Below are 57,671 nucleotides of genomic sequence, written 5' to 3'. Positions count from 1 at the left end.
TATGATGCTATCTCTAATAAGTTATTAACCGGAATTGCGAGTGGTAACGTACCGGATGTGGTCAATTTGAATACTGAATTTGCGAATCAAATGGCTTCTAAAGGTGCACTTGCTGATCTGGGTCAATGGATGAGCGATGATGAGAAAAAATCTTATTTTGATGGCATTTTCAATTCCACTGTATTTGATAACAAAGCATATGCTTTGCCATGGTATACAGGAACAGAAGTGTTATTTATGAACACTCGTCTGGTGAAGCAAGCAGGGCTTGATCCTACCAATCCACCGAAAACGCGTGATGAGCTGAATGAATGGTCTCGTGAGATCAAAGCCAAAACAGGAGCAACAGGGTATGCAACTACATTTGCAGCTAGAATGTTCCCGGTTGAAGGAATTTCTATTTTGAATGACGACAAAACAGCAGCAGCTTTTAATACACCAGCTACGATTGCATTAATCCAGAAAATGCAGGGATTGATTCAAGAAGGCGTACTGGTGAAAGAAGACGCTAACTTTGATAAACAGATTCAATATTATTCTAGCGAACAGACTGCTTTTGAAATTGCAGGACCTACTTTTATTAATTTTATCAAAACATCTGCACCAGATGTATATAAAAATACAATTGCGGTTCCACTGCCTACAGGTAAAGCCGATGTGCGTTTGTCGAACACGATGAATGTCGTGGTACCACTCAAATCGGCTAATGCTGAACAAGCGGCTGAATTTGCGAAATTTTTGACCAATGCGACGAACCAGACAGCATTTGCTAAAGCAGCTAATACATTGCCAAGTACTAAAGAATCGATCAAAGATTCCTTTTTCACTGAAAATGATGGCACATTGGAATCCGAAGCCAAAGTAGTATCCGCAGAAAGCTTAGATAAAGCAGTAGATTATATGGTAGGTGTACCAAATGCAGGTGATGTGAACTCGGCGATTGCACGTCAATTGCAAGAAATTTTTATGAATGGTAAAGACCCTCAACAAGGATTGACAGAAGCCGAACAAGAAGTGAACCAAATTCTGTCGCAAAACTAAGGGGCACTCCAAGCAGATCAACAATCGAACCCAAGACGACCCTTTGAAGGCGGTGGACGAACATGAAGAAATGGATGAGAACAGAAACATTTGCTGCATGGGCATTTATGGCGCCCGGACTGCTGATTGTGGCTGTATTCGTGTTATGGCCAATTGTGTACGGACTTCCGTTGTCCTTGACCGATTATTCGGTTATTGGAGAAACGCACTATGTAGGTGTAGACAATTATGTAACAGCTTTTCAAGATAAAAGTTTCTTGGCTTCCCTATGGAACTCGATGGTCTATGTGTTGATTGTACCGATTATTCAGATTATTTCGATCTTAATGGCGATTCTGGTCAATAGCCGTATTCCATTGATCAAAGCATTTCGTGCCGCTTATTATATCCCTGTCGTCACCTCTATGGTGGCGGTAGCGTTGATGTGGAGCTGGTTGTTCAGTAGTAACGGTGTGATCAATTATGCGTTAATCCAGCTAGGTATTATTCAAGAACAAGTCGGCTGGTTGTCCAGCAGTAGCACCGCATTGTATGTAATTATGTTTATTACGATGTGGAAAGGGCTTGGCTATTATATGATGTTGTATCTAGCCGGGCTTCAATCGATTCCAACTGATCTCTACGAAGCATCCATGATTGATGGAGCAAGTCGCTGGCAGACCATTTACCGGATCACGATTCCTTTACTGCGCCCTCATATCTTATTCTGTACGTTGATCTCATTAATGGGTGCGATTCGTGTATTTGATGAAGTGTTTGTTCTAACCAATGGTAAAGGTGGACCGGGTACAGCGACACTTACATCCAGTCTGTATATTTATCAAAAAGGGTTGGTGCAATTTAACTTTGGTTATGCGTCAGCACTAGGTCTAATCGTTAGTGTGATTGTAGGCATTTTGAGTATACTGGTGTTCCGTCTGAACAAGAAAGGCGGTGTGCAAACGTACTGATGAATAATCCAACGATAACAACCAAAACCGATTACAAAACACCCGGTCCGCAAGCACGTAAATGGAAAAAAGGGATTCGGTATACGATTACTTACGTGTTGTTGATTGCCTTAGCTTTATTTATGACAGGGCCTTTTCTCTGGTTACTCAGTGTATCGCTTATGCCCGGACGCAATGTGTTTTCTAATCCACCTGCCGTTTTTCCGACATTTATTAATTTCGGCAACTATGCGCAAGTGTGGAACTTTATGAACTTTCCCAAATACATTATGAACACGGTCATCATTACGGTGATGGGTGTTGTATTTAATATTATTTTGTCCTGTATGACGGCTTATCCGTTAGCCGTATTCCGGTTTAAAGGTAGAGATATGGTCTTTACCCTGCTGATCGCAACGATGATTATCCCTTCATCAACAGCGATGATCGTGCATTATTTAACGATTCAATGGCTAAATTTAGGCAATACGTATCTGGGTGTGGTGCTACCTGCTGCTGTATCGGTATTTAATATCTTCCTGATGCGTCAGACCTTCTTGACGATTCCTACTGAAATTCGAGATTCCGGTAAAATGGACGGCGCATCCGAATTACGTATCTGGTGGCAATTAGTACTCCCACTCGTAAAGCCCGGTATTGCAGTCATTATGCTACTTGAAGTAATGGCATTCTGGAACAATTTCCTGTGGCCAATCGTTGTGCTAGATGATCCCGAAAAATATCCATTAGCATCAGCACTAACATATCTCAACGGACAATTTTCCTACAACTTCGGCTGGATCGCCGCCGGAACCATCATTTCCGTAATCCCTATCATCGTCGTCTTCCTGTTCACCCAACGCTACTACATGGAAGGCTTGGCAGGAGCCGTCAAAGGATAATAAAAGTAATACGCATTATAAATCGTTTTATATTTTACTGCTCCGCCAAATAGAAAAATGCGAGTTTACTCTGAGCGAAGGGAACGATATCTTTACCAGCGACGACAAGCAAGATATCCTTCCCAAAGCGGTGTAACTTCAAAGGAGTCTATTCCAAATGACATTGGTGATTGTACCTTTAGACGAAAGACCTTGTAATTATAATTTCCCTTATGAACTGACACGAGGAACATCATATCAAGCTGTGCGTCCTCCGCAAGAATGGATGGGACGCAAGAAAATAGCCGCAGATACCGAACGGCTATGGACATGGACACAATTGGAATGTCAATCGGCTGACGGAGCAGTGATATCCCTAGATACACTATTGTACGGCGGGATTGTGCCTTCCCGTCTACATGAACTGGATGTGACCGAACTGACTCGTCGTTTGGATCGATTACGAATACTCAAAGAGCAGAATCCTGCACTTAAATTGTTCGCTTTTCAACTGATTATGCGTTGCCCGCAGTACTCTTCCTCAGACGAAGAACCGGATTATTATGCTGATTGGGGACGAGAGATTTTTCGCAAAGGGTATCTAGAACATTATGCAGAAGAACATCCATTAACGACCGAAGAACAACAAGAACTGGACGATATCAACAGTCGCTTACCTCAAGAAGTGCTGGATGATTATCTAGGTCGTCGTGCGGTAAATCGGGAGATCAATCAATTAGCACTGGATTATGTAGAACAAGGTGTGATCGACTTTCTGATTTTCCCGCAAGATGATTCGGCTCCTTATGGATATACCGCTAGAGATCAGCAGGAAGTAAGGGCACGTATTCGAGCATTGCGTCTAGGCTTGCGTGTCTATATGTATCCGGGTGCAGATGAAGTTGGTTGTACATTGGTGGCTCGCATGATCAATCAGTTGAATCATACTATTCCTCGGGTCTATGTGCGTTTTAGCTCGGTAAATGGAGCTTTGATTATTCCTGCGTATGAAGATCGGCGACTGTATGAAACGTTAAAATATCAGATTATTGCGGCAGGCGGTATGGTTGCTTCTGATGAACAAAGTGCGGATATCTTATTACTGCTCAATACCGCAGGTGAAAAAATGGGTGAAGCCGTCTATCAAGGATCACCGTCTGCTAATTATGATACTGAACGGACAACCGTAGAGTTAGTAGAGTATGCAGGCTACATATTGGATCGTCAGCCGGATGCGGTAGTGGCTATTGGAGATATTGCCTATGCTAACGGTGGTGATCTTGAATTGCTGGATTTACTTCGTCAGCGAGGCATTTTGTATCAACTGGCAGGCTATGCAGGCTGGAATACCAGTTCGAATACATTAGGAACGGTTATTGCACAATCGATGATCTATCAACAATATGGAGCCACTCCAGAGCATATGAATTTTCTAGCGCTACGTTATGTGGAAGACCTAGGCTATGATTCTGTTGTACGTAAATATTTAAGCAATGGGCCGATTCAAGAATTGGGTCTGGATAAATTTCAGTTAGATGGAGAACGTGGATATGTGGCTGAGATGGTACGTAGTCATTTGGAGCAATTTATAGAGCAACATTTACAAGAAAATGGTGTGCAGATCGATATTCAAGATTGCTATATGCCGTGGAATCGGATGTTTGAAGTGGGGTTATCCATTCGAGCCCATCTATCGTTAAAAGATCACAAAGGAGAACAACAATGACAGAACAAATAAAACAAACAGATGTGGTAGTAATCGGTGGCGGTCTAGGAGGCTGTATGGCAGCTCTTGCCGCTGCGAAGCAAGGATTGACTGTAACCTTAACAGAACCGACAGACTGGTTAGGTGGACAGCTTACATCACAAGCTGTTCCGCCCGATGAACATCGCTGGATAGAACGTACAGGAGCAACCGCTACATTTCGTGAATTTCGTGAACGGGTACGCGACTATTATCGTCGGAATTATCCGTTAACAGAGGAAGCACGTAATAACCCAATTTTGAATCCGGGCAATGGATGGGTGAGTCGATTAGCGCATGAGCCTAAGATTGCACTAGATGTATTACAAGAAATGATGTCGCCGTATATCCATACTCAGCGTATCCAAGTGCTATATCATACGGTGCCTGTTGAAGTAGCAACAGAGTATGATCGTATTGTATCGGTCACGGTTAGCCATACCCAAGTAACCGGATCAGTCGGTCAATATACACAGTTAATCGGTCAATATTATCTGGATGCTACAGAAGAAGGCGACCTTCTAGAGCAGTCTGGAACAGAGTATGTCAGCGGAGCAGAAGCGAAGTCAGATACCGATGAACCGCATGCGCTAGAACATGCTGATCCGCTAGATATGCAGTCGATCACTCATGTAGCCGCTGTGGATTATGTGGAAGGAGCAGATTTCACGATTGAGAAGCCAGCAGAATATGATTACTGGCGTGAATATATGCCTTCTTTTTCCCGTTTCCCTATCTTAAGCTGGTATGCTTCTGATGCGAACGATACAACCAAGTTAAAAGAGTTCACGTTGTTCCCTAACGATGAAGGTGTGACTTCATTATGGGATTATCGCCGTATTATCGATCCGGCTATTTGGGAAGAACCCCTTCGTTCACAGATTCAAGAAGTCAGTCTACTCAATTGGGCGCAAAATGATTATTATGCAGGAGCAGTGACAGGTGTACCGATCTATGAACGTACGCAAAATCTAGAAAGTGCCCGCCAGCTTACTTTTTCATTAGTATACTGGTTGCAGACAGAAGCGCCACGTCTGGATGGTGGTAAAGGGTTCCCGGGGATTCGTTTGCGTGGAGATATTTTAGGGACAGCAGATGGGCTTGCCAAAGCACCGTATATTCGTGAGTCTCGCCGTATCAAAGCGCTATACACGATTACCGAACACGATGTGAGTAAAGAGTTACGCGGAGCTGAAGGAATCAAGCGATATGAAGATAGTGTGGGTATAGGAAGTTATTCACTTGATCTACATCCAACAGTCAAAACACATCGTACGTTCTATATTCCTAACTATCCTTTTGAGATTCCGTTGGGATCATTAATTCCTGTGCGTATGACTAATCTTTTACCTGCTTGCAAAAATATTGGCATGACTCAGATTGCTGGCGGTTGCTATCGTCTGCATCCTGTCGAATGGAATATTGGAGAATCCGCAGGTTATCTAGCTGCGTATGCGATCCAACAGGGCATTACACCACGTGAAGTCTACGAATCAACAGAACATGTCAGTCGTTATCAAGAGATGTTGATAGACGCAGGTGTGGTTCTGCACTGGCCTGAGGATGTAGAACAAGAAGTATTGAACCCCCAGTAAAACGTCGTTATGTCTTTGTAAATGATGAATAGATCAAATAGCCTTTTTTCCATATCATTGGACAGAAGGCTATTTTTGAATACTGAATATAATACGATAGCGTGAAAGATCATCACCATGATCATGATTGAATCTGAAGATCATTCTGCTAATCCTGTTGTCACCAGTTCTAACAATTCAGTTCGTAACGTCTGCATCGCATCTTCATAAGGCATGCGTAGATATTTACTCAGATGCTTCATGTCTTCTTCGTAATAATGAAGTAGCTCTAACATAGCCGCTTGATCACCATGTTGTTGAACCATGTGTAATAGATTTACGAACTGATCTTCTGAGAGAGATACTGCAAGCTTTTGCGCTTCCATCGGTTCACCGCCTGTTGACTGATTTGTAGTTGCTCTGCTAATTGCGCTTCGGTCTGCTGATCTAGGTATAATCCTCGAATAATTTGTTTTCCCTGAGCAAAAGGTAACGAATCAATCAGTTCTTGAATCGCTACCAGACTATCAAATTCTTCTGCTGGAAAAGAGTGATACTCATTGGTTTCTAACCATGTATGGATCGACAGCTGCTCCGAACGAGCACGTACTTTATTGCGATACTGGATACGCCAGGCGATCTGTTTGAGCTGTCTACGATAATGCTCGGATAATGAAAGAGTCTGTGGCATCATGATTTCTCCTTTATAACGTTTTCCTTATTTTGTTACTTAAGGGAACTTATGTTCTTATTTTATAATAAAAAAGAAATGATGAGGTTGGAGATACGGTTAATTTATAGCGATTTATCAGCTGATTTATAGCGAGGAAAAAGATGGACTTTTTGGAAGACCTTTAATTGACACTTGATCCCATGTATAGAAAGAGATAGTGTAGAGGTTGAATATCTATAGATCGTTAGTGACATACACGATTATTTTGGAGAAGAAAGGTGTTTTTGCATGTTATGCTTAAAATTCTAATGTTTATTTTTCTGATTCAGATTGTATATGTAACGGCATATACGTTAAGAACGATCCTTACACTTAAAGGACAAAAATATATAGCATCGGCGATCAGTATTGTTGAAGTCGTTATCTATGTTATGGGGCTTAATCTGGTTCTCAAATATCTCGATCAACCGCTAAGTCTAACGGTATATGCGATTGGATATGGACTCGGTATCCTGCTCGGTTCTTGGATTGAGGAAAAGATTGCTCTTGGTTATATCACCGTCAAAGTAATCAGCGATGTACCGAATCAACGTCTAGCCGAAGTGTTGCGAGACAAAGGATATGGTGTCACTTCATGGCTTGGACAAGGACGAGATGGTGACCGAATCGTGATGGAGATTCTAGCCAAACGCAAAAATCAGGACAGTCTGTATAAGACCATCCTGTCTGTCGATCCCAAAGCTTTTGTGATTATGGTGGAGCCGCGCGAATTCCATGGTGGCTTCTGGACGAAGGCAATTAAACGCTAATTGAAACCTGTCGATCGTGTAGAAAATCGTTCGCAATCAGACGCCCTTTATCTATACCCTTCAATGACGAATTGTTTATAACCTATTCAGTGGTTTAAATAATGATTGAAGCAAATAAGAGGAGGGCTTTTGATATGCAAACGAATATTCCAACAAAAAAGCTAAATGATGGACTGGATATTCCAGCGATCGGGCTGGGTACTTACTCGCTTAATGGTCACAAAGGTGTAGAATCGATCAAGCAGGGGATTGAAGTGGGTTATCGGCTGATTGATTCTGCTTTTAATTATGAAAATGAAGGTGCTGTGGGTAAAGCGGTACGTGAAAGCTCGGTCCCTCGTGATCAGTTACGTGTCTGCTCGAAATTACCAGGGCGGCATCATGCGTATGACGAAGCATTAGTCACCATTGAAGAATCACTACTTCGTACCGGACTGGATTATTTTGATCTCTATATTATTCACTGGCCGAATCCGAAAGTAGATAAATATGTAGAAGCATGGCAAGCGATGATTGAAGCACAAAAACGCGGTTATGTCCGTTCGATCGGCGTTAGTAATTTCTTGCCAGAACATCTGGAACGGATTATCGCTGAAACGGGCGTAGCACCCGTGCTGAATCAAGTAGAATTGCATCCGTATTTCGAACAGACAGAACAGCGTGCCGCAAATGATAAGCATCAAATCATCACTGAATCATGGAGTCCGCTTGGTCGTGGGCGCGGAGAAAGTGTGCTTGAAGATACAGGTATCAAAGAAATCGCAACCGCTTATGGCAAAACACCGACTCAAGTGATTCTACGCTGGCATACCCAGCTAGGTGCTGTACCTATTCCGAAAGCTGGATCACTAGAGCATCAACAGGAAAACTTGAACATTTTTGATTTTGAGTTAAATGAAGAGCAAATGCGTACCATTTCAGCATTCAGTAAAGACAACAAACGTCTGTGGGATCAAGATCCAGCAGAGTACGAAGAATTTTAAACAAAGCACATCTTGAAGTACAGTTCACTACTATACAACCAACGTAAAAGATAAAAAAAAGGCATCCTTAATGGATGTCTTTTTTTGGTTTAAGCTGTCTATAAGTATTCAAAGTATCTCTTATAAGAACAAGTGAACATGGCGTTTCAACCACTCTACATAGCTTTGCTCACGTGCTATCGCTTTGGTCAGTACGAGATAATGTCCGAGATGAGGATGATCGAAATGCATAGCACCAGATGTATTTTCCTCGCCGAATAAAGGAATGAGTTGCTCATATTCCTGTTTTAAATGAACCAGCTTCTCTTGGCGCTGTTGTAGTTGATTTTCAAATAATATGCGTGCTTCTTCTTGTGATAACGTATGGATAAAATACATTTTCAACATAAACGCATCTTTCTCTGTTTCAGGCAACGGTTCTGGCGATAACGCCCATTCTAGCAGTTCTTTTCGTCCAGCTTCAGTGATCGTATACATTTTTTTTTCTAACTTTTCCCCTTGAATCTGAGTACGAAAATGAAGCAAACCTTCGTCCACCAACTTGCGAAGCTCTGGATAAATCTGACTATGTTTGGCACTCCAGAATTGACCGATTTCTTTTTTAAATTGACTGGTGATATCATAGCCACTGTATTCTTGACGATATAATAAACCTAGAATCGCATATTTCAATACTCGCACGATCATAATCCCCTTTAAATATAGATTTGTGTATATTTGACCATAGCATATCAAAATGTTAAAATAAACATGTTGATATTTACATGTTTTATAAAACAGTTTGCAAGACAGAGTGAATGATATTTGAATTCAAATTCTAGAAAGCAGGTGCTGTATAATGGAAAACTTTGTAGGAAGTCATATGATTTATACGTATGAGAACGGCTGGGAGTATGAGATTTATATCAAAAATGATCATACTATCGATTATCGTATTCATAGTGGTATGGTGGCTGGACGTTGGGTTCGCGATCAAGAAGTCGATTTGGTGAAATTAACAGAAGGTGTATACAAAGTAGCTTGGACAGAACCAACAGGTACAGACGTAGCGCTGAACTTTATGCCTCTTGAAAAACGAATGCATGGTATTATTTTCTTCCCGAAATGGGTACACGAACATCCAGAAATCACAGTATGTTACCAGAATGATCATATCGCTTTGATGGAAGAATCTCGTGAAAAATACGAAACATATCCTAAATATGTTGTCCCTGAATTTGCCGATATTACATTTATCGAAAATGCAGGCGTAGACAATCAAAACGTAGTTGCACAAGCGCCTTATCCAGGCATGACCGATGATATTCGTGCAGGTAAAATAAAATAAATAATGATTTCATATACATCATAACAACATCATATAGCATTCATCCGAATGACCAAAAAGGAACGTCTTTGAGACGCTCCTTTTTTTATTTGTCTACTATTCTATTAGGCTTGGTGGTCTGCATCATTAGTTAAAGCGATAGCTGATTCTCGTTCAATTACACGACCAGGTACAAGTGCACGTCCGAAAGTGTAATACGGATTACTTACTTTTTTCAAAATGGACTGTACGGCTAACTTTGCCATGCGTTCGATATCGACTTCAACAGTCGTGAGTGGCGGCCGGGTTAATGTGGCATAGATATCATTATCAAAGCCGGTCACAGAATAATCTTGAGGCACATGGTAACCCAAGTCCTGCAATTTGTTAATTAGATTATGCGCGACCTGATCGCAGTTACAGACAAACGCACTTGGCATAGGATCAGGTAACTGAATATCAATATAAACGCCATCTTCATCACGGTCATCCAATATCCATTGTTGTTGCAAAGGGATTCGATGTTCCAACAACGATTTGTAATATCCTAGAAAACGGTCTTGAATACTACTGGTCGAGTGTAAAGTACCGACATACGCAATATCCCGATGACCCCCTCGAATCAACAAGTTCGTTAATTCATACGCACCGTAAAAGTTATCGGTAACCACAGCATCCATTTCTACATGCTCATCATAGAAGTCGAGAAAAATTTTGGGTAATTGCATTTCTTGCATAGCTTCAATATAGGGCTTGCCAATCTGCCCCAAAATAATCAAACCATCTATCTTTTGTTCATAATACAATCTTGGCAATGTAAGCATCGATTCTTCATGTTCGCCTAAAGTGGTCATAATGCCGTAATAGCCACCTTGTTCAAGGATCTTTGCAATGTATTTGTAGATACGAAAATAAAAGGAATGATTGGTACCTGTAAATCGCTCAGGAATCATGACCCCGATATTGTAAGATAATCCATCTTTCATTGATTTGGCAGCTGTATTATAGCGGTAGCCCATTTCTTCAGCTACTTGTTTGATCTTTTCTTTGAGACTATCACTGACTCCGTCTTTATCTCCAAGCGCTTTGGATACGGTCACACTACTGATATTCAAGCGATCTGCGATATCCCTCATCGTTACTTTATGATTCATAGGTACGCCCTTTCATATTGATTTTGACTATTATTATATCAACAATACTATTATGTATATACTTAATCGATAACTTTCATCGTATATCTATATACCATTTGAATGCACGATCATTGGGAATAGGCTAATATAAAATACATGATTATTGATAAGCAGGTGAACATATAGATGCAGCTACAACCGATAGCCGAGTTATTAAGGCAAGCCATTACTGCTGAAGCTGAGTTAGATGATCGATACGTCAGCGACCGTCAAATTATTTATACGACCCTTCATCACCATCATATTGAGCGATTTCGCTTGAATGCGAATCATCAGACCTATATTTTTAAGCCGCTATCTTTACAACAACAATGTTATCAAGAACTTTGGACGTATACACATGTTATGCCCTTATTGCCTGATCTATACCCGCAACTACTAGCTTATTCGGCTACAGATAAATTATCTTTTTATTCAAAGGATGATCGACCGGCATGGATCATCTTAGAGGATGCAGGTACGCTCAATCATGTTCATAGCGAGCAGACTTTGTTCTATATGATAGATCAAATGGTAAAATGGCATCGTATTCCTATATTATCGATTCCAGAATTGCCTGGGAATGGGCAAAAGCCGTCTATTCTAGTAATGACAGAACAACTATTATCTCAATGGGATACATTTGAAATATTCGTACACCAGCATATCAAGCCAAATAACAGTCAAACACGTTGGCTTCATAGGATGCCAGTGTTAAAGCAGACTATACAACAGCATTCGTGGACGATGTCAGAAGTATTATGTCATGGTGACCTTCATGCGGGTAATTATGGATATAACTTAGCAGGACGATGTATCATTTTGGATTGGGAACATTGTCATCGCAATACGCCTTTGTGGGATTTGTATCATTTAATTGATCTGTCGCATCCGTTGTTCCCGCGTGCTATGAATATCGATTTGCGCTTACAATTGTTGTCTTATTATTGGGAACAGCAAGTGAATCCTACGATATCTAAGTCACAGATGATACAGGAGTACGTTATATTTGCTATAGTTTTTTCCAGTTGGATGCTGTTATTAATCCAGCAAGACTTACAGCAAGATCAACCGATCTGGTCACATGAACAATTACGTCTTCAGCAGACAGAAGTAGGGGATCATCTGGAACAGTGTATACAGATGTGGCATTCTACGGTTATAGATTATTCTACAAAAGAAAAATAATCAAAAAACCTCGATAGCTAACTAACAGCCACGAGGTTTTTTTGGTGCTTATATAAATAGTAGTAATTCTTTTTTTAGAATTTTAATCGGTATCCTTCTTTATCACGGAATTTGCCTAAGATAATAATAATGATATCAATAATGACCCAGACTCCGCCAAGACCCGCTGTAAATAACATCAAAAGCCCTGTTCCGACTTTACCTACATAAAAACGATGTATCCCTAAATATCCGAAGAAAATACATAACAATAAACTGACTAGATTGCTTTTACGACTATACATAGCGTTCCCTCCAAAGTGTGTTGCTTATGAGATTACATACGTATTCAAAGCGGTCAAGGTTCCTCTTTTCATCATTTAAAGGTATATTTAGAATATACACACTACAACACAATAGACGCAAATAACGAAAAATAATAGAGATTTCTTTGGAGGAATAGTATGCAAAAAGTTGGACTGCTTATGCGCAAAATTCAATTTAGTGAGAATCAAGGGCCACGTGTGTTTGCAGAACGATTACAAGCATTAGGACGAGAATTAGGCGTAGAGATCGTCTTTATTTCACCAGAGCGTCATGTGAGCGGATATGATTGGCTTCCCGGGTATGAACACGAGAAGAGTGATCTGGTGAACTACGATATTGTATTAGATCAGATCCATAAAGAACAGATTGAGCATGTTATTTATACGGTGTCTGGCTTTACGTATTTAAAAATGTTTTTGCCGAAAAGTGTACTGTTTCCACATAGTTTCCCTGATCCTGCGCTAACAGGTTATGAGATGATGAAACCTTTTTATAATATGGTCGATAAAGCTGTGGTGCAGACTCCTTTTCTCAAACGACAGTTAGCTTCACAATTCAATATTCATGATGTCGATGTGATTCCAATAGGATTTAGCGAAACGCTGGCAAACAAACATTTCGATCCTTCACAAGTGGTAGAAAATCGAATCTTGTGGATTGGACGAGATGAAGAAAATCGCCGTCCTGATCTGGTACTCAAATATGCTCGTCAGAATCCAGACAAAGAAGTATTTATGGTATTTGGTGGCGAACGTTATCGTGAAAGTATGCAGAAATATGATATTCCATCCAATATTCACTTACGGTTTGCTTTATCGCAGGATGAGATTTTCCAATTGATGAATTCGAGTAAAGTGTATTGGAGCTGTTCCAAATTTGATACATTTGCGATGCCGCTTACTGAAGCATTAGCGATGGGCAAAATTGTAGTCAAACCAGAACATCCTTGTTATGACCATATTAGTTCGACCCATGCTTTTGCAGGGAATGAGCGCAATTGGTTTGAACTGGTGAATATGGCAGCAGCCTCTCCACGCCAATTTTCACAAGATAATCGGGATTATGCGTTTGATACGTTTTCCAGTTCGATTATGAAAGAAGGGTATCGTCAATTTTTCTCGGAATGGTTGAAATAATAATAGTAGCTTAGAATCTAAAGAAAACATAAGGACGTGGAACCGTTATGACAACATTACGCAAAGCGATTATAGATACCGATACTGCTGGTGATGACACGATCGCTATTTTGACAGCACTTCATCATTTTGATGTACAAGGCATTATGATGACAGGTGGGAATGTACAATTTGATCAGGAAGTCGAAAATGCACTCTATACGATTCAAGTCGCAGGTAAAGGTGGAGTAGACGGGCAGATTCCTGTCTACAAAGGTTGCGAGCGTCCACTGATGACGACATGGAATCAAGAACAGCATCGGACTGTAGAAGATGTACATGGTAGCGATGGCATGGGAGGAGCGAACTTCCCTCCAGCAATCCAACGTCCAGCGGATGGACATGCAGTTGATTTTCTTATCAAAAGTGTACATAAGTACCCTGGTGAAATCCATTTACTAGCGATTGCGCCACTAACCAATATTGCGATGGCGATTCAGAAAGATCCAACAATTGTTCCGAAAATCCCTCATTTATATGTAATGGGTGGAACGAATAATGCACTCGGCAATATTACACCGGCGGCTGAATATAACTTCTATGTCGATCCCGAAGCAGCTCATATTGTTCTACGTTCAGGGATTCCAACAACCATGGTTGGTTGGGAAATGTGTACCGGTTATTCTCTGATGGATGATGACGATCATGCAGAGATTGCTGCGTTGGGTACTGCCGGAGCGGACTTTTTCAAAGCAGTCAATCAAGTTGTGATGACATTTAATAAAGAAGTACATCGTCTAAATGGTACAACTCATCCTGATACATTACTGATGGCTGTAGCCGCTAATGAAGCAGTCATGACAGAAAGCCATACGTATTTTGTTGATGTAGAAACCAAAGGCGAATGGACACGCGGATACAGCGTAGTGGATATCAATGGACGACTAGGACAGACACCAAATGTACGCGTCTGTGAAAAGATTGATCGTCCGTTGTTTAAGCAGATGTTGCTTGATGTATTAAGTGCGATTAAGTAAAAAAATGTAAGAGCATATAAATTGGTGGTAAAAGGAAAAGGAAAAGGCTAACTCAAAAGGTTAGTCTTTTTTTAATTAAATAAAGGCTCTTATTAAAGCTTGAATAAAAGCCTTTTTAAACGTATGATAAAAGTAGTCAAAGGAGGTTGTAATTATGTATAAAGTTTTGAATGTACGTACAGAATCTATTACTAAAGTTCGTGCTAATTTTAATAAAGTGATCAAAGAAGTAAGAGAAACTCACGAACCTATATATATATTATCTAATAATGAACCAAGTGCAGTTATCTTAGATGTTCAAAGTTACAAAGAAATTATTGAACGAAATCAGCAACTTGAAAGTGAATTATTATATGCTCATACTTCTCAACGTGTGAAAAATGGGAATTCGATATTAATACCTGCTAAAGAAGTTGTGAATACAGATCTAACAGATAACCCTTATGCAAATCGAAGCGATGAGGAGTTATTTGATTAATGGCTAAAGTTGAATTTTGGGAAGAAGCTGCCAAAGATTATCGTCGTTTAGATGGGAATTTAAAGCAGTGGGTAGATGTTGCTCAAAAACGTTTAGAAGAAAGAGGCTCTGAAATTGGAAAGCCTCTACATAATAATAGTTATTCCAATCTAGCAGGTATGAAAGAGCTAAAATATGATAAATTGGGAGTTCGTTTAATATTTAAAGTTTCGCAAAATGATGAAATTGAAATTGTAGAGATTATTGTTATTGGAGCAAGGGATGAAGGAAAAGTATTTAGAACCGCCGAGGCTAGGCGTCAAAAACGGGAATAAGCACATGTAAAAGGCTAACTCAAAAGGTTAGTCTTTTGCTATATGTATATTTAAATATATAACTAATTCGACATTTATTTACAAATAAAAATAATTAAACTCTCTGTTAACAGAAACCGATAGTAATAGTAAAGTCGAATTTTCGGGGGAAATGTCGGTGTCTGTCAAATTAAGAACTGCGCTTATTGTTACATTTATTGCACTGTCGTTATTGTTATCTTTTACACTTAGCACGACAATTAATTATTATTCTTCACAAAGTATTAAAAATGAGATTGGGGAATCTCTAGCAGGAACAGCGTATCAGACAGCAGATAAGTTAGATAACTTTATGTGGTCTAGATCAGGTGAAGTGGAATTATTGGGGAGCTTGCCTGTTTTTGAAAATAATCAAAATGTCGAAAATATTCAACAAATGTTAGATCAATTGAAATCACACTTTCCATCATTCTCATGGATTGGATATACCGATACTAAAGGAAAAGTATTAGCAGCGACCGATGGGATTTTGTTAGGCAAAGATCTGTCAGAGCGTCCTGTATTTAAAGAAGGTATTCAAGGCAAATTTATCGGTGATGTGCATGATGCTGTATTACTTGCCAAATTACTGCCTAATCCAAGTGGAGAACCGCTACAATTTGTCGATGTAAGCTTACCGATCAAAAATAGCCAACAACAGACCATTGGTGTACTAGCTGCACATATGAGCTGGGCATGGGCCAAAGAAGTACAACAAAGTGTATTATTACCAAGTAAATGGGCAGGCCAGAATGTAGATATGCTGATTGTCAGTAAACAAGATCAGACCGTTCTATTAGGTCCACGTGAGATGGTAGGTAAGCCACTACCGTTAAAAAGTATAGCTAAAGCCCAATTACAAAAAGATGGTTGGGAGTTGGAAAAGTGGCCTGATGGTAACACCTATTTAACAGGATATGCCTATGGAGATGGATATTTAGACTATCCTGGATTGGGTTGGACCGTTATTGTGAGACAGCCTGAATCTACAGCTTTGGCGTCTGTATCTGAATTAATGCATTTTAATATCTGGATTACAGTCATTGCCGCCGTAGTATTTGCACTAATCGGTTGGTGGTTAGCACAGCGTATTTCGCTACCTATTCGTGAATTAACACATACTGCGGATCGACTAGCATGTGGAGAAGAAGTCGATATACCTTCTCGTAAAAGTTTTAGTGATATTGAAATGTTATCTTCTTCTTTGCAGACGATGGTCACTTCGTTAAGTCAAAAAGAAGTCGAGCTTGGCAATATGCAAAGTCTAGCTCATTATGATCATCTAACTGGGCTACCGAATCGGAATGCATTAGAAACGTATTTAGAAGATGCGTTTGATGATCCTGAGCAACAACCGTGTCTGTCTTTTCTTTATATTGATTTAGATGGATTTAAAAAAGTAAACGATACGTTAGGTCACCAGAGTGGCGATATTTTACTGCAAAAAGTAGCTCAACGTCTCAGTCATTTAACACGTGAACATGATATTACTGTTCGTCTGGGTGGCGATGAATTTCTAGTGGTTCTGCATACCGATCCTTCTGGATTAAATATCGAAAAAGAAGCTGAAATCTATGCAAATGAGATTATTCGTAGCCTGAACAAACCATTTATCGTGGAATATGAAAAGGTGAATATCGGATGTAGTATCGGTGGAGCCGTCTATCCGCATGACAGCGATAATCCAATCGAGATTATTCGTATGGCAGATCAAGCCTTATATCAATCCAAACGTTCCGGTAAAAACCGACTTACCTTTTACAAAGAACCACTTGCTCCACAATCGATCGGATAAAAGATTCTATAAGCATACACAGAAAGCTAGAGCGTATACGACTCTGGCTTTTTGGTGTATTCACATATTAAGAAGACATTGGACGTGCTGAGAAATCGTCAGGATTAATAAAATTCCAAATATCCGGGATATGCTCAAGATCGTATTTGCGAACAGCTTCGATAATTTTGAGATGAATTTCTTGTTGTAGATCTTCTTGTTCTTGATATGTGGTTTGCTGTAATGAGCGCATAATCTTAGGCGAAAATTTTTGGATCAGAAATAGAATTGCTTCTTCATCTTCGTTTTTAGCTTTTTGAATTAATGATAGTAGAGCATGTGCCATAGTTATTCCTCCTTCTAACCTACCTTCTTTATAACTTTTTCTAACTTGGACAATGAAGATACGTTTGTAATTTTTTGATGGCTAATCGTTTAGTTTTGGAAATCGCTTGTTGAGTCACCTGAAGTTGAGACGATATTTCTTTCTCGGTCATTTCATAAATATAAAGATAACAAAGAATACGTTGCTCTCGATCTGTGAGTTGCTGAATCGCTTCATACATCTTTTTTTCGGTAATCACTTGTTGTAAATTACGTTCTGCAAAATGATATGTATCTGTATCAGCAGGTATTCGTGAAGTATAGGTATGATCTTTATTTTCGCTGTGGTCAATAATCAGTTGATGTCGATCTTTATACAGACGATTTTTTTTATCATAATTGATCGCACTGAAATGAATCAGAGAAGCGATATAAGAAGTAAAGCGAGCTTCTAAAAAGAACAGTTGAAATGCTTGATTAAGCTTTTGTTTATTAGGTTCAGTTGGATAGTATATGGCTTGTTCCAACAGCTGCTTATGACTTGGAATACTCAAAAAAGAATGAATGATCGGATTTTGATCTGTTGTTGTTAGGTTCATACGTATTACCTCCAGCACTTTATATCCTAAGTGCATATGAATTGGGATCAAAAGATAAATACCACATAAACGGTGTAGTCTCTATCTTTTATCTATAAAGTTGAAAGAATGGAGGTAAATACAACTTTAGGCGTAATTATTTTTTATATACTCTCCACCTTTATAACTATTTTTATATATCTACATACTGTATTTGATAAGAAAAGGTGTCAAAAATGGGAATTATTTTTTTAAGACTATGTTTTTTAGGCTTTTAAAAGGATTAAAATAGAGTATAAATTTGTTGAAATCGTTTCCTTTTTGTCGGAATAGGGTATTTTTTGTTTATATTGTTTATGCAAGTAAAAGAGTTTGAGGAGGGAATGAGTAAATGAAAAGATGGGGGAGTATGTTGCTGATCGGGCTATTGCTAAGTGGTATATTATCCGCTTGTGGTCTGAATAACAGTGGAACCAAGGATGGAGTTGTACAACTCGAATTTTTCCAAAATAAGCCGGAGGCTAAAGCTAGCTTCGATGAACTGATTACCAAGTTCAATCAAGAACATCCGGATATTCATGTGTCTCAAGTGAATCCACCTGATGCAGAGACGGTACTCAAAACACGAGTCGTCAAAAATGATATTCCTGATATTGTCGGTTTGGGTGCTACTGATACATATTCGTTACTCGCTAAAAGTGATATTTTTATGGATCTAACGGGCGATTCGTTATTGCAAAATATTGATCCGAAATATGCACAAATGCTCAAAGACGTTACAGGTATGGATCAAGTGACAGGGGTTCCTTTTGCGTTAAATGCAAACGGTATCATCTACAATAAAGATATTTTCAAAAAGCTAGGGTTATCTGTACCCAAAACATGGGATCAACTGATTGCTACAGCTAAAAAAGCGAAAGCAGGAGGAACCATTCCTTTCTATTTCACTTACAAAGACGATTGGCAGACCAATCTACCTTTCAATGCGATGGGCGGTACATTAGTCGGGACAGACTTCTATAAAGAGCGTCGTGAAAACAAAACGACATTTGTCCAAGCGTATCAAGAAGTCGCTAAAAAGCAGTTGGAATTACTTAATTACGGTCATAATGATAATTTTGGTAAAGCATATTCGGATGGTAATCGTGCTTTTGGTAATGGCGAAGCGGCGATGTATATTCAAGGAAGCTGGGCGATCTCTGAGATTCGCAAAGTCAATCCAGATATTAAATTAGGATTTTTCCCACTACCCGGTAGTAACGATGAATCCAAAAATAAATTGACCGCAGGGATTGATACATTACTGGCGATTTCAAATCAGACCGAACATCCTGAACAAGCCAAAGAATTTATTTCGTTCTTATTGCAAAAAGAAAATAGCCAACAATATATTGACCAGCAAAACTTGTTCTCGGCTGTGAACGGTGTACAGCAAAAAGATGAGAGTGTCGCGGAATTACTGCCTTATTTTGAACAGGGTAAGATTGTCGATTTTGTCGATCACTATATTCCAAGCGCTGTTCAATTGAATCCAACTGTACAAGCCTTTTTGCAAAATAAAGATATTAATGGCTTCCTCGGCACACTGGATAAAGAGTGGGATAAAGTAGCGGCACGAAGAGCAAGCTAATCGAGAAATGGAAGGAGTGATCTGATGTCTACCAAACGCATGGCGACTTATTATTGGATGACGATTCCTGCGGTATTGTTGTTTTTCTTATTTCTAACTTTACCTGCGATTCAAGGGATCTTTTATTCGTTTACCAACTGGAACGGTTTTGGTAAAGAATATGATTTTGTAGGTTTTCGCAATTACGTCAGTTTATTTACAGATAATGTTGTGGGTGAAGCTTACTGGTTTACGATTAAATATGCGGTAGTTGTAACGATTTTTATTAACATCTTCAGCTTATTGATCGCTGTTGGATTGAACTCACGTATCAAATTCCGTAATTTTTTTAGAGGGGTATATTTTTTACCTAATATTTTGAGTGTATTGATCGTGGGTTACATATTTAATTACCTGTTCTCTAATGTATTTACAGTATGGGGACAATCACTCGGAATCAATGCGTTATCGACAAATATACTTGGTAACGAAAGTCTGGCTTGGATCGGGATCGTTATTGTTGCAGTATGGCAAGGGATTGCTCTGAATACGATTCTTTATCTAGCAGGATTACAGACGATTCCTGGTGATCTGTATGAGGCTTCCAGTCTGGACGGCGCAGGCAAATGGCGTGAATTCTGGAGTATCACGTTTCCACTAATCGCTCCATTTTTTACGATCAATATGGTATTAGCGATGAAGAATGCATTGATGGTGTTTGATCAGATCGTAGCTTTGACCAATGGTGGACCGGGTCGTGCGACACAATCGATTTCATTCTTAATCTATACCGGTGGGTTTGAAGGCGGCGAATTTGCGTATCAATCAGCGAACTCGGTCATTTACTTTATCGTTATCGCAGTCATCTCTATTCTTCAGATCCGATTCCTGCAAAGAAGGGAGATGGATATGTAATGGAAACACATAAACGTACCAACTGGACTGTTAATATTCTTATCGCTCTCGGTACGATCGTGGTTCTTTTCCCTTTATATATGGCGATCACGATTGCGCTCAAAGATCCACAGCAAATGTCTCAATCATTATTCGGATTACCCACCACATGGCGATTTGATAATTTTGCAAGTGCGATAGAATTGACGAACTTTTTCCAAGCATTTCGTAACAGTGCATTAGTCACGACAGCGACTGTTATTTTGACCCTATTAACCAACTCGCTGGTGGCTTATGCGATCGGGCGTAATATGGATCGCAAGTTTTTTAAAGGGTTATATTTCTACTTTGTGAGTGCGATGTTTATTCCATTTCCGATTATTATGTTGCCGATTGTTAAATTAACATCTTCGCTACATATGACCAATCTGGTGGGACTGACGATCTTGCATACGGTATACGCGCTGGCATTTAACGTATTTGTATATGTAGGGTATATTCGTTCGATACCGGCTGTACTTGAAGAAGCAGCAACGGTCGATGGAGCGACCACTTGGGGCACATTCTGGCGCATTATTTTCCCATTGATGGCACCGATTAATGCAACTGTAGGGATTCTCGTCTGTCTGTCGACGTATAATGATTTCCTATTGCCATTGATTATTGTTAGTGATCAGAATATGTACACACTACCGCTGGTACAGTATATTTTCCAAGGGCAATTCAATACCGATTATAATCTAGCTTTTGCATCGTATCTGTTAGCGATGTTGCCGATGATTATTATTTATCTATTTGCTCAAAAATGGATTATCAGTGGAGTTACCCGCGGTTCTGTGAAATAAAATGACTGTTGACTAGCCAACTTCAAAAGTCTTCGCCTATAAACGGTGAAGGCTTTTTTTGTTGTATTACTCACCTCTATTCACATCATCAATAATACTTTATAAAGTTAAGTAACTTCCTTTTATTGAGTTAAATGCAAGAAAGAGGTATGATAAAGAAAGAACATCTATTTATTCTTAAAAAAGGTAAAAGGAGGAATTAAAGATGGAGAAGAAAGGGTACATTTTAAAAAAGGGTACGGTGTTGTCGCTGGATGATCAGATCGGTAACTTAAAACAAGCAGATGTAGTGATTACTGGTTCAACGATTGAAGCGATAGGAACTAATCTACAAGTGGATGAATCCGCTTATCATGTTATTGATGCTACAGGTCAAATTATCATGCCTGGCTTAGTCGATACGCATCGTCATATGTGGGAATCGCTTGTGCGTACAGCCGGAACCAATTGGTCGCTACCTGTTTATTTGCAAAATCTATACTATGGTGGACTCGGAAGTCGATTGCGTCCACAAGATAGTTATATTGCGAACTTACTAGGTTCATTGGAAGCGCTCTATTCGGGTGTGACGACTGTACTGGATTGGAGTATGCCTTATTCTCCAGAGCACACCGATGAATTGATACGTGGGTTGCAAGAGTCAGGGATTCGATCTGTATTTGCACTGGGTGTATCTGGAGAGACAGCGTATTGGAATCGTGAAAGTCGCTTAATGATCGAGGATGCCGAGCGAGTGAAAAAGCAATATTTCTCTTCACGTGATCAATTACTGACGATGGGGCTTGCAATTCGTGGCCCTGAATTTAGCCACTGGGAGACTACGGTTGCAGAGATTGGAATTGCTCGTCAATTAGATGCCATCTGTTCGATGCATATCGGATTTGGCAACTGGGGAGCTGCCGATCGTTCCGTCACCAAGCTGTATGAAGCAGGCTTACTTGGATCAGATTTGAATATGGTACATGGTAACAAAATGCAGACTGAAGAATACAAAATGCTTGCTGATGCAGGAGCATCGTTGTCGGTCACTCCAGAAGTAGAGATGATGATGGGACATGGATATCCAGCGACCGGATTTTTCTTGGAACAAGGCGGGATGCCATCATTAGGAGTAGATGTGGTCACTTCAACAGGTGGCGATTTATTTGCGCAAATGAAATTTATGTTACAGGCTGAACGTGCGCGTGTAAATGAAGAGATTCTGAATAGCGGCAATATGCCAGGTGAGTTAAATCTGTTATCTGCTCAAGTGCTTCAATTTGCTACCTTAGGCGGAGCCAGAGCATTGAAGTTAGAAGATCGGATTGGTCAACTAACACCGGGAAAACAAGCGGATATCATTATGATTAGTACTTCGAATCTAAATACCGATCTCAATCTATTTCCAGTGATTGATCCCATAGGTGCAGTCGTTCAATGTACCAATCCATCGAATGTCGATACTGTATTTGTTGGTGGACGACTGATGAAGCAACATGGTCAATTGGTAGGTGTGGATCTAGAACGTATTCGTCGTCTTGTGTTGGAAAGTAGAGAGTATCTGGAGACACAACATGTACTGAGTGATGCCGATCGAGTGATCTATTCATAATCAATCGGATTATTTAAATGGAAGTCATATGAACCAACCCAAAAAGGGACAGACTCCTCTTGAGGATGAACTGTCCCTGTTATAGATGATGTTATCATTTATTCCGGTTGAAATGTCTGAGCCCATTCGCAGAAAATAGCATAATCTTTCTCTACCTGATCGGCATAAGCAAAAGCCCAACGCGAAATATGTTGTACAAAGGCGTCTGGTTTGCGTCCCATCGCTTTTAGAATTTCTTTTTCACTATGATATGGTAAGATGCCTTTGTTTACATCGGCATCTGCGCGGGCGTGCATTTTGGCAGTTAATTTAGCCATCGTACTCAGTACACTTTCCATATCTTCTATTGTTTCGATATCCTCTAGTTTGAGACGCTTTTTGTAAGGAGAACGTTCCCGTACATAGAAGTCTCGTCCATCTAATGTCAGAAATCCAAGATAAGGATCAGCCTTGTGATGCATCGCTTGTTGAGTCGTCGTTACCCGTTTGCCTTGATGACTGAATGTCTGCCAGAACGATTCAGCATAGGGTAAGAAATAAGCAGGAACCGGTGTGCGAACTTCTTTCACTTCCAGAACAGCATCGTCTTCGCCTTCTACACTCAGTCCACCTTCGATCAATACATAATATCGATCAAGTCCAATCGAAGCTGTACCTGACCCGTGTTTAATCGCAATATCTTTAATCCGATAATGATCGGCTTCACCTTGATGACAGACCAATGTCTGTTGATAAAATGCCCATGCTTGCTCAAGTAAAGATTGTTCTTGCTCTGAAGGCACAACCAGTTCAGCTGTTTCTTGAAATACTCGATCGCTTTGCATAACCGCTGTTACTTTTTCAAGAAAATGACCGTTACGGCGCTTTTCTAACTTGCGTAATAACTTACGTACAGGGCCTTTAGCTTTATTTTCGTCCATCACAAATTTAGCGGGATCATCTTTATCTTCAACAAAACAGGTAATTTGCTTATGGTAGCCTTTGATATAATGCTCTAAAAGATGCAATTGTTGGTCATCCGTATATTGTAGCTGTCTGCCTACCAACGCTATACTAACCGACATTCGTAATACGTCATATAGATAAGACCCGATATATCCTTCATCAAAATCATTTACATCATAGACAATTTGCTTCGACTCATTGCGAAACGCTCCAAAGTTCTCAAAATGTAAATCACCTTGAATCCATGTAGGACGTTCGGTTGACGTATGGTAAGGGAAATAATGTCTTGTCGCATCAAAGTAAAACAGATAGGAGCTTCCACGAAAAAAGGAAAAAGCAGTAGCACTCATTTTGCGATATTTCTCAGCTCTTTTGGTTGGGCTTAATATCATAATCTTGCTATCAAATTCATCTAATACTGAAATAAGCGTTTCTTTGCGTAATTTAGTACGCGTATGTATAACTTGTTCTGTCATATTGGTTGGTATCATCTTCAATTTCCCCCTAATCATGTAACCGTATAAATCTATTTTATTCTATCACTTTCTCACCCTTATCGCGTACATTAAAATGGTCGCAAAGCGCGTTTGTTGCAAATGGTTCTTTAAAAGCATAATGTGGGTTAAAGAAGTATAGATACTTCTCCATTAGAAGCAGTAGAAGAAAAGGAGCAACGACTCATGTACAAAATCATTCTCGTTCGTCATGGAGAAAGTGTATATAATCAGCAGAATTTATTTACAGGCTGGACCGATGTTGCGCTTAGTGACCATGGAATAGAAGAAGCTAGAATAGCCGGTCGATTAATTAAAGAAGCAGGGTATACATTTGATATCGCTTTTGCTTCTGTACTCAAACGTTCTATTCAGACGATGCATTACATATTAGACGAATTGGATTTGCTTTGGATTCCTGAACAAAAGTCTTGGAAATTAAATGAACGTCATTATGGAGCTTTGCAAGGATTAAGCAAAATAGATACTGCTGAGAAATATGGAGAAGAACAACTTCATCTTTGGCGACGCAGTCTAACCGTACGTCCTCCATTGTTAAAAAAAGATGATCCACGCAGTCCTCGTCTTGAGATGCGATATAACCAGATTCCAGACGATCAGATTCCTTATGGTGAAAGTCTCAAAGACACGGTAGATCGAGTGGGCGAGTTCTGGCATGATTGTATTGTTCCTTTGATTCAGAAAAAAGAACATATTTTAATAGCCGCTCATGGCAACACTCTGCGTGCTTTAATTAAATATTTGGAAGATATAGATGAGAAGACGTTAACCGATCTCAATATCCCAACAGGTATTCCATTAGTATATGAGTTAGATGATGATATTAATCCGATTCGCCGCTTTTATCTAGGGGAAGACGAACATATCGAACGCAAAACCAATGAAGTCGCTAATCCACATAATGTGAATGAATAGAAAGGCGGAACAATGCGTATCAAACCTTATTTGAAAACAAGTTTAATTTTAATCATTGTAGGTTTAGTTATGGCGTTAGGATACACACGTATTTATTCAGAAAGTGGATATAGAGCTAGTGTTTTTTCTGGCGTATGTATATGCGTTGTGTTGAGTACACTTGTTATGCGTTGTATTGTGACGAGACATTATAATCAAGATACAGAAAGTATATTATTTAATGTTAGCAGATGTATGCGTTATTATAGTCTCTATTTAATTACTTTTTTAGTAGTGATGTGGATAGATACAGCATCTTTAGGAGAGACGATTCCATTAACATTTGCTTTGCTATTATCAGGTCCTCTTGTCATCGAACCTGCTAGGAAGCAATTGTTTACAAAAATATGGCAAAGAATAATGAATATATTATGGATTGTGATAGCAGTAATATATATCTTTATTGCTATAAAATATCATTTAGAATGGGCTAATGTATATTCTGTGATTATAGGATTATTGATATACACGGTATTAGAAGTAATATTAAGCTGGATATTCCGCAAATATGCATTACAAGCCCGCTCATAAAATGAATAAACAAAAAGCATCTATAGGGATTTACGCTATAGATGCTTTTGACATGTTGTTATTTGGATTGAATTAATGGCAGACGAGAACCTGACGGGAAAAGACGCCTTTGGCTCCTTTTTTGGCTTCACCACGATCTGTAATCGAGAATCCAGCCTCTGCTATCATCTCATCTATATTTTCAATCGTAATCACAACTACTTTATCTGCGATTCGGCGTGCATGTTTGAGAATACTTAATTGCTCTTCCGGTGTCGTCGTCGAAAATAAGTTATAGGGCATATCCACGATAGCCGCATCATAATGCTCGCTAATATCAGCAATATCGCCTAAAGTCACTTCGCCTTTTAAGCCGAAATGTTTGATATTTGCTCGTGCACCTTGAGCAATATGCGGGTTAATATCACGTCCGACGATGTTGATACCCATCGACAAGGCTTCAACAAGTACAGTACCGATGCCGCAGCAAGGATCAATCGCTTGAATACCGACTGGATTAGGAACTAGAATATTGGCAGCCGCTCTAGCTAGCCGGGTATTCAGAGCAATCGAATAATTTTGTGGTTTGCGCATATTGTGGAACCAGACAGCTTTGTTTTTGAAATAATGACCTAAATACCAGCGTCCACCAAAAGGCACTATACCAAACGTATGTTGAGGATTTTTCACATCGGCTTCACCATGAATACGCATGCCAATTTCACGTTCAATCCCCAGTCGTTCTTGATATTCGATTTTGTGATCTGAATCCAGGTCGTTAATTTTGACAAAAATGACTTTGAACGTCTCTTCTAACATATCGATCTGTTCTGCTTGAGCATATATCTCTTCTAATGTATCGCCTTCGTATAGGATCTCAATCCGTTCTTTGATAAACGGGCTACGACTAGGCATAACTGCTACATCACTTTTAAGAATAAATTGATCGGTTTCTTTGCCGAAAAAAGATCTCATTTCCAAATAACAAAGAGAATGTTCATCTTGACGATGAGAGTACGTGTAAATATATTGCGGACTTGCATGTTGTTGATCCAATCGTCGTCCATCCTTTAAGCCCAATCGGCTAATTATATTTCCTGCAAATCAGTCAAAAATAGCGCTGTTTTGCAAAATGTTTCATGTGGAACAATTCACTATTGTGGAACACCTGAACTTCCTTTAACTACATATCTTCAGTATGCTTTCAAAATACAATAATTTCATTATACTCTTCAACTTTTATTTCTTTAAGAATAATCGTGTTTATTCAGCCGTTATAGTAGGTAATCTAAAGTAAAAGTGATGATTTACGACTTATTTGTAAGGAACTTGCTGTGAACAGCAATTTTTTCTGGTAATTACATCGATTAAGGCTTAGCATGTAATAGAAGCTAGCATGACACACGTTGGAATTCTTTTCACCTTCAAATTAAATATGAATATCGAACGATCAAGGAGGCACTCCTTTTGAATATAAAGAAAAACGCTACAAAATGGTTGATGATCACGATTATTTTATGTGCTCTTTCGTTAGAAACAGTATCAGCAGCCAAGTTCCATTCTAATCAACAAGTGACTGAAAATGGTGAACCTTTGATGGTGAACACTGTTAATATAGAACAATTAGATTTTCCAATAGCTCAATCCAACTTATTTAACATTATGGAAGATGCCAAAGTAATCGCAAGTGAGCCTGCTCTTCATATTACGATCCGTGGCAAAGAAAAATCAGATGGTACGTATGAAAATATGTCTATCCATACACCTACATTCAACTGCATGTTAGACGGCGTTCAGGTGGTTAATCCAGAATATCCGCCACAGGTCTATTCAACCGATCTTGATGGAGATGGTCAGCCTGAAGTGGTAGTGATCTTAACGAACGGTTATGGTACAGGCATTTACAAAACAGAAGTTAAAGTCTATCGACAAGACGGTACATCGATTGCTGTAGAAGATGGACAACATGCCTGGAATAAGTATTTTCAAGCTGAGATCAATGCAGGACAGATCGAACTTCAATGGAATCAGAACCAAATGACTTTACCGACTTCAATACTGCAAGACCCTGACGCCTCTGTAGAGAGCGGAGTAGAAGTAGGCGCTGTACGCCAATACAAGATCGAAAACGGGCACCTCGTTGTAGCTGCGTCTGTTCAAGTGGGTATGATGAACGTTTTGGGTGAGCTGACGACAACTTATGAGTACCAACAAGGCATATTACAAGCCAAGTCTTCCAATATAGTATGGGATGAACCGTATCGCTCAGCTATTCAGAAGAATTAGATTCCATATCTTTCGCAATCGCGACTAACTGCTGAATACCAGTACGAATTTCTTGTTCACTGGCAAAAGAAAAGCAAAGGCGAATATATTGCTTGGATGATTCGTGATGATCGAATAATGATCCCGGAACAAAAGAGATCGATTGCTTGAGACAACGAGCCAGTAGTTCAGGAACCGATAAATGATCGGGTAATCGAACCCACAGATTAAATCCACCTTGAGGTGGTTCATAATACCAACCGGTTGAGGAGAGTTCTTCGTCCATCATTTCGAAGCGAATCCGCAATGCGATCCGTAATTTCTCGATATGTTGTTGTAATCGTGTTGAAGTAAAATAATGCAAAAATACTTTCTGGTTGAGCAAAGGGGTACCTCCGTCAGCTAGTGACTTGGCAGCCAGTAGAGAAGTAAACCATTCCGGTCTAGCGACAATACAAGCGATTCGTAATCCCGGAGAAACGTATTTGCTAAAGCTACGAATATAGATCGTATATCCTTCTGTATCATAAGCAAATAAAGGTAACGGTGGCTTTTGCCCAAAATAAATATCCTGACAGGTATCATCTTCGATCAATAGACACTGATACTGAGCGGCTAGATCGACCAGTTGTTTACGTTGCTCTGCTGAGATGCAGATGCCTGTAGGGTTATGAAATGTAGGATTAAGGTAAAAGAAGCGCGGTTTATATTGCTTCATCGCTTGTTCGATCTGAGCTAGATCATAACCATTAGCATTGATTGTCATCGGAACCAATCTAGCCCCTTTTTGCTGAAAAACATCTAAAGCACTGGCATACGCAGGCGATTCGATCAGCACATGATCACCCGGGCGTATCCATACTTCAGCAATGAGTGAGATCGCTTGTTGAGCACCTGTTGTAATAAGAATTTCATCGGCATGAACATGAAATTGAGAAGTATCTGTAAAATAGTGTTGAAGCATTTCTCTGAGCTCTAGATCACCCTGTGCAGGTGCATACGTACCGAGCAACTTGGGATACAGATCGAATACCTGTTTCACATATTCAGCAAAATAGTGATTTGGTAGTAAATTCGGTGTAATCAGAGCTTGAGAAAATTGATATTTGACTTGAATCCGATGCAGATCGCCCAGATTTCCTTGAAATAAAGGCAGACCTAATTCAGCTTCATTGGTTAACACTTGTAACGTAGGTGGTTGCACATAATAACCGGATTTGTCACGGGCATAGACATGACCATCATCTTTAAGATGCTGATACGCTTTGAAAATCGTTAAGCGGTGCATCCCTGTATCTTCTGCTAGTTGACGAACAGAAGGCAACTTAGCGTGTGCTTGCCAGTCTCCACGCTGAATACGTGTATGGATATACGTATAGACCGTTTGAAAAGAATGTTTCCCATGTTGTCCAGATAATACAGTATCCACGATGGAATCGGATTGTTTTTTTTGCGGTTCAGTGAGTGGTTTATTTGTCATATCCACATTCCTTCCTAATTGATAACAGGGTACAAACAGATATCCCGAATAAGCAAAATCAAACTAAAAGTACATGTAGTGTAACCTGTGCACAGACCAAGATATCTTCATCTGTTCTATGGTATGGCATCTGTTCTGTTGATCTTCCTTTACAATAACAGAACACAGAGGAGGAATGGAAGATGGTATTACTGGGGTATGCAATAATGTGCTTAATTTTTGGAACCACATTTCTAGCGATTAAGATCGGGGTCGATGCAGGATTACCGCCTTTCTTTTCCGCAGGAGTTCGTTTTTTAGCAGCAGGATTGATCTTAATGATCTGGATGTATGCACGTAAAAAGATCAGTTTCTCTTTATTACTACGCAAAGAAACGCTGTTTATTGGCGCAGGATTAACCTTTTTTACATTTGCAGCTTTATATTGGGCTGAACAATATATTACGTCTGGTGTAGGTGCTGTTCTGTCTGCAACCGGTCCCGCTATTATTTTATTGATAAGATCAGTGGTATTGAAAGATAAAGTACCGAGTATTTCATTTATCGGAGCGATGATCGGGTTAGTTGGAGTTGCTCTACTGATGTTACCGGGGTTATCCGGTCAGTATCATGCCCTATGGGTAATTGCTTGTCTGGTTGTCGTATTGGGGGAGTTCGGCTACGCAGCAGGAGCTGTTTATTCCAAACAAGTGGTTTCTAAATTACAGGGAAGTTCACCGATTGCACAAAATGCCGCTCAGATGATGCACGGAGGATGGATGTTATTGGTACTGTCTTTGATTACCGAACGGGGTCAAATACATATGGAAACGATGTTCAATTCCGCAGCGATCGGTTCGTTGCTGTATTTAATTGTACTGGGATCTATGGGTGGGCATACGCTATTTTACTGGTTAATTTCACGAACGAATCCAGTATTCCCTTCGACATGGTTATACATTTCACCGGTGATCGCACTGCTACTAGGATGGTTGATCTATAAAGAACCACTCAATTGGGTGATGGGGGTAGGAGCCTTGATTATTCTGATCGGGGTGATTTTGACCAATATTGAGACGTTACGTTCTTTATTTGCCAGCCAACGGAACAAAGCATCACGAGATAAAAAGGTGCCTATTGTGAAAGTGTACAAAAACTAAATTAAAATAGACTAAATCAAAAAAGACTAAATCAAAAAAGACCTCCTATCGGTTAGGAGGTCTTTTTGTCTAATGATCAGCGTATAACATTAACATTATTGATTAATCGCATAAATACCGGGCTTGTTGTTTACAGGAGCGATCCATAATTCGCCATCACCAATCATGACACCCATATCACGTATAAATAATTCATCTAATCGTTGATTAGCTAATGCTTTTTTAACTTTAGCCGTCATAATGGTATTGTATTCGGTGATAAATTGCGACTGGTTTAGAATACTTCTTTTTTTGTTACTACTGTTAATCACTAAAGGATAAGAAATCCGTTTAGCAACGGCTTCTTTATTCCCTTTGGCTACTGCACGACGTAGATTCGCATAGAACCCTGTAAACTGTTTTACATTATCGAATCCAGCGACACTGACCAGTCTTTTTTGTTGTTCAGCGGTTAATTGATCCGCTTTGATAGGAGTAGTCGTTTCTTTAGAAGCTACTGTAGAGACCGTAGGTTCAGTCGTAGTGGTATTCGTTTGTGCAGATGCTGAGAATGCAGGCATAGAGAGGGTTACTGCCAACATTGAAGTCATGACTATCGTGATTCCTTTTTTACGATTCATTATGATTACCTCCTTGAGAGTCATTATATTTAATAAACAATAAACATGTGTCTAAAGCTGTTATTCAATATCATGCGATCTCTTATAAAATAACAATATCGTAAAATAATAGCAAATTAAAAGAATGGGCATCATGCTATACAAGCTAGATTAAGTATATACACAGCTTTTTATATTCAAGTCATTGCTGTGATGTAATTACTGATGTATTTGCTGATTAATCGTATAGACACCTAGTTTGTTATCTAGAATAGCCATCCATATTTCACCATTACCAACCATAACCCCTTGATCACGTATAAATAATTTGTCTAAGCGTTGATTTGCCAGTGCTTTTTTAACTTCAGTCGTCATGATTTTATCGTATTCAGCAATAAATTGTTTTTGATCCAAAATGCTTCTTTTTTTACTATTGCTGTAGACAGACAACGGATAATTGATGCGCTTAGCCACAGCTTCTTTATTATTTTGGGCTACTGCACGACGAAGGTTAGTATAGAATCCGGTAAATTGTTTTACATTATCGAATCCAGCTACCTCGATTAGACTTTTCTGTTGTTCAGCGGTTAAATGATCTACTTTAGCTTTAGTGGTCGCTTTAGCAGTAACCTCTTTTGTAGTGGTATTGCTTTGCGCTGATACTGATAATGCAGGTGCAGCAATAGATAAAGCCAATACAGAAGTCATCACAATCGTTAATCCTTTTTGAACATTCATATTTAATTCCTCCAAAAAATTTATATAGTTAAAAAATGATTAGTAATAATCTAAAGTTATTATTCAATAGATTGCTATAGTTTGTAAAACCACAATATAGTAATCGCTAAGTAACAGGATAGTCATAGCAGAACGCCAAAATGTTAAAAAAATTACACCTATGATGAAAGGGAGATATCTATGAAACCATCCGATCAACCTCCAAAATCAGCAGATCATACATATCATTACCGTGAAGAAATTCGAATGAATGTAGAGTCTAATTTCTATCATCCACCCAAATACAAAGAAGATTGGATACGCTGGGCAGATGAGACGATGGAAGTTCAGACTCAGCGAGAAGCATACGAATGGATCAGCAGTGGAGCCTACAATGAGATCGGCAAGTTATATGATGGATACCGTAGTCATGATCCTAAAATGGCAGAAACACTAGCCTTTCAATTACTTCAACGACAAACGTTCCAAGCACCAACGTACCGCATATATACCGATGTTGACCACGAAGCAAAGCCCAATTGGTATATGGTCTGGGTTGAAAAGATAGACAATGTAGAAAAAAATGAAAATAAAGTAACAGAATAGCGACGTATATAGGTATACGCTCATCCTTCAACTGTAAATTTGCCCACAAAAAAAGGTAGACCTCGTATAAGGTCTACCTCTTTTTTTATATTTTACATGCAGATATGCTCTTAACTATGCCATGATCTATTTATTTAAATGATAAGGAACTGTAGCAACAACGACATCTTTGTAGTTAATCAGATAAGCACGCATCAATAGACTGGTCTGATTATGCAGAATCGTTTCCCACCAGTGATGAGTGACGAATTGCGGAATCAATACTGTAATATGATCGGTTGCTGATGTTTTCCATTCCACCGTATCTATAAAGCGGCGTAAAGGACCTAGAATACTGCGATACCTTGATTTCAGTACAATCAGACGAACACCTGGATTCCATTCTTCCCATTTCTGTTCCATCTTATGAATCGCTTCATCATCGAAGCCAACATAGACAGCAAGTACATTAGGAGACAATGTTTTGGCGTAACTGATCGTATTCATCACTACGCGTGTAATCCCTGCCACTGGAATAATAATCGTATTGCCTTTCACTTCTGGCTTATCAACTTTGATATCGATTCGTAACTGTTCTGCTGTATTTTCATAATGCGTATAGATTTTGTAGAAAATATACACGACCAACGGTAAGAAGATAAAGATAACCCAGACTTGCGAGAATTTGGTGAAAATAAAGATTAACGTAATCGACAATGTCGTTAACATACCTACTGTGTTAATCGTTAACTTTAATCCCCAATTGGATGGCTTCAGACGAATCCAGCGAATCATCATACCTAATTGCGATAAGGTAAATGGAATAAATACACCAACCGCATACAAAGGAATCAGATTTTCAGTATCCCCTTTAAACACAATCACTAACAATGCAGACAATACGCTCAAAATAATAATACCGTTAGAGAAACCTAGACGGTCACCACGCACCATAAACATATGAGGCATATATTTATCTTTTGCTAACATAAAAGCAAGTAGCGGGAACGCAGAGTACGCTGTATTGGCTGCTAGAAACAGAATCAATGCCGTAACACCCTGTATAATGTAATAAAGCGTACCATGGCCAAACGTCATTCGTGCGATTTGTGAAATAACCGTTTCGGTTGCACTTGGATGAATACCGTACCAGTAAGCTAGTAATGTAATACCGATAAACATTGCGCCCAAAATAATACCCATCATCAATAGTGTAGCCGCCGCATTTTTTTCAGCAGGCTTACGGAAGTTAGGAATAGCATTGGAGACGGCCTCTACCCCGGTTAATGCCGAACAACCCGAGCTAAATGCTTTGAGTAATAAGAACAGACTGACATTCGAAACGGTGCTATCAAATTGCGGAGCTGCGGCTTCGATCCCGCCTGTGAAATAACGAATCACACCTGTGATAATCAATACAAAAATAGCGATAACAAACAAATAAATAGGAACAGCGAGTACAGATGCAGATTCGGTCACACCGCGCAGATTCATAATCGTTAAAAAGACAATCATGACAAGGGCGATCAGAACCCGGTGATCATGTAATACTGGAAAAGCCGATGTGATTGCATCTGTTCCAGCAGATGAACTTACGGCTACGGTTAGGATATAATCAACAAGTAAAGATCCCCCTGCTATTAAGCTAGGTGCTTTACCGATATTATCCTTGGCGACAATATAAGCGCCACCACCTGTCGGATACGCAAAAATCGTCTGACGATACGAAATAATTAGAATAACCAACAAACCGAGTACGGCGATAGAGATTGGAACGGAATACCATAAAGCCGCAAATCCAGCAACCATGAGGACAAGCAAAATTTGCTCTGTTCCGTATGCCACCGAGGATAGCGCATCGGAAGAAAGAATTGCTAATGCTTTGAGCCGACCTAATTTTTCAGCTTCGAGTTCTGCTGACTTCATCGGCCTTCCGATTAATATACGCTTGAACTTACCCAACATCTTGTGCACACCTTCATTTCTTGAAATTTGGAAAGACTAATTAGTTTACGTGTTATAGATACTCATTTCGTACAAGCCAAGCATGAAAAACAATGCTTGTTTAAGCTAGCTTTTAAGGCAAGCGTATATCATTATACTCTAGGTTTGTAAAAAGTCATCCCCTATTTTAAACAAAATGTATAAGTAAAAATAGACAGTGTATTATTTTGAATCGCTTATACTATTATCTTCGTATATAAGACATTAAGAGATCATACAAAAATAGCAGGGAGAACCATATGAAAAAAGTCATGCGTCGCATCCTTTGGGGATTATCGATCGTTGTTTTTATCGGAATTATTACGTGTTTTTATCTAGGATATTTTATGTATGCTTACGGTCTTATCTTTCTTGTAATCAGTATTTTATTCGGTATCGGGCAGATTGCACAGGTCAATAATAGTGTGTGGTTACACCAAAATGGATATGATCGTCATATGAGAGAACGGATCGAGCGAGAGCAACGGAATCGGGAAGAATAAGTTGTAAAGGTGGTTAATTTAGTTCAAATTGCATTCATTTATAGGGCTATAGAAGGTTCCAAATCTAACACGACCTGATAACATAGAGTTACTACTATATTCAGGAGGTTGTTATATGAAGAAGAAGCATTGGTTAGTGACAGCAGCAGTTGTAGGTATGGCTTTGACAGGATCAGCAGGGGTGTATGCGGGTACGAACTTGGAAAGTATTAAAGCATCGCTTAATCATGGTCTGGGGATTCAGGTGAATGGTTCAGCATATACGCCTACAGCTAATGGTAAAAAACTAGCTCCGATCTCTTATCAAGGAACAACCTATCTTCCTGTACGTTCTATTGGTGAAGCGCTAAATACATCGGTTAGCTTTGATGCCGCAAGCAACAAAGTCATTATCGGAAGTGGTTCTTCTACAGGAACACCAGCTACACCAGCAGTCTCCACAGCTGTGATCAAAACGAAATATTTACCAACCGATTTTCCTTTTCCTAAAGATGCGAAGCAAGTCAGTCTAGTTGAAAATGTAGCAGATAACAAAAAACAGGTTTCCCTGTTGTATTCTACCAAATCCAATCTACTTGAACTGGGCAATACATATAAAGACTATTATTTGAGCAAAGATGTAACCAAAAACAGTGAGATCATTGAAGCGGATAACTTGAGCATTGTAAGCTCTAAAGATAATGATTTTGTGGTATCGATTAACAGTTCACCTGTCACTAATCAGACAGGTGCTTACGAAATTAGTGTAGTCTGGAAAGAGCAATAATAGTAGCTGAATCACCAAAAAAGCTTGCAGTTCTCCTTGTTCTCAGGAGGATTGCAAGCTTTTTGTTATGCTCGGGAAGAAAGAGAAGACTTCGGTACCACGGCTGAAGATTCACGAAAAATAGGATGAGTCTGGATATGAGCGATCTGATAAGGACGAGTAGGATTTTTGATTCGTGCTAATAAGGTTTCTGCGGCTTGTATTCCCATATCGTTACTGAAAATATGCACTGTCGTTAAAGGGGGCTCTACAATACGAGACTCCGAAGCATCGTCAAATCCACAGACTGCAATATCTTCAGGGATTTTAATTTGATTCGCTTTGAGCACTTGCATAAGATGAACAGCGCTAAAATCATTCGTACATATAAAAGCAGAAGGTTTGTGAGTCATCGCTTTGAATTGACGATCAATCCAGTCTTTGGCTTTAAAAATTTCTTCGTCTTTGCCTAAAATGCAAAAAGAACGATCTAAAGTGATACCTGCTTCTAACAGAGCACGGTTAAATCCGATCCAGCGTTCATTGAAGCTTTTACAGTGATTGTAATCGCCTACAAAACCAATCTGCTGATGCCCTTGTTGAATTAAATGTTTGGTCATTTCATAGACGCTGTATTCATTTTCCATCAGTAAAAGATCGGCTTGTAATGAAGGAGACGCTAAATCGACTGCACAGTCTATAAAAATAGTCGGTAAACCTAGACTGGTGATTTTTTGGCTATATTCTTTATCAAATAATTCGATACAAATAATTCCATCCACTTTGGACGCTTCAAAGTTATTCGGCAAAGTCAGCGACTGCATATCGGCTTCACGCACAATATGAATCGAAATTGTATATCCTTCCATACTGATTCTTTTTTCAAGTCCACTAATAAGCAAAGTACCAAAATGTGAATTATTCGGTAGGCTAGACGTTAACAAAGCTACGTTACCGGTAGATTTAGGCATTAAATAGTCAGATTCTACATAAGCAAATTGTTTATATTTTAATTCGGCTGCTTTTTGAATGACTTTATTTCGTGTTTCGATCGGAATGTTCTCGTTACCATTAATAGCTTTGGAAGCGGTATTACGGGATATATTTAAAGCGTCTGCAATATCCTGAATAGTCACTTTTTCTTTCTTCATGATCGTTTGTCCACCTTTAACCATCCTATATTTGCAAAAGAAATCATTACAGATTTAGGATAATCTCTTTTATTCGTTATTTGTATTAAATGTATAATAATTCGTATTGAATAGCAACTTTTGTTTACAAATGTAAACTTTAATTTGTGCATTTTACGCATGTAATATCTTCATTTATATCCATAATGTAAATTAAATAAATGCAAATGTAAAATATTATTTTTACAAAATGTATTGACGAATGAACAAATTGTTTGTTAAATTGTAAATCAGAGTCAAGCAAAACAAAATGTAAGCCCTTTCTAAATACAGGACAGGACTTGAAGGAGTGAACGCATGTGGATGGAGTAGGACAGAAAATAAAAGCAAGAAAAGGTGAAACCGCACACAGGAAAACATTAAAGAAAAGGCACAATCATTATTTTCTGTATGCTTTGTTAGCCCCGGCACTGATCCTGACTATTATATTCAAATATGTACCCATGTACGGAGCCGTTATCGCATTTAAAGATTTCAGTCCACTCAAAGGCATTATGCGAAGTGATTGGGTCGGATTTAAATATTTCGAGAAATTTTTGAACTCTCCGAACTTTACAGATATTTTTACCAACACGATCTCGTTGAGTCTATTCGGTCTCATTTGTAGCTTTCCTATTCCTATTGTATTAGCGCTGATGTTAAACCAAGTAAGGCAAGCCAAAATAAAGAAAAATGTACAGTTAATCTTGTACGCACCTAACTTTATATCGGTTGTTGTTATTGTAGGGATGTTGTTTATTTTCTTATCTCCTGTTGGTCCAATCAATCAACTGGTTAGTGCCATATTTGGTCAACCGTTAATGTTTATGTCGGAACCTGGTTATTTTAGATCCATTTATATTTTATCCGGTATCTGGCAAGGCGCAGGATGGTCTTCGATTATTTACGTAGCTGCTCTGGCGGGCGTTGATCCTGAGCTACATAATGCCGCTAGTCTGGATGGGGCGAATATTTTCCAACGTATTCTTCATATTGATCTTCCTACGATCAGACCTATTATGGCGATTGTATTTATTCTAGCAGCAGGTGGTATTATGTCGATTGGTTTCGAGAAAGCATATCTTATGCAGACCTCGATGAATTTACCTTCTTCAGAAATCATTTCAACTTATGTTTACAAAGTAGGGCTACAAGCAGGCGACTATTCTTATTCTGCGGCTGTTGGATTGTTTAACTCCGTGATTAACGTCTTTTTATTAGTAGCAGTGAACTTTGTAGTCAAAAAACTCAATGAGGGCGAAGGGCTCTATTAAGGAAGGTGTAAGCGATGAATCTAGCGTCTTCACGTATGGATCGATTTATTATTGGAATCAATTATATTTTGCTAACGTTCTGTGTACTGATTATCATTGTACCGCTTATCTATATTGTAATCGCTTCCTTTATGGACCCGATCGCTCTATTGAACAAAGGGATTTCGTTTAATGTATCCAGTTGGAGTCTGGAAGGGTATCGCAAGATTTTAGGCAATGAAGCCATGACCCGAGGATTTATCAATTCTGTGTTTTACTCGGTTAGCTTTTCAATTCTGACGATTATCGTGTCGGTATTTGCTGGTTATGCGTTATCTGTCAATGAATTAAAAGGTCGTAATCTTTTTATGACGATGTTTATTGTAACGATGTTTTTTGGTGGCGGATTGATTCCTACTTATTTATTGGTGAAAAATCTAGGCATGTTAGATACGGTCTGGGCGATCCTGTTACCGGGGATTGTGAATGTTTGGGATATTATTCTGGCACGTACTTTTTTCAAAGGCATTCCTAATGAATTGAAAGAAGCAGCCAATGTAGATGGAGCGAGCGATGCGACGATCTTTTTCCGAATTGTATTGCCGTTATCGAAGCCGATTATTTTCGTTATTGCGCTCTATGCTTTTGTAGGGCAATGGAATTCTTACTTTGATGCGATGATCTATCTGGATAATGCCAAGTTGTATCCACTGCAATTGGTACTGCGTTCGATTCTAATTCAGAACCAGACGATGCCAGGAATGATCGGGGATCAATTGGCGATGGCAGAGCTGAAACGCTTGTCCGAGATGATTAAATACTCTTCGATTGTGATCTCAAGTCTACCGTTGTTGATCATGTATCCATTTTTCCAGAAGTACTTTGAAAAAGGCGTTCTGGTCGGTTCACTGAAATAAGGACAGCATCTAAATACAAGTATGGGGGCAAATATAATGAAAGTTATGCAAAAAGTAACGATCTCCGGGTTAACGATAGCGCTACTATTAACAGGTTGTAATTCAGGTTCATCCAATCCAACAACAGATGCTAATGGTAAAGTGACATTGAATTTTTTGACGCAAAGTTCAGCGCTAGCACCTGCTGATCCCAACGATAAATTGATTAACAAGCGTCTGGAAGAAAAGACAGGAATTCATATCAATTGGAAAAACTATACGACAGATCAATTTATAGAAAAGCGTAATCTAGCCGTAGCTAGTGGAGATCTTCCAGACGGTATTTTTGATGCAGGGTATACCGATTATGATCTGCTCAAATTAGCTAAAGATGGCGTGATTATTCCTGTAGATGATCTAATCAACAACTATATGCCTAATTTTCAAAAAGTGTTAAAAGCAGCACCTGAATACAAAAAAATGCTTACAGCACCAGATGGACATATGTATTCTTTCCCATGGATAGAAGAACTAGGTACAGGGAAAGAAGCGATTCAATCGGTAGATGATTTTCCATGGATCAATCAAGCATGGCTTAAAAAGTTAGGTTTGAAAATGCCAACAACAACCGAAGAGTTAAAACAAGTGTTGATTGCTTTCAAAACGCAAGATCCTAACGGTAATGGAGAAGCCGATGAAATTCCACTTTCCTTTATTGATAAACCGGGTGGCGAAGATTTGACCTTCTTATATGGCTCTTTCGGACTTGGCGATAACTGGGATCATACGGTCGTTACCAACGATGGCAAAGTAGTCTTTACAGCTTCTGATAATGGATACAAAGATGCGATTAACTATATTCATAGCTTATATCAGGAAGGGTTAATCGATGTAGAATCTTCACAGCAAGATTGGAATACGTATCTAGCCAAAGGAAAAGACAAACGTTACGGATTGTATTTCACATGGGACAAAGCCAATATTACAGGTCCCAATGATGACTACCAACTGATGAATCCTTTAGCTGGCCCTAGTGGGAAAACCAATGTTACACGTACCAATGGACTTGGATTTGATCGTGGCAAAATGGTCATTACTAGCACCAATCAACAAGTAGAAGCGACTGCCAAATGGATAGACCAGTTATATGAGCCATTACAATCGATCCAAGATAACTGGGGAACGTACGGAGATACCAAAGAGCAAAACATTTTCAAATTCGATGAAAAGAAAGGCATGTTAAAGCACCTTTCATTAGAAGGATCAGCACCTGTTGAAGTACGTCAAAAAACAAATATTGCTGGCCCTCTAGCGATTCTGGATGAATATTATGGTAAATATACGACTAAGCCAGACGATGCCGCAAGTCGCTTGAAATTAATGAAAAAAGTCATGGTGCCTCATATGCAAGCCGATCATATTTATCCTAAAGTATTCTTCTCAATCGAAGAGTTGGATCGTTTATCAACCATAGAAACAGATCTGTTCGCTTATGTACAACGCAAACGTACAGAGTGGTACCAAAATGGCAAAGTGAATGAAGAGTGGCCTACTTACCTACAAGAATTGGATCGTCTAGGGCTACAAGAATGGCTCCAAATTAAACAATCTGGATATGATCGTAACCAACAATAATCAACAATAAATACTACCAATAAAGTCAAAAAAGGAGCTTATACTATGATCACTCAATCTCAAGAAAAATATCGTCCACTGTATCACTTTACTCCGCAACAAGGATGGATCAATGATCCTAATGGATTAGTTTATTTTAATGATGAATATCATCTGTTTTTTCAATATCATCCTGATGGAACGGTATGGGGACCTATGCATTGGGGACACGCGATCAGTTCAGACTTAGTGAACTGGCAGGAACAGCCGATTGCGCTTGCACCTGATGAGCACGGAACTATTTTTTCAGGAAGTGCAGTTGTGGATTGGCATGATACAACAGGCTTTTTTAACGGTCAATCCGGATTAGTCGCTATATTTACTCATCATGATCATAATTACGAGCTGGATCATATTCAGCAACGACAAAGTCTAGCTTACAGTCATGATGCAGGACGAACATGGATCAAGTATGAAGGTAACCCTGTACTGGAACACGATGAATTGATTGATTTTCGTGATCCTAAAGTATTCTGGCATCAAGAGACTGCACGCTGGATTATGATTTTGGCTTGTGGACAGACGGTGCATTTGTACGGTTCACCGAATTTGAAAGAATGGACATTCCTGAGTGAATTTGGAGACGGTATTGGATCACATGCAGGAGTCTGGGAGTGCCCTGACTTGTTCCCATTAATGGTAGATGGTGATGCGGCAACAACCAAATGGGTGATGCTAGTGAGTATTGGGAGCAGTGATGACTTTATCGAAGGATCACGCACGCAATATTTTATGGGAGAGTTTGATGGGGTTACATTTACACCGGATGATTCTTCGCAAGAGATTCGCTGGCTAGATTACGGACGAGATCATTATGCAGGTGTATGTTGGTCAGATATTCCAGTAGAAGATGGACGACGAATCTGTATCGGCTGGATGAGCAATTGGAAATATGCCAATCTTACACCAACCGAACAATGGCGTGGAGCGATGTCTATTCCACGGGAAATCACATTAGAACAACGTGCCCAAGGGATAACACTGATTCAGCGACCTGTACAAGAAATCAATACGATGCGTAGCCCTATCGTCGCACTGGAAAATACAACGCTAGCCGAAGTTCAAGCCAAGCTAGCATCACTACAAATGGATAGTTACGAAATCCAAATTACAGCAGATATAACATCTACTTTTGCTCTACAATTACGTGCATCATCACAGGATCAAGTGACCGTTGTAGGTTATGAAGGAGATGCAAGCGAAGTCTATATTGATCGTAGTCATTCAGGAGATCATACTTTCCATCAAGATTTTGCAGGTAAACATACCGCCAAAGTTGATCATGATCTATCGACGATCGAGCTTCGGATCTATGTGGATCGTTCTTCAATCGAAGTCTTTGCTAATGATGGGCAAGTAGCGATGACTGATCTTATTTTTCCAGATCATGATGCTCAAGGGCTTGGCATCCAATCACCAGATCAGCATTTACCATTATCTTCATTTCATATCTATCAGTTCATGTCCTCTTAATCAATAGGATGAGTCTTATGATACGTTAACAGAGAGGAATAAAATAATGAAACCTATGGGTATCTTATTTCTGAACAAGTATAGATGGAAAATGATTACCATGTTGATGTTGTTATGCGGTCTAAGCGTTGTCTGGGCTATGCCAGCACAAGCCAAAACCAATCTACATTCATGGACGATAAAGGACAAAGGAACAATGAAAGATACAACAGCGGGGATCGTGCTTACTTCCGATCCGAAAGAAAATGTGAAAGCCCTCTCAGCGACAGTATCAACTGACTTTGTGTACGAAGCAGATGTGACGATTCAAAATCCACAGACCGATGCTTCACTTATTTTCCGCTCGGATGCTGAAGGGTCAGCTGGCTACTGGTTGAAGGTAATGCCGACATCCGGTCAGATTCAGTTGCTTAATTCTTCAGGGACAAGTGGTACATTACAGCAATCGTATCCTGTAGACCTGCAAGCAGGGCAGACTTATCATGTGAAAGTCAAAGCAGAAGGCGATCAGCTTAGTGTCTATTGGGACAAACAATATCGACCTGTGATGCAAGTGACTGATACTGCTTATCGTTCAGGTCATCTGGGCTTGCATGTATGGGATGGGAGCGCTACGTTTCAAAATGTTATTGTAAGTGATCTCAATACCAATCTGACTACGTCCCTACTAACAACAGGAGTATGGACGCCTCATATCAAAGGCAAAATAGTGACTGCAACGCAAGAAGCATTGCAACTGTACAATCTGCGTTCAACCGATTTGATAGCCGAAGCAGATATTTCTTTTGCTAATAATGTACAGGGAACAACCGCAGGTCTAATCTTTCATGCCAATGATAAAGGAACCACTGGTTATGTAGTCCAGCTACGTCATCAAGGCAATACGATTGGGGTTGAATTGAAAAAAAGAAATGGTACTCTGATTGCCAAATCAACTCAGCAGTATATTCATCAACCTAATAGTAACCATCATCTAGAGATTCGGATGATCCAAAATCGTATCCAAGTCTTTGTCGATGGATATACACCGGCTGCTATTCAAGCCACAGATAGCAGTTACACCAAAGGTTATACAGGTATGATTGCCCAAGGCGGTCAGGTTATTTTTCAAGACTTATTTGTGACGTCACCGGCAGATGAGTATACAGAAAAGTACCGTCCACAATATCATTATTCTGCTTCACGAAATTGGATCAGTGATCCGAATGGATTGGTCTATTTTGAAGGGGAATATCATTTATTTTATCAAGATGGAGGACAATGGGGGCATTCAGTCAGTACTGACCTTGTCCACTGGAAAAGGCTACCGTTTGCTCTGAAATGGAACGATCTAGGGCATATCTGGTCAGGAGCAGCGATAGCCGATACTACCAATGCTTCCGGTCTATTCGGCTCTTCCGGAGGTAAAGGATTGGTTGCTTACTATACTTCTTACGATCCTGATGCGCCTAACGGTAATCAGAAAATAGGATTAGCCTACAGTACTGATCGAGGACGAACATGGCAATATTCCAAAGAACATCCTATTGTGATCCAAAATCCAGGCTATACGTCTACTGAAGCAGGTGGATGGGATTTCCGTGATCCTAAAGTGGTTCGGGATGAAGTCAATCAACGTTGGGTGATGGTAGTCTCTGGTGGAGATCATATTCGTTTCTTTACATCGAAGAACCTAATCGATTGGACATGGACTGATAATTTCGGGTATGGAGATTATATTCATGGCGGAGTATGGGAATGCCCTGACTTATTTCCTCTGCGGGATCATCAAGGAAATATCAAATGGGTATTGATGATCAGTACAGGAGCGAATCCCAAAACAGCAGGCTCTGATGCAGAATACTTTATAGGTGATCTAACGGCTGAAGGTACATTTATCAATAATAATCCGGTCGGCAACGTTTTGAAAATAGACTGGGGTAAAGAGTTCTATGCCGCCACTTCATTTGCGAATGTTCCCGATGGACGACGAATTACACTGGCATGGATGACGAACTGGGATTACCCGTTTGCTTTTCCTACCACAGCTTGGAAAGGTGAAATGACCATTCCACGAGAATTATCGCTTCAGCAGACGAGCGAAGGATTGCGATTATTTCAAAAACCGCTGACCGAATTGTCTTCTTTGCGAACGCCAATACGTACCCTCTCTAATCAGGTCATCTCAGAACAATCTGCTAATCCGTTAGCCGGTCTTCAAGAAGGTAGTTATGAGATTGAAGCTGAGATTGAATTGCCGGTGAGTCAGCCAGCACAAGCATGGGGATTTGAAGTTCGTACAGGCAACCAGCATCAAACAGACATCGGTTATATCCATGCAGATCAGTCTTTATTTATTGATCGATCATTGTCAGGCAACACAAGCTTTGCCGAGTTATTTTCGAAAAGGCATGCCGCGACAGTGCAACCGATCAACAATCGAATTCACTTACGTATCTTTGTAGATGCTTCTTCAGTTGAGGTGTTTGCTAATCAGGGGCAGGTCGTTTTTTCTGATTTGATTTTGCCAGATCCACAAGATACAGGGATGCGTTTGTATAGCAAAAATGGAGAAATTAAAATTATCAACTTAAATGTATATCGTCTACAAAGTATCTGGAAACCCTAATATTAATAAAAACTATTTTAATCCAGTTCTAACATATAATTGTTTCACTTCTGCTGACCGATATTACTAATACTAACTTCATTAGTAATCAGCAGGAGGGGAACAAATATGTCTAAAAAGAAGTGGATTATTCCTATTTATATAGCGGCTATGGCGTTAACTGGATCAGCCGGAGTCTATGCAAGTTCTACATTAGAAAGTATCACAGCGTCGCTCAATCACAATCTTAATATTGAAGTCAGTGGTAAAGCATACAAGCCGACCGGACCCAATGGAGAATCATTATCTCCTATTGTGTATCAAGGAACGACTTATTTACCAGTGCGTTCGATCAGTGAAGCTTTAAATACAGATGTTAATTATGATTCAAGTAATAATAAAATTTCAATCATGCCTAAGTCGTCCAGTGCTACCAGCAAACCAGCTAGTACTTCGACCACTCCTAATGTTGCCCCTACAACTCCAACTGTAAATGAAAAAAATAGCATCAATACATCTACACCTTCTGCAACCACACCGCCACCAGTTATAGAGACATTAAATCCTAATGATAGCGGCAGAATCGATGTAGCAGGAACAGCACCCGAAGTAGTGACCAGTGTTGTCCCTGTTAATCCAGCGCTTAGTGTGGTAAATACACCATTGATTACAACCAAGTACTTACCGCTTGATTTCCCGTTTCCATCGGATACGACATCGATCAGTCTAAGAGAATCGGTAGCAGGCGATAAAAAGCAATTGTTAATGATCTATGCAACACAGATGGATCTAGTTACGCTCGGTAATGCGTATCAAGCTTATTATGGAGCTCAAGGTGTAGTAGAATCGAATACTCGTATTCAGCCGGATACACTGAGTCTTGTAGGCACCAAAAATAATGCATTTGGATTTTCTATTCAAGGAAATCCACGTTCGATCGCTCCGGGATACAACCAGATTCGAGTCACTTTAGTACAACAATAATTATCATTTGATTATGAAAGCATACGATCCTATGAGTATTCAAGGATCGTATGCTTTTTTGTTGATCATAGCGTGAAAACGATACTGTAAAATGATTGAAAATGAGCTCTTTTCATGAGAAAAGCTTCACAATACCCACTTTTGAGGTTTAGAATCAAAAAACATGTAAAATTTTCAGAAAATTTCAAAATAGGTAGTGCAATCGCAAAAATAGTGTGCTAAGATACCAAGAGTTTGAGAGGAAACCGTCGGAATTGTTTTGAAACATTCATGCAAAAGCGTGAAGTGAAGCAGGCTGGATTGCCTGTATAAGTAACACCCGAATACGAACAAAAGGAAGGTGATCTCATGAGCGCTATGACATCCACCAATGAAAGCAATGCAGTGATTAACAAACAATTTAACCTTTTCCGGTTAACATGGCCAATCTTTTTAGAAGTATTTCTGTTCATGTTAATGGGGATTGTTGATACTTTAATGTTAAGTGATGTATCGGATAATGCAGTCGCAGCTGTCGGCACATCTAATCAGGTTATTTCTATCGCTATATTAGTATTAGAAGTGATCGGTAACGGAGCAGCAATCGTTGTCGCACAGTATATAGGTTCTCGTAAAGTATTAGAAGCAAGTCGTATCACCGCTGTAGCGATTACGCTTAATTTGGTAGTAGGATTGTTGCTCAGTGGTACCTTCCTATTACTTGGCGGATATTTAATGGAGAAAATGCACTTGCAAGGTGAAATTCTTGCTCTTGCTAAAAGTTATATTGCTATTGTCGGTGGAGCGATTTTCTTACAAGCACTCATCAACACATTAGCAGCTGTCATTCGTACGTATGGATTTACCAAAGAAACGATGTTTGTATCGGTATTTATGAACGTGATTCACGTTGTGGGTAACTACTTGTTGATCTTCGGTCACTGGGGTCTGCCACAAATGGGTGTACAAGGTGCAGCGATCTCGACGATTGTCAGTCGTCTGATCTGTGCCGTGATCTTCTTCTGGTTATTGTATCGTGTGATGGAAGTACGTATTCAGATTAAAGATTACTTCCGTATGACCAAGAAATATATTATGCAAATTTTGAAAATTGGTGTGCCTTCTGCGGTTGAACAAGTCACTTATCAATTATGCCAGCTTGTCTTCGTATTCTATGTAACGTATCTCGGTAGTGAAGCCATGGCTTCGCGTCAATATGCTAATAATATTTCAACCTTTATCTATCTGTTCAGTATTGCGATTGGTATGGGTACAGCGATTATTGTTGGCCGCTTAGTCGGAGCGAATCTGAAAGATCAAGCGTACAAACGGGTATGGTCAAGTGTAAAATGGGCGATGGCGGCTACACTGGTGATGGATATTTTGATTATCATTTTCCGTGTGCCACTGATCGGGATGTTCACCGACAACCCTGAAATTATTCGAATGGCTTCACAGGTCATACTGCTCAGTTTCTTACTGGAGACTGGACGAACCTGTAATATTGTGATTATTAACTCGTTACGTGCTTCAGGAGATGCCAAGTTCCCTGTCTATATGGGACTGATCTCGATGGTATGTATGAGCTTACCGCTCGGCTATTTATTTGTTTTCAAAATGAACTTGGGACTTGCAGGAATCTGGTTAGCGATTGCGGCAGATGAATGGGTACGTGCTGTTATTATGTACTTCCGCTGGAAGAGCAGAGCATGGGAAAAACATTCTCTTATCCAGCATGATGAACCGGAATCCAGAGAAAATGTTCCAGCTGTAGCACCTGTATAACAGAATCTAATTTTATGGATAAAAAATAAATGCAGTTTACCAACCGTTTGAATCTTTTTCTACAATCGTAGAGGAGGGTTCAAGCGGTTTTTTTATTCTATTTTGCAAATAGTGATTACAATCACCCTGCGGTTTGTGGTAGCGAGCTATGCTTGAGCCAAGTGAACAATACAACTAAGGGGGATATACATCATGTTTTGTTATCAATGTGAACAGACACCATCAGGTGGATGCAAAGTGATCGGGGTATGCGGGAAAAATGAGACAGTCGCCAGTCTACAAGATACGATCATTTTCGGGCTCAAAGGGGTTGCCGCTTATGCGACTCATGCTCGTCAATTGGGATATACCCATCCAGAAGTCGATCGTATTACGCATGAAGCACTCTATTTGACGTTAACCAATTCGAACTTTAATGTACAAGAACATATCGATATGGCTTTACAAGTAGGACAAGCCACTCTTCATATTATGGATACACTCGATCAAGCCCATACCGACCGCTTTGGGATTCCTCAGCCAGTGACAGTAAGTTCGAATCAGGTGGAAGGGAAATGTATCGTGGTTACCGGTCATAATTTATTTGCTTTAGAAGCTCTATTACAACAGACTGAAGGATTAGGTATCAATATCTACACTCACTCTGAAATGTTGCCTGCTCACGGTTATCCTCATCTCAAAAAGTACACCCATCTTAAAGGCAATATCGGCAAAGCATGGTATGATCAGCGCCGTTTATTTGAGAATTTTCCCGGAGCGATCTTAGCCACAACCAACTGTGTGATGCCGATCAAAGGCAGTTATGCGCACCGCTTTTTCACTTATGGGGTAACAGGCTTAGAAGGGGTGACCAAGATAGAGACCGAAGACTTTAGTGAAGTAATCGCCAAAGCGCTTTCTTTGCCTGAAGCACATATGCAGTCTGATGCTGTTATGACGACAGGTTATCATCATGCGAATGTACTTGGGTTAGCCCCTGAGATTATCGAAGCTGTTCAAAGTAAAAAGATCCGTCATTTCTTCGTGATCGCAGGCTGTGATGCACCGGGCAAAGGTGGGGATTATTATCGGGAGCTGGCGACTTCTCTTCCACAAGACACCGTTATCTTAACTACTTCTTGTGGTAAATTCCGCTTTAATGATGTCGATTATGGCACTGTGCCGGGCACAGATATTCCACGCTATATGGACTTGGGACAATGTAACAACTCGGGCTCTACTGTCAAAATAGCTATGGCACTAGCCGAAGCGTTCGGTTGTACGATGGCGGAATTGCCTGTCAGTATTGTGTTGTCGTGGTTTGAGCAGAAAGCAGTCGCTATTTTGCTAGGATTATTCAGTCTAGGGATTCAAGATATTCGAATCGGGCCGAAGCCACCCGAGTTTATTTCAGACGGTGTAATGGACGTTTTACAATCGACATTTGGATTAAAATTAATTGGTGATGCGGCAACCGATATGGCAGATATGCTTTCTTAATGTAAAGAAACCGCAAGCAGACAACCTACTTCTTGTTCTATCGTATAATAGTTGGTCATATAAAAGTGTTCTTCAAACCACTCTAGTACAGCAGGATGTTGTAATTCATGATATGTAGATTGCAGTCCAAGATCGCTTGCAGACGATGTACTTAATGAATCATCTGTAATCGCGGAATGCACAACAATACGGTCTGTCAGACAAAGCCGTCCATGTGGCTTGAGTACCCGATGAATCTCAGTCAATGCAAGCAATTGCTGTTGTGGATTCAAATGGCTAAAGGTAAAACTGGATACGACAAAATGGAAATGGTTATCTGGATAAGGGATGGCAAGCACATTACCTATTCGTGTATCGATCATAGGGAACTTGTTCTGGCACTGCTTCAACATTTCCTGCGATTGATCGACACCCGATAGATGAGCGCCTGAGGTTAATAATCGACCGGCAAGATTGCCTGTACCGATCCCTAGATCCAGTCCATGTTCACCTGAAGTCGCATGAATCAATTCTGCTGTATACGTTAGTGCTTGCTCATAATGCGGATAATCTTCGCTACGGGTCTGTACGTCTTCATCATGCGTCTGAGCACGCTGATCAAAGTTCCATTGGTCTTGCCAGTTCTGACGCAATTCACGCAAATGTTTGGCTTGATCCGCCAGATGATAAATCTCTTGAATCGGCAAAGTCTGCTGAGTCTGTAATAAATCAATCATCTGCTCGGTCGTTTCAGCCATACGCTTCATTTCTAACCACTGTGTTGTCAGCAGAGAACGTTGTAGTTCCAGATAATAACGTAATCGCTGACTATCCGGTAATCCTTGTGGTTCTAACGCTTGCTTAATCTCTTTGATCGCCATACCTGCTTCACGAAGCGCTATAATCGTCTGCAAGCGCCAGATATCTTCTTCGACAAAGATACGATACTGATTGTGTTCACGCTGTACAGAAGGCAACAGACCGTTTTGTTCGTAAAAGCGGATCGTACGTGTCGAGATACCCAGACGTTTGGAAAGTTCATTGATTTTCAAAAAATCATCGTCCTTTTGTGTGAAATTATACTCAATCATATCATGAACGATCAGAAGAACATCAACCGTATTTTTGCTGATGTTCTTTTTTCATGCGAATATAATCAGGATCGACTTTGGCTTCATCCCATTTTACTTTGAAAATACGAGCGGCTTCCGCTTTGATAGGATCGTCTGTATAAGGAAGGACTTCGCCATTTTCATCATATTTACGACCGCCTTTGTGGTTGGTATAACGGCGTGCACGCGTATAACCCATTTGTAGAAATTTACGAGCCATATCCATCCCGATAAAATCTTCTTTTTCCTTATAGTCTAGAAACATCGCATAGATTTTCTCAGAAGATTCGGTAGCAATCTCCGGTGTTTTGAAGCGCCAGTGAGGTAAGATTTCGCCTTTATAAGGTTCAACCATTAACACACCTTGTTCCCCTTTACCGACTCGATATAATTCGGGTTGTTGGCGTAGATCTAGCTTCGTATAGTCTAAGGTATAATCAAATTTTTCAGGCATACTAAGAACTCCTTTGTATAGATAAGTAACTCTCTATTACCCGATTTGTCGTTTTTTATGTCAGTTTGCAGTTAATATGTATTTACGAAAAGGATATCTTAAGACAGAATAAGATAAAAGGGGGATGTTGGATAATGAGTTCATTGGTATGGAATATTGTAGTATCTGCTATGTTGTTACAAGGAGGAAGCCAATCTTATATCGCAGAAGGTCCAGCGATGCAACCGAATATTTATGCAGAAGATCGCTTAACTGTAGTCAAAGCGACCGAAAAAGATATTGAGCGCGGAGATATTATTGTTTTTCAAACGCCTGAAAATGAAAAGACATTTGTTAAACGTGTTGTTGGATTACCTGGCGAAAAGATCAAAATCAAAGGGGATCAAGTGTATATTAACAACAAAGTCATTAAAGAGCCTTACATACAAGCAGCTGTGAAAAAAGCAAAAGCAGAAGGATATGCATATAATATCACTGATTATAATGGTGGAAATAAGAAGATTCCCCAACATCAGTTTTTTGTATTAGGAGATAATCGTTCTAATAGTATGGATAGTCGTATGTTTGGAACCATTTCGATCCAAAAAGTAAAAGGTGAAGTAACAGCGATTCAAGGGAAAAAGCTGAATTCCAACGAATAATATAAATACAAAATAAAAAAGAAGGCAATCTGCATATACAGATTGTCTTCTTTTTCTAATAAATTTATTAAATATGGGGTTTAATTAATTATTTACAAGTACAAGCTCCACAAGTACCACCGTAGCCGGGGCCATAACTAATACCGCATTGCTTAAGAATATAAGTACATGATCCTGAATCTTTATTAGCGCCACCACAAATTCCAATATAATACAAACACTCGAGTTTAGTAAAGCCTCCATTATTCGTAAAATCTGAAATCTCATTATCAGTTAAAGATCTTTTTAAGTTACTCATAGTTTACCTCCTCCATTAATTGGGTAGAAAGAATTAGTAAATATATTTTTGATAAGTAATCTTATAAATATATTATATGTGAAAATCGTTACTGATTTTGTATTTTAGGACTATTTGACCTTCAATTTCAATAAAATTTATTCTTAAATTACTAATATTAATATTGGTAATTTAAAGTTTCGCATTACATATTTTGCGAAAAGTAATATAGAAAGGAGAATTATATGCGTTTAAAAGATTTAAGAGAAGAATCACATGCTACTCAACAATTAATAGCCGAATACCTTCATTGTGATCAATCTTTATATTCAAAATATGAAAGAGAAGAAAGGGATGTTCCTATATGGATTTTGATTAAATTATCAGATTTTTATAATACCAGTATTGATTATTTAGTTGAAAGAACTGATAAAAGAGAAAAGTATCCAAATCAATATAGAAAAAATCGGAATATTTTCAAAAAATACTTTAATACTAAATAAGTTTATTACAAGGAGGAGTTAATTTGGAAAATATTTTGGAGTTATTTCAAAATCATATTTCTAGTTATTCTAAAGATTTACATAATACTATAGTAGAGATTCATAATAAGAAAATTAACGAGTATGTAGATGATCAAATTAATATTTCAATTATTGTAATATGCAAAAATGAAGAAAGAGTTATTGAAAGATGCATACAAGCAATAATGAAAGATAAAGATATTAAAGATGAGATTATTATAATTGATACAGGTTCAAACGATAAAACTATTGAGAAAATTTTGAAATATCGTGCTCAAGTAAACTTATTTGAGCAAGAGTGGAAAGAAAATTTCTCTGAAATCAGAAATTATGGAATTAGTAAATCAATTCATGATTGGACTTTCTTTATAGATGCAGACGAAGAATTGGTAGAAGGATCAATATATAGTTTAAAAAAATATATTTGGATATTAAAAGAAGTAAAACTCAAAAATGTTGTGATTAATCCAACTATTATAAACAGCAATGGACATATTGTGCAGGGTGTAAGGAGAATAGTAAATAAAAAAGATAACATTTATTATTATGGTTTAATACATGAAGAACCTAGAATATCTGAAGATAAATTTGGAAAAGATATTTTTGAAATATCATTTGATAATATCCAGTTAAAACATGATGGATATGAACAAGAAATATTGGAAGCTAAAAATAAGATTGAAAGAAATATTAGCCTCCTTAGAATTATGATTGATATTGAACCTTATTATCCTAGGTGGATATACTTTTTAAGTAGAGATGGAAAAGAAGTTTTAAAGAAAGAAGAGTATGAATTTTTACTTCAAAAAACGATCAAACTTTGTGCAGATAATATTGATTATAAGGAGTATAAAATACGGGCTTTAAGTGACTTAGTTGCATATTATATACATCAAGGAAAGCTTAAAGAAGCAGAAGAAAAATTATTTGAGCTAAAAACTATTGCACCAGAATTAAGTGATGTGTTTTATTTTCAAAATATAATAAAAATAATAAACATAAAATCAAGCTTTTTTGAAATCTTAAATGATGTGGTTACTTTTAAAAATAACAAGCAAGAAATTGAATATGGGAGTATGCATTCTAATTTATTTCATATGGATTATCTTATTGCAGAATTATTTTTTGAGATTGAAGAATACGATAAAGCTTTTAACATATTTAATAAATTAGAAGAAAATCATTTCAGTTTTAATACGCAGAAATATAAGAATTTATATAATGCTTTGGAAAATAGTAGTTATAAGAAAGTTATAAATAAGACTTAGTTAGGAGTTACGAAATGAAAAAATATTCATTTGTTAAACAATTAGAACCAATCGATTGTGGACCTGCATGTATATCTATGATAATGAATTATAATTATGAAATTAAACTTTCTTTAGGAAGGTTAAAAAAAATAGTATTTACAAATTCTAATGGTTCTAGTTTTTTGGGATTGAAAAAGGGGCTATTTAATTTAGGCATTGAAAGTACCGTATATGAATGTCAAAAAGATATAAATGTTTTTGATGAAATAAAACTACCTTTTATAACTCAAATTGTTGGAAATGATGATATGAATCATTTTATTGTAGTTTATAAACGAAAAGGAAATAAACTAACAATAGGCGACCCAAGCAAAAATAGAATTATCACTTTAAGAGCCGATAAATTTTTGAAAGAATGGATTCCTTTTATTTTAGAACTAAATGATATTATAGATCCTGATAGGTTAGAAAGTCTAAGAAATCAAAATGAGAAAATAAATCTTTTTAAAGATTTGACTGTATCAAAAAATTTACTTATTGGTTCTTGGATAATATCTATTGTAGTTTATCTTTTAGGATTATATCTTGCTAGAATGTATACAATTTACTTTGATTTAATAATCCCTAATAAATACATAGCTATTATTAGTGATATTACAATTTTATATTTATTAGTAGTCCTGTGCCAATTAGTTTTAAATTATTTTAATTCAGTAATAAATATAAAATCAAATAATAGAATAGATCGAAAATTAGTAAACAGACTGGTAGAGAATTATTTTAATAAAAGTTTCTCACATATTGAGAGTTATAAAAGTGGAGAGTTAATTACTAGATTTAGCAATATCAGTAGTATAAGAAGTAGAATGATTTTCTTTGTACAAACGTTGCCTTTAGATTTAATCACTATGTTAGCGACTTTTTATATACTTATAACAATAAATATATATTTAAGTATGTTGATTATTATTCCAGTTATTATATTTTCTTTAATGTTATATCTATCTAAAGATAAACTAGAAAATTTAAGTTATAAATTGTTTGAAAAAAGTGAAGAATTGAATATAAATTTGATTGAATCAGCTGATAATATAGAAACAATTAAAAATTATAATATTATTAATTTTGCTAAAAATAGATTAATCGTTATCCTTGATGATGTTATAAAGGTTTCGGAAAAGTTCTACTCGTATGATACTTTACAAACACAGCTGAAAAATTCAGTTATTTCTATTTTTAATGTACTCATATTTTCTTTAGGTGCATATTTAATAATTAATGATAATATTGCTTCTGGTATTTTACTTATGTTTAATTCTTTATCAATGAATATATTTAATCCATTTCTAAATTTGACTACTTTGCAAGCTACATTAGAACAAGGAAAAGTAGCAAAATTAAGATATGAAGATATGGTTACAACAATAGACGATGAGCATTTTGGAAAAAAAGAATTAAAATTAATTGAAAATATAAAGATGGAGAATGTATATTTTTCTTACGGTTTAAATGATAAAACACTTAAAAATATTAATTTAGAAATCAATAATGGAGAAAACATCGCCTTAATTGGAAATAGTGGCAGTGGAAAATCTACTTTAGCAAAAGTTTTGAGTCAATATTATGTAGTAAATGAAGGTAATATTAAGATTAATAATGTAAACATGACTCAATTTAGTGAGTATTATTTAAAGAAAAAAATAATATATAGTCCTCAATATGTAGAATTGTTTACTGATTCAATATTAAATAATATAACCTTAGATCGTGAAATTGCTTTTAAAGATATTGAAAAAATTGCAAAGATGATTGGATTTGATAAAGTTATTAATTCTTTTCCTAATGGTTATTTAACTATGCTTGGGAAAAACGGAGTTTCTTTATCAATGGGACAAATGCAATTATTAAATATTTTAAGATCAACTATCGAAAAGTATGACGTAGTTATTTTTGACGAAATTACTAACGGGTTAGATATTCTTCTTAAAGAAAAAGTTAAAAATTATCTTTTAAATTATGGCAATATAAAAATTTTTATTACACATGATATTGATTTTGCTAAAAGTTGCGATAAAATCTTTGCTATTAAAGACGGAATCATTAGTGAAAATATAAAAAATGAATTAGATATTGAGAAGAAAATAATAGAATTTTTAAGTTAAGAGAGGTCCTATAATATGAAAAAATTAGTTATTGTTTTAACAGGAGTATTTTTAATAACAGCGATTTTATTTTTTTCAATTGGTAAGTTAATGAATAGTGAGGTTGCATTATATAAAGATATAAAAACAACAGATGTTCAACAAATGGAGTCAAACAAACAAGATTTTATTTTATATTTATATCAAAAAACTTGTATAGCTTGTAAACAAGTTAAACCTATTATTAATGATTATATAAAAAGCGAAAATAAAGATATTTATGCAATTGACATAAATGCTGATAACAACAAAAATTTTATAATACAAGACTTGGAAATACAAGGAACACCAACTGTAATATTTTATAAAAAAGGTAAAGAAAATTCTCGAATGATTTCTACTTTTACTAAGCAAGAGTTTTATGAAAAGGCAAATAAAATAGAGAAATAGAAAGGGTTTATTTTAAATATGAAAAATTCTCTTTTAATTTTCTTAGGAATTATTTTAATAATAAGTTTATTTTTTAGTGTTTATTTTTATAATGAGAATATTAAGCTGAAAAAAAATATGATTGATTTAAAAGAAAGTATATCTAACACATACAATTATTTAGATTCTATTACAGTAACAAACTTTGAGAAAAAAGTTGTAAATAAAGAGAAATTTATTGTATACATTGGCAGACCTGATTGTAATGACTGTTTATTTTTTGAACCAATGTTCGAAAAATTTGTTTATGCGAATGACCTCAATAACAAAATAGTTTATCTGAATATAAGAGACTATAGAGCAGAAAATGAGAAAAGATGGAATGAATTTAAAAGAAAATATGGTTTTCAACAAACACCTGCTATAATTTACTTTGAAGATGGTAAAAATAAAAATGTAATTGAGTGGAGTAATGAAAAAGGATTACCTATTGATGATTTGAAAAAGTGGTTAAAAAATAATAAGTTAATAAAATAAAGTTTATTCATCCTATTTTGCATAAAAACCTTGAAAAATGCCCAAATTTTGAAGAATAGGGGTTGAAATTTCTTCTATAATCAATTACAGTAGTAGACGTTGTTATATGTTCGTTAGCTTTACCCTAACTAAATAAAATTCATTGATGTATAATGTATAACCTCAATAATATGGTTTGAGGGTCTCTACCAGGAACCGAACAATCCTGATTACAAAATTAAGTGTGCTCGTCGCACCCATCTTTTGTAGTCAGGATTTTTTTGCGTCTTTACGAGCATAAACTTCTACGGACTATGATGGAATAGACGCAAGTCACTTGCTGACATCAAGAACAAAGGAGAAGATAGATATGAATTTCAAAGTATTAATATTGACGATTGCTACATTTACGGTCGGTCTGATTGAATTGATTATCGGTGGTGTATTGCCACAGATCGCATCCGACTTGAATGTATCTGTAAGTACAGCAGGGCAATTAATTATGATCTATGCCTTGGTCTACGCCATCTCTGGCCCAACATTACTTGCAGTAACGGCTAAGGTGGAACGGAAAAAGTTATACCTATGGTCGATGCTTATCTTTACACTGGGTAGTCTGGTTGCGTTCTGGAGCCCAACGTATGGTATCTTATTCTTATCTCGTATTATCACAGCGGCAAGTGGTTCGCTGATTGTAACGTTATCACTGACGATTGCTGTCAAAATCGTGGCTCCAGAATATCGGGCACGCGTAATCGGTATTATTTCGATGGGTATCAGTTCTTCCATCGTACTTGGATTGCCTTTCGGCGTATTAGCGGAAGAAGCATTCGGCTGGCGTGTATTGTTCCTTGCGATTGCTGTATTGACACTGGTTGCTATGGTGGTTGTACATCTATTTATGGATCATGTTCCTTTAGAAAAGATGCAGACATTGAAGCAA

The 57,671-nt window shown here is 38.2% G+C and carries 57 protein-coding genes and 1 riboswitch (2 of these 58 running past the window's edge); of the genes, 40 read left to right on the top strand and 17 right to left on the bottom strand.

Annotation, left to right across the window (positions count from 1 at the left end; genetic code table 11):
* The 5 genes from PO903_RS04085 to PO903_RS04065 all read left to right on the top strand — a co-directional run.
* On the top strand, positions 1–1,041 hold the 3' portion of the coding sequence (locus PO903_RS04085) for an ABC transporter substrate-binding protein (protein ID WP_241669355.1). 243 nt of this gene lie to the left of the window's left edge; only the last 1,041 of its 1,284 coding nucleotides appear in the window; the start codon falls outside the window, past its left edge; it ends in the stop codon at positions 1,039–1,041.
* Positions 1,042–1,103: 62 nt separating this feature from the next.
* A complete protein-coding gene (locus PO903_RS04080) occupies positions 1,104–1,991 on the top strand; it encodes a carbohydrate ABC transporter permease (protein ID WP_069328013.1) in 888 nt (295 codons plus the stop codon).
* Positions 1,991–2,872 (top strand): carbohydrate ABC transporter permease, encoded by an 882-nt coding sequence (locus tag PO903_RS04075; protein ID WP_273592671.1) that lies wholly within the window; start codon positions 1,991–1,993, stop codon positions 2,870–2,872. Before PO903_RS04080 ends, PO903_RS04075 begins: the two co-directional genes overlap by 1 nt.
* A 157-nt stretch (positions 2,873–3,029) precedes the next feature.
* Positions 3,030–4,577, top strand: a complete 1,548-nt coding sequence (locus PO903_RS04070) for a DUF4127 family protein (protein ID WP_273592670.1) — start codon at positions 3,030–3,032, stop codon at positions 4,575–4,577.
* A complete protein-coding gene (locus PO903_RS04065; RefSeq protein ID WP_273592669.1) occupies positions 4,574–6,190 on the top strand; it encodes an FAD-dependent oxidoreductase in 1,617 nt (538 codons plus the stop codon). Before PO903_RS04070 ends, PO903_RS04065 begins: the two co-directional genes overlap by 4 nt.
* Positions 6,191–6,330: 140 nt before the next feature.
* Here PO903_RS04065 and PO903_RS04060 read toward each other — a convergent pair whose 3' ends face one another.
* The gene (locus PO903_RS04060) at positions 6,331–6,555 is read right to left on the bottom strand and encodes a hypothetical protein (RefSeq protein ID WP_069328016.1); all 225 of its coding nucleotides are present in this window, start codon (positions 6,553–6,555) and stop codon (positions 6,331–6,333) included.
* Positions 6,507–6,860 carry a sigma-70 RNA polymerase sigma factor region 4 domain-containing protein gene (locus PO903_RS04055; protein ID WP_273592668.1) on the bottom strand — a complete coding sequence of 118 codons (354 nt, stop codon included), beginning with the start codon at positions 6,858–6,860 and terminating at the stop codon, positions 6,507–6,509. The genes PO903_RS04060 and PO903_RS04055 overlap by 49 nt, the downstream gene beginning before the upstream one ends.
* Before the next feature lie 275 nt (positions 6,861–7,135).
* Between PO903_RS04055 and PO903_RS04050 the strand changes: the two genes are divergently transcribed.
* Both PO903_RS04050 and PO903_RS04045 read left to right on the top strand, forming a co-directional pair.
* On the top strand, positions 7,136–7,651 hold the full coding sequence (locus PO903_RS04050; RefSeq protein WP_069328071.1) for a DUF2179 domain-containing protein: 516 nt from the start codon (positions 7,136–7,138) through the stop codon (positions 7,649–7,651).
* A 134-nt stretch (positions 7,652–7,785) separates the two neighbouring features.
* Entirely contained in the window at positions 7,786–8,634 is an 849-nt protein-coding gene (locus PO903_RS04045; RefSeq protein WP_273592667.1) for an aldo/keto reductase, read from the top strand.
* Positions 8,635–8,754: 120 nt separating this feature from the next.
* On the opposite strand, the gene PO903_RS04040 is transcribed toward PO903_RS04045, so the two are convergent.
* Positions 8,755–9,315 (bottom strand): PadR family transcriptional regulator, encoded by a 561-nt coding sequence (locus PO903_RS04040; RefSeq protein ID WP_273592666.1) that lies wholly within the window; start codon positions 9,313–9,315, stop codon positions 8,755–8,757.
* A 157-nt stretch (positions 9,316–9,472) separates the two neighbouring features.
* Here PO903_RS04040 and padC point away from each other — a divergent pair, with 157 nt between their 5' ends.
* Positions 9,473–9,961 (top strand): phenolic acid decarboxylase, encoded by a 489-nt coding sequence (gene padC / locus PO903_RS04035; RefSeq protein WP_069328020.1) that lies wholly within the window; start codon positions 9,473–9,475, stop codon positions 9,959–9,961.
* Positions 9,962–10,065: 104 nt separating this feature from the next.
* Here padC and PO903_RS04030 read toward each other — a convergent pair whose 3' ends face one another.
* Positions 10,066–11,094, bottom strand: coding sequence for a substrate-binding domain-containing protein (locus PO903_RS04030; protein WP_273592665.1), 1,029 nt, complete (start codon positions 11,092–11,094; stop codon positions 10,066–10,068).
* Between the two features lie 168 nt (positions 11,095–11,262).
* On the opposite strand from PO903_RS04030, the gene PO903_RS04025 reads away from it, so the two are divergent.
* Positions 11,263–12,303 carry a phosphotransferase gene (locus PO903_RS04025; RefSeq protein ID WP_273592664.1) on the top strand — a complete coding sequence of 347 codons (1,041 nt, stop codon included), beginning with the start codon at positions 11,263–11,265 and terminating at the stop codon, positions 12,301–12,303.
* A 74-nt stretch (positions 12,304–12,377) separates the two neighbouring features.
* Here PO903_RS04025 and PO903_RS04020 read toward each other — a convergent pair whose 3' ends face one another.
* The gene (locus PO903_RS04020) at positions 12,378–12,587 is read right to left on the bottom strand and encodes a TM2 domain-containing protein (RefSeq protein WP_137223213.1); all 210 of its coding nucleotides are present in this window, start codon (positions 12,585–12,587) and stop codon (positions 12,378–12,380) included.
* Positions 12,588–12,746: 159 nt separating this feature from the next.
* Here PO903_RS04020 and PO903_RS04015 point away from each other — a divergent pair, with 159 nt between their 5' ends.
* The 5 genes from PO903_RS04015 (at position 12,747) to PO903_RS03995 (ending at position 17,366) form a co-directional block, all read left to right on the top strand.
* Positions 12,747–13,745 carry a glycosyltransferase gene (locus PO903_RS04015; RefSeq protein WP_069328024.1) on the top strand — a complete coding sequence of 333 codons (999 nt, stop codon included), beginning with the start codon at positions 12,747–12,749 and terminating at the stop codon, positions 13,743–13,745.
* A 47-nt stretch (positions 13,746–13,792) separates the two neighbouring features.
* Complete coding sequence (locus PO903_RS04010) at positions 13,793–14,761, top strand: nucleoside hydrolase (protein ID WP_273592663.1); 969 nt, start codon at positions 13,793–13,795, stop codon at positions 14,759–14,761.
* Positions 14,762–14,915: 154 nt separating this feature from the next.
* On the top strand, positions 14,916–15,239 hold the full coding sequence (locus tag PO903_RS04005) for a type II toxin-antitoxin system Phd/YefM family antitoxin (protein ID WP_273592662.1): 324 nt from the start codon (positions 14,916–14,918) through the stop codon (positions 15,237–15,239).
* Positions 15,239–15,553 (top strand): hypothetical protein, encoded by a 315-nt coding sequence (locus PO903_RS04000; RefSeq protein WP_069328027.1) that lies wholly within the window; start codon positions 15,239–15,241, stop codon positions 15,551–15,553. The genes PO903_RS04005 and PO903_RS04000 overlap by 1 nt, the downstream gene beginning before the upstream one ends.
* 157 nt (positions 15,554–15,710) lie before the next feature.
* Entirely contained in the window at positions 15,711–17,366 is a 1,656-nt protein-coding gene (locus PO903_RS03995) for a diguanylate cyclase domain-containing protein (protein ID WP_273592661.1), read from the top strand.
* A 67-nt stretch (positions 17,367–17,433) separates the two neighbouring features.
* Here PO903_RS03995 and PO903_RS03990 read toward each other — a convergent pair whose 3' ends face one another.
* Both PO903_RS03990 and PO903_RS03985 read right to left on the bottom strand, forming a co-directional pair.
* A complete protein-coding gene (locus tag PO903_RS03990; RefSeq protein ID WP_069328029.1) occupies positions 17,434–17,691 on the bottom strand; it encodes a helix-turn-helix domain-containing protein in 258 nt (85 codons plus the stop codon).
* Positions 17,692–17,731: 40 nt separating this feature from the next.
* Positions 17,732–18,268, bottom strand: coding sequence for a sigma-70 family RNA polymerase sigma factor (locus tag PO903_RS03985; RefSeq protein WP_161594257.1), 537 nt, complete (start codon positions 18,266–18,268; stop codon positions 17,732–17,734).
* Positions 18,269–18,638: 370 nt separating this feature from the next.
* Here PO903_RS03985 and PO903_RS03980 point away from each other — a divergent pair, with 370 nt between their 5' ends.
* From PO903_RS03980 to PO903_RS03965, 4 genes are all read left to right on the top strand, one after another.
* The gene (locus PO903_RS03980) at positions 18,639–19,877 is read left to right on the top strand and encodes an ABC transporter substrate-binding protein (protein ID WP_069328031.1); all 1,239 of its coding nucleotides are present in this window, start codon (positions 18,639–18,641) and stop codon (positions 19,875–19,877) included.
* Between the two features lie 24 nt (positions 19,878–19,901).
* Complete coding sequence (locus tag PO903_RS03975; protein ID WP_069328032.1) at positions 19,902–20,771, top strand: carbohydrate ABC transporter permease; 870 nt, start codon at positions 19,902–19,904, stop codon at positions 20,769–20,771.
* Positions 20,771–21,595 (top strand): carbohydrate ABC transporter permease, encoded by an 825-nt coding sequence (locus PO903_RS03970; protein ID WP_273592660.1) that lies wholly within the window; start codon positions 20,771–20,773, stop codon positions 21,593–21,595. The genes PO903_RS03975 and PO903_RS03970 overlap by 1 nt, the downstream gene beginning before the upstream one ends.
* Before the next feature lie 205 nt (positions 21,596–21,800).
* The gene (locus tag PO903_RS03965) at positions 21,801–23,186 is read left to right on the top strand and encodes an amidohydrolase family protein (protein ID WP_273592659.1); all 1,386 of its coding nucleotides are present in this window, start codon (positions 21,801–21,803) and stop codon (positions 23,184–23,186) included.
* A 98-nt stretch (positions 23,187–23,284) separates the two neighbouring features.
* On the opposite strand, the gene PO903_RS03960 is transcribed toward PO903_RS03965, so the two are convergent.
* Positions 23,285–24,622, bottom strand: coding sequence for a DUF2252 domain-containing protein (locus PO903_RS03960; RefSeq protein ID WP_069328035.1), 1,338 nt, complete (start codon positions 24,620–24,622; stop codon positions 23,285–23,287).
* A 189-nt stretch (positions 24,623–24,811) separates the two neighbouring features.
* Here PO903_RS03960 and gpmA point away from each other — a divergent pair, with 189 nt between their 5' ends.
* Positions 24,812–25,561 carry a 2,3-diphosphoglycerate-dependent phosphoglycerate mutase gene (gene gpmA / locus PO903_RS03955; RefSeq protein WP_069328036.1) on the top strand — a complete coding sequence of 250 codons (750 nt, stop codon included), beginning with the start codon at positions 24,812–24,814 and terminating at the stop codon, positions 25,559–25,561.
* Between the two features lie 12 nt (positions 25,562–25,573).
* Entirely contained in the window at positions 25,574–26,131 is a 558-nt protein-coding gene (locus tag PO903_RS03950; RefSeq protein WP_273592658.1) for a hypothetical protein, read from the top strand.
* Positions 26,132–26,203: 72 nt separating this feature from the next.
* On the opposite strand, the gene PO903_RS03945 is transcribed toward PO903_RS03950, so the two are convergent.
* Positions 26,204–27,166: a TRM11 family SAM-dependent methyltransferase gene (locus PO903_RS03945; RefSeq protein ID WP_273592657.1), complete on the bottom strand. Its 963-nt coding sequence runs from the start codon at positions 27,164–27,166 to the stop codon at positions 26,204–26,206.
* 411 nt (positions 27,167–27,577) lie between these two features.
* Here PO903_RS03945 and PO903_RS03940 point away from each other — a divergent pair, with 411 nt between their 5' ends.
* The gene (locus PO903_RS03940; RefSeq protein WP_273592656.1) at positions 27,578–28,396 is read left to right on the top strand and encodes a hypothetical protein; all 819 of its coding nucleotides are present in this window, start codon (positions 27,578–27,580) and stop codon (positions 28,394–28,396) included.
* On the opposite strand, the gene PO903_RS03935 is transcribed toward PO903_RS03940, so the two are convergent.
* Positions 28,380–29,855, bottom strand: a complete 1,476-nt coding sequence (locus PO903_RS03935; protein WP_137223196.1) for an aminotransferase-like domain-containing protein — start codon at positions 29,853–29,855, stop codon at positions 28,380–28,382. The two genes, PO903_RS03940 and PO903_RS03935, sit on opposite strands and share 17 nt — an antisense overlap.
* A 182-nt stretch (positions 29,856–30,037) precedes the next feature.
* Between PO903_RS03935 and PO903_RS03930 the strand changes: the two genes are divergently transcribed.
* Positions 30,038–30,994, top strand: a complete 957-nt coding sequence (locus PO903_RS03930) for a DMT family transporter (protein ID WP_273592655.1) — start codon at positions 30,038–30,040, stop codon at positions 30,992–30,994.
* Between the two features lie 95 nt (positions 30,995–31,089).
* On the opposite strand, the gene PO903_RS03925 is transcribed toward PO903_RS03930, so the two are convergent.
* On the bottom strand, positions 31,090–31,614 hold the full coding sequence (locus tag PO903_RS03925; RefSeq protein WP_137223192.1) for a hypothetical protein: 525 nt from the start codon (positions 31,612–31,614) through the stop codon (positions 31,090–31,092).
* A gap of 198 nt (positions 31,615–31,812) precedes the next feature.
* Positions 31,813–32,331 (bottom strand): hypothetical protein, encoded by a 519-nt coding sequence (locus PO903_RS03920; RefSeq protein ID WP_273592654.1) that lies wholly within the window; start codon positions 32,329–32,331, stop codon positions 31,813–31,815.
* Positions 32,332–32,511: 180 nt separating this feature from the next.
* On the opposite strand from PO903_RS03920, the gene PO903_RS03915 reads away from it, so the two are divergent.
* A complete protein-coding gene (locus PO903_RS03915) occupies positions 32,512–32,916 on the top strand; it encodes a hypothetical protein (protein ID WP_273592653.1) in 405 nt (134 codons plus the stop codon).
* 126 nt (positions 32,917–33,042) lie between these two features.
* On the opposite strand, the gene kimA is transcribed toward PO903_RS03915, so the two are convergent.
* Positions 33,043–34,860: a potassium transporter KimA gene (kimA, locus tag PO903_RS03910; RefSeq protein WP_069328042.1), complete on the bottom strand. Its 1,818-nt coding sequence runs from the start codon at positions 34,858–34,860 to the stop codon at positions 33,043–33,045.
* Between the two features lie 278 nt (positions 34,861–35,138).
* Between kimA and PO903_RS03905 the strand changes: the two genes are divergently transcribed.
* Together PO903_RS03905 and PO903_RS03900 are read left to right on the top strand one after the other, a co-directional pair.
* On the top strand, positions 35,139–35,381 hold the full coding sequence (locus PO903_RS03905; protein WP_069328043.1) for a hypothetical protein: 243 nt from the start codon (positions 35,139–35,141) through the stop codon (positions 35,379–35,381).
* 115 nt (positions 35,382–35,496) lie between these two features.
* Positions 35,497–36,147 (top strand): stalk domain-containing protein, encoded by a 651-nt coding sequence (locus PO903_RS03900; RefSeq protein WP_273592652.1) that lies wholly within the window; start codon positions 35,497–35,499, stop codon positions 36,145–36,147.
* Positions 36,148–36,212: 65 nt separating this feature from the next.
* On the opposite strand, the gene PO903_RS03895 is transcribed toward PO903_RS03900, so the two are convergent.
* On the bottom strand, positions 36,213–37,277 hold the full coding sequence (locus tag PO903_RS03895; RefSeq protein ID WP_069328045.1) for a LacI family DNA-binding transcriptional regulator: 1,065 nt from the start codon (positions 37,275–37,277) through the stop codon (positions 36,213–36,215).
* A 359-nt stretch (positions 37,278–37,636) separates the two neighbouring features.
* Between PO903_RS03895 and PO903_RS03890 the strand changes: the two genes are divergently transcribed.
* The 8 genes from PO903_RS03890 to hcp all read left to right on the top strand — a co-directional run bounded on the left by PO903_RS03890 (position 37,637) and on the right by hcp (position 49,405).
* Positions 37,637–38,569 carry an ABC transporter permease gene (locus PO903_RS03890; RefSeq protein WP_285097523.1) on the top strand — a complete coding sequence of 311 codons (933 nt, stop codon included), beginning with the start codon at positions 37,637–37,639 and terminating at the stop codon, positions 38,567–38,569.
* Positions 38,570–38,583: 14 nt separating this feature from the next.
* Entirely contained in the window at positions 38,584–39,465 is an 882-nt protein-coding gene (locus PO903_RS03885; protein WP_069328046.1) for a carbohydrate ABC transporter permease, read from the top strand.
* A gap of 36 nt (positions 39,466–39,501) precedes the next feature.
* On the top strand, positions 39,502–41,079 hold the full coding sequence (locus PO903_RS03880) for an ABC transporter substrate-binding protein (RefSeq protein WP_137223176.1): 1,578 nt from the start codon (positions 39,502–39,504) through the stop codon (positions 41,077–41,079).
* Positions 41,080–41,124: 45 nt separating this feature from the next.
* On the top strand, positions 41,125–42,591 hold the full coding sequence (locus PO903_RS03875) for a glycoside hydrolase family 32 protein (protein ID WP_273592651.1): 1,467 nt from the start codon (positions 41,125–41,127) through the stop codon (positions 42,589–42,591).
* 46 nt (positions 42,592–42,637) lie between these two features.
* On the top strand, positions 42,638–45,199 hold the full coding sequence (locus tag PO903_RS03870; RefSeq protein WP_273592650.1) for a glycoside hydrolase family 32 protein: 2,562 nt from the start codon (positions 42,638–42,640) through the stop codon (positions 45,197–45,199).
* A gap of 108 nt (positions 45,200–45,307) precedes the next feature.
* Complete coding sequence (locus PO903_RS03865) at positions 45,308–46,162, top strand: stalk domain-containing protein (RefSeq protein WP_273592649.1); 855 nt, start codon at positions 45,308–45,310, stop codon at positions 46,160–46,162.
* Between the two features lie 348 nt (positions 46,163–46,510).
* Positions 46,511–47,926: an MATE family efflux transporter gene (locus PO903_RS03860; RefSeq protein ID WP_273592648.1), complete on the top strand. Its 1,416-nt coding sequence runs from the start codon at positions 46,511–46,513 to the stop codon at positions 47,924–47,926.
* Between the two features lie 192 nt (positions 47,927–48,118).
* Positions 48,119–49,405, top strand: a complete 1,287-nt coding sequence (gene hcp, locus PO903_RS03855) for a hydroxylamine reductase (RefSeq protein ID WP_273592647.1) — start codon at positions 48,119–48,121, stop codon at positions 49,403–49,405.
* Here the strand turns inward: hcp and PO903_RS03850 are convergent.
* A complete protein-coding gene (locus PO903_RS03850) occupies positions 49,402–50,436 on the bottom strand; it encodes a methyltransferase domain-containing protein (RefSeq protein ID WP_273592646.1) in 1,035 nt (344 codons plus the stop codon). The genes hcp and PO903_RS03850 overlap by 4 nt on opposite strands.
* Positions 50,437–50,497: 61 nt before the next feature.
* Entirely contained in the window at positions 50,498–50,950 is a 453-nt protein-coding gene (locus PO903_RS03845) for a DUF4385 domain-containing protein (RefSeq protein ID WP_069328054.1), read from the bottom strand.
* Between the two features lie 134 nt (positions 50,951–51,084).
* Here PO903_RS03845 and lepB point away from each other — a divergent pair, with 134 nt between their 5' ends.
* On the top strand, positions 51,085–51,591 hold the full coding sequence (gene lepB / locus PO903_RS03840; RefSeq protein WP_273592645.1) for a signal peptidase I: 507 nt from the start codon (positions 51,085–51,087) through the stop codon (positions 51,589–51,591).
* An 88-nt stretch (positions 51,592–51,679) separates the two neighbouring features.
* On the opposite strand, the gene gccF is transcribed toward lepB, so the two are convergent.
* A complete protein-coding gene (gene gccF, locus PO903_RS03835; RefSeq protein WP_273592644.1) occupies positions 51,680–51,889 on the bottom strand; it encodes a glycocin F family RiPP peptide in 210 nt (69 codons plus the stop codon).
* A gap of 224 nt (positions 51,890–52,113) precedes the next feature.
* Between gccF and PO903_RS03830 the strand changes: the two genes are divergently transcribed.
* The 6 genes from PO903_RS03830 to PO903_RS03805 form a co-directional block, all read left to right on the top strand.
* On the top strand, positions 52,114–52,371 hold the full coding sequence (locus PO903_RS03830) for a helix-turn-helix domain-containing protein (protein ID WP_273592643.1): 258 nt from the start codon (positions 52,114–52,116) through the stop codon (positions 52,369–52,371).
* A gap of 23 nt (positions 52,372–52,394) precedes the next feature.
* A complete protein-coding gene (locus tag PO903_RS03825) occupies positions 52,395–53,660 on the top strand; it encodes a glycosyltransferase (protein WP_273592642.1) in 1,266 nt (421 codons plus the stop codon).
* 14 nt (positions 53,661–53,674) lie between these two features.
* On the top strand, positions 53,675–55,804 hold the full coding sequence (locus PO903_RS03820) for a peptidase domain-containing ABC transporter (RefSeq protein ID WP_273592641.1): 2,130 nt from the start codon (positions 53,675–53,677) through the stop codon (positions 55,802–55,804).
* A 15-nt stretch (positions 55,805–55,819) separates the two neighbouring features.
* Positions 55,820–56,233, top strand: coding sequence for a thioredoxin family protein (locus PO903_RS03815; protein WP_273592640.1), 414 nt, complete (start codon positions 55,820–55,822; stop codon positions 56,231–56,233).
* A gap of 18 nt (positions 56,234–56,251) precedes the next feature.
* On the top strand, positions 56,252–56,749 hold the full coding sequence (locus tag PO903_RS03810) for a thioredoxin family protein (RefSeq protein ID WP_273592639.1): 498 nt from the start codon (positions 56,252–56,254) through the stop codon (positions 56,747–56,749).
* A gap of 132 nt (positions 56,750–56,881) precedes the next feature.
* Positions 56,882–56,981: riboswitch (purine riboswitch) on the top strand.
* 117 nt (positions 56,982–57,098) lie between these two features.
* A protein-coding gene (locus PO903_RS03805) for an MFS transporter (protein WP_069328058.1) crosses the window boundary here: on the top strand, positions 57,099–57,671 show its beginning. It continues 606 nt past the right edge of the window; 573 of the gene's 1,179 nt are visible here — the first part of the coding sequence; its start codon is at positions 57,099–57,101; its stop codon lies beyond the right edge, outside the window.

Origin of the sequence: Paenibacillus sp. PK4536, from assembly GCF_028594455.2 — a bacterium.
GTDB classification, from domain to species: domain Bacteria; phylum Bacillota; class Bacilli; order Paenibacillales; family Paenibacillaceae; genus Saccharibacillus; species Saccharibacillus nuruki.
Note: the sequence above shows the minus strand (reverse complement) of the source record. Positions and strands in the feature narration are given on the sequence as shown.

What these genes read in the sequence shown, in the direction of transcription:
- PO903_RS04050 (WP_069328071.1), top strand. Translation starts at nt 7,136, where the DNA reads ATGCTTAAAATTCTAATGTTTATTTTTCTGATTCAGATTGTATATGTA.
- PO903_RS04025 (WP_273592664.1), top strand. Translation starts at nt 11,263, where the DNA reads ATGCAGCTACAACCGATAGCCGAGTTATTAAGGCAAGCCATTACTGCT.
- PO903_RS04070 (WP_273592670.1), top strand. Translation starts at nt 3,030, where the DNA reads ATGACATTGGTGATTGTACCTTTAGACGAAAGACCTTGTAATTATAAT.
- PO903_RS03980 (WP_069328031.1), top strand. Translation starts at nt 18,639, where the DNA reads ATGAAAAGATGGGGGAGTATGTTGCTGATCGGGCTATTGCTAAGTGGT.
- PO903_RS04010 (WP_273592663.1), top strand. Translation starts at nt 13,793, where the DNA reads ATGACAACATTACGCAAAGCGATTATAGATACCGATACTGCTGGTGAT.
- PO903_RS03865 (WP_273592649.1), top strand. Translation starts at nt 45,308, where the DNA reads ATGTCTAAAAAGAAGTGGATTATTCCTATTTATATAGCGGCTATGGCG.
- PO903_RS03915 (WP_273592653.1), top strand. Translation starts at nt 32,512, where the DNA reads ATGAAACCATCCGATCAACCTCCAAAATCAGCAGATCATACATATCAT.
- PO903_RS03985 (WP_161594257.1), bottom strand. Translation starts at nt 18,268, where the DNA reads ATGAACCTAACAACAACAGATCAAAATCCGATCATTCATTCTTTTTTG.
- PO903_RS04045 (WP_273592667.1), top strand. Translation starts at nt 7,786, where the DNA reads ATGCAAACGAATATTCCAACAAAAAAGCTAAATGATGGACTGGATATT.
- PO903_RS03905 (WP_069328043.1), top strand. Translation starts at nt 35,139, where the DNA reads ATGAAAAAAGTCATGCGTCGCATCCTTTGGGGATTATCGATCGTTGTT.
- PO903_RS03975 (WP_069328032.1), top strand. Translation starts at nt 19,902, where the DNA reads ATGTCTACCAAACGCATGGCGACTTATTATTGGATGACGATTCCTGCG.
- PO903_RS04065 (WP_273592669.1), top strand. Translation starts at nt 4,574, where the DNA reads ATGACAGAACAAATAAAACAAACAGATGTGGTAGTAATCGGTGGCGGT.
- kimA (WP_069328042.1), bottom strand. Translation starts at nt 34,860, where the DNA reads ATGTTGGGTAAGTTCAAGCGTATATTAATCGGAAGGCCGATGAAGTCA.
- PO903_RS04080 (WP_069328013.1), top strand. Translation starts at nt 1,104, where the DNA reads ATGAAGAAATGGATGAGAACAGAAACATTTGCTGCATGGGCATTTATG.
- PO903_RS04005 (WP_273592662.1), top strand. Translation starts at nt 14,916, where the DNA reads ATGTATAAAGTTTTGAATGTACGTACAGAATCTATTACTAAAGTTCGT.
- PO903_RS04000 (WP_069328027.1), top strand. Translation starts at nt 15,239, where the DNA reads ATGGCTAAAGTTGAATTTTGGGAAGAAGCTGCCAAAGATTATCGTCGT.
- PO903_RS03900 (WP_273592652.1), top strand. Translation starts at nt 35,497, where the DNA reads ATGAAGAAGAAGCATTGGTTAGTGACAGCAGCAGTTGTAGGTATGGCT.
- padC (WP_069328020.1), top strand. Translation starts at nt 9,473, where the DNA reads ATGGAAAACTTTGTAGGAAGTCATATGATTTATACGTATGAGAACGGC.
- PO903_RS03810 (WP_273592639.1), top strand. Translation starts at nt 56,252, where the DNA reads ATGAAAAATTCTCTTTTAATTTTCTTAGGAATTATTTTAATAATAAGT.
- PO903_RS03870 (WP_273592650.1), top strand. Translation starts at nt 42,638, where the DNA reads ATGAAACCTATGGGTATCTTATTTCTGAACAAGTATAGATGGAAAATG.
- PO903_RS03990 (WP_069328029.1), bottom strand. Translation starts at nt 17,691, where the DNA reads ATGGCACATGCTCTACTATCATTAATTCAAAAAGCTAAAAACGAAGAT.
- PO903_RS03925 (WP_137223192.1), bottom strand. Translation starts at nt 31,614, where the DNA reads ATGAATCGTAAAAAAGGAATCACGATAGTCATGACTTCAATGTTGGCA.
- PO903_RS03965 (WP_273592659.1), top strand. Translation starts at nt 21,801, where the DNA reads ATGGAGAAGAAAGGGTACATTTTAAAAAAGGGTACGGTGTTGTCGCTG.
- gccF (WP_273592644.1), bottom strand. Translation starts at nt 51,889, where the DNA reads ATGAGTAACTTAAAAAGATCTTTAACTGATAATGAGATTTCAGATTTT.
- PO903_RS03950 (WP_273592658.1), top strand. Translation starts at nt 25,574, where the DNA reads ATGCGTATCAAACCTTATTTGAAAACAAGTTTAATTTTAATCATTGTA.
- PO903_RS03845 (WP_069328054.1), bottom strand. Translation starts at nt 50,950, where the DNA reads ATGCCTGAAAAATTTGATTATACCTTAGACTATACGAAGCTAGATCTA.
- lepB (WP_273592645.1), top strand. Translation starts at nt 51,085, where the DNA reads ATGAGTTCATTGGTATGGAATATTGTAGTATCTGCTATGTTGTTACAA.
- PO903_RS03815 (WP_273592640.1), top strand. Translation starts at nt 55,820, where the DNA reads ATGAAAAAATTAGTTATTGTTTTAACAGGAGTATTTTTAATAACAGCG.
- PO903_RS03895 (WP_069328045.1), bottom strand. Translation starts at nt 37,277, where the DNA reads ATGAAGAAAGAAAAAGTGACTATTCAGGATATTGCAGACGCTTTAAAT.
- PO903_RS04015 (WP_069328024.1), top strand. Translation starts at nt 12,747, where the DNA reads ATGCAAAAAGTTGGACTGCTTATGCGCAAAATTCAATTTAGTGAGAAT.
- PO903_RS03860 (WP_273592648.1), top strand. Translation starts at nt 46,511, where the DNA reads ATGAGCGCTATGACATCCACCAATGAAAGCAATGCAGTGATTAACAAA.
- PO903_RS03935 (WP_137223196.1), bottom strand. Translation starts at nt 29,855, where the DNA reads ATGACAAATAAACCACTCACTGAACCGCAAAAAAAACAATCCGATTCC.
- PO903_RS03885 (WP_069328046.1), top strand. Translation starts at nt 38,584, where the DNA reads ATGAATCTAGCGTCTTCACGTATGGATCGATTTATTATTGGAATCAAT.
- PO903_RS04020 (WP_137223213.1), bottom strand. Translation starts at nt 12,587, where the DNA reads ATGTATAGTCGTAAAAGCAATCTAGTCAGTTTATTGTTATGTATTTTC.
- PO903_RS03930 (WP_273592655.1), top strand. Translation starts at nt 30,038, where the DNA reads ATGGTATTACTGGGGTATGCAATAATGTGCTTAATTTTTGGAACCACA.
- PO903_RS04055 (WP_273592668.1), bottom strand. Translation starts at nt 6,860, where the DNA reads ATGCCACAGACTCTTTCATTATCCGAGCATTATCGTAGACAGCTCAAA.
- PO903_RS03920 (WP_273592654.1), bottom strand. Translation starts at nt 32,331, where the DNA reads ATGAATGTTCAAAAAGGATTAACGATTGTGATGACTTCTGTATTGGCT.
- PO903_RS03830 (WP_273592643.1), top strand. Translation starts at nt 52,114, where the DNA reads ATGCGTTTAAAAGATTTAAGAGAAGAATCACATGCTACTCAACAATTA.
- gpmA (WP_069328036.1), top strand. Translation starts at nt 24,812, where the DNA reads ATGTACAAAATCATTCTCGTTCGTCATGGAGAAAGTGTATATAATCAG.
- PO903_RS03970 (WP_273592660.1), top strand. Translation starts at nt 20,771, where the DNA reads ATGGAAACACATAAACGTACCAACTGGACTGTTAATATTCTTATCGCT.
- PO903_RS03875 (WP_273592651.1), top strand. Translation starts at nt 41,125, where the DNA reads ATGATCACTCAATCTCAAGAAAAATATCGTCCACTGTATCACTTTACT.
- PO903_RS03820 (WP_273592641.1), top strand. Translation starts at nt 53,675, where the DNA reads ATGAAAAAATATTCATTTGTTAAACAATTAGAACCAATCGATTGTGGA.
- PO903_RS03880 (WP_137223176.1), top strand. Translation starts at nt 39,502, where the DNA reads ATGAAAGTTATGCAAAAAGTAACGATCTCCGGGTTAACGATAGCGCTA.
- PO903_RS04060 (WP_069328016.1), bottom strand. Translation starts at nt 6,555, where the DNA reads ATGGAAGCGCAAAAGCTTGCAGTATCTCTCTCAGAAGATCAGTTCGTA.
- hcp (WP_273592647.1), top strand. Translation starts at nt 48,119, where the DNA reads ATGTTTTGTTATCAATGTGAACAGACACCATCAGGTGGATGCAAAGTG.
- PO903_RS04030 (WP_273592665.1), bottom strand. Translation starts at nt 11,094, where the DNA reads ATGAATCATAAAGTAACGATGAGGGATATCGCAGATCGCTTGAATATC.
- PO903_RS03960 (WP_069328035.1), bottom strand. Translation starts at nt 24,622, where the DNA reads ATGATACCAACCAATATGACAGAACAAGTTATACATACGCGTACTAAA.
- PO903_RS04075 (WP_273592671.1), top strand. Translation starts at nt 1,991, where the DNA reads ATGAATAATCCAACGATAACAACCAAAACCGATTACAAAACACCCGGT.